Below are 57,671 nucleotides of genomic sequence, written 5' to 3' on the forward strand. Positions count from 1 at the left end.
AGGGTGTGGCCAAGGAGATAGAGATCGCCGATGGCGTCAAGGATCTTGTGTTTGACGAATTCATCCTCGTAGCGCAGACCCTCTTCGTTGAGGATACGGTATTCGTCCACCACCACGGCATTGTCCAGGCTGCCGCCCAGCGCCAGATTCTGCTGACGCAGGGCTTCGATCTCGCGCAGAAAACCGAAGGTGCGTGCGCGGCTCACTTCACGCACGAAGGACGAAGTGGAGAAATCCATGGTGGCGCGATTCGCCCGCTGATTGAAGGCGGGATGATCGAAGTCGATCGAAAACTCAACCTTGAATCCGTTGTAGGGCGTGAAACGGGCGAATTTATCCCCGTCGCGCACTTCAATGGGGCGCTTGATACGGATGAAACGCTTGGCCCGGTTCTGTTCCTCGACCCCCGCCGATTGCAGCAGAAAGACGAAGGGCGCGGCGCTGCCATCCATGATGGGCACCTCGGCGCCGCCGACATCCACGCAGGCATTGTCGATCCCCAGCCCGGCGAAGGCGGAGAGCAGATGTTCGACGGTCGAAAGACGCACATTGCCCTGCATCAGGGTCGTCGAAAGACGGGTGTCACCGACATTGAAGGGCGTGGCCTGGATCTCGACCGGCACGTCGAGATCCAGACGCCGAAACAGGATGCCGGTATCGGGCGCGGCAGGTCGCAGCGTCAGCTCGACCTTTTCGCCCGTATGCAGGCCCACACCGGTTGCCCGGATCACATTTTTCAAGGTTCGCTGCTTGAGCATCATTCGGGTTCTCCTCTCGTGGTTCACGGCGGCTGACGGCATCCACTGCCGGCTGATCGACTACCGCTCGTGATCCGGTCAATCCCTGCCGGAGCCACGGTCGTTGTCCTTTGGTCATCTCGCTACAGGCACCCTTGCAGGGTGCGCCTTGACGATAGCCTAGGGTTTTCCCGGACGTTTATCAAGCTGAACTTTGAATCGAACAAAATGTCTTTGTTTTTTAACGAATCTTTAATAGAGGGAAACCCCTGTTAATCCGCCTGCTTGCGCAGAAAAGCCGGGATGTCCAGATAGTCCAGACCGTTCTCGTCGGACGTTTCGTCTGCGGTCATGATGCCGCGCTTGCGATAGATTGCCGGGCGGCGCTCCAGCTCCTGATAGTCCGGCTGGCCGTCCGATCCACCGACAACCCGCAGACCGGATTCGATGCCCACGCGCTTGGTCGCGACGGTGCGACGCTCACCCAGTCCAGTGGCCACGACCGTGACGCGCAGCTCGTCTTCCAGTTCGGGATCGACGACGGTGCCCACGACGACCGTGGCCTCCTCGTCGGCGAATTCGCGCACCGTGTTGCCGACCTCATTGAACTCGCCGATGGTCAGGCTCATGCCGGCCGTGATGTTGACCAGGATGCCCTTGGCGCCGGCCAGATCAATGTCTTCCAGCAGCGGGCTCTTGATGGCGGCCTCGGCGGCCTCGCGGGCGCGATGCTCGCCCCGGGCGGAGCCCGTGCCCATCATGGCGACACCCATGTTCGACATGACGGTCTTGACATCCGCGAAGTCGACGTTGATGAGACCGCGGCGGGTGATGAGCTCGGCGATGCCCTGGGTCGCGTTGAGCAGGACGTCGTTGGCGGCCTTGAAGGCGTCGAGCAGACTGGTGTCCTTGCCGAGTACCGCCAGGAGTTTTTCATTGGGAATGGTGATCAGCGAATCGACCGATTGAGCGAGTTCGGCAATGCCCTCGTCGGCGATCCGCAGGCGCTTGGCGCCCTCGAATGAAAAGGGTTTGGTGACCACGGCCACGGTCAGAATGCCGAGTTCCTTCGCCACCTGAGCGACGACCGGCGCTGCGCCAGTGCCGGTGCCGCCGCCCATGCCGGCGGTGATGAACACCATGTCGGCGCCTTCCAGCGCCTCCTTGATGCGATCCCGATCCTCCATTGCCGAGTTCCGCCCCACGGCGGGGTCCGCGCCGGCGCCCAGGCCTTTGGTGACGCCTGCGCCGAGCTGAAGGATGGTTTTGACGTTGGCGTTCTTCAGCGCCTGTGCGTCCGTGTTGGCGCAGATGAAATCCACGCCCTCAATGGTCGAGGCCACCATGTGTGTGACCGCATTGCTGCCGCCGCCGCCAACGCCGATGACCTTGATAACGGCATTCTGATTATGAGTATCCACGAGTTCGAACATGGTCTGACTCCCCGTGCACGCTGTGCACCACCTGAAACCTCATTCAGCCGCGCACCGTGCGCGACCGCCCCCGACATGACCAGGACACGCAAGGCGCCTGGCCCGAGACCGCAGGCTGCGGTCCGTTAAAAATTACCCTGGAACCAGCCGCGCGCGCGCGCCCACAGCCCTTTCAACCCCAGATGCTCGGCCAGTTCCGGACCCCGTGAGACCCGATGCTGACGCGCGTACATCAGCAGGCCGACGCCGGTCGAATGGATGGGGTTGTTGACAACCTCCTCCATGCCAATCACATGCTGGGGACCGCCCAGACGCACCGGCATCTGGAAGACATCTTCAGCCAGCTCGATCAGGCCCTGCATCTGCGCGCTGCCGCCGGTCAGCACCACCCCGCCCGCGACCAGATCCTCAAAGCCGCTGCGGCGCAGTTCGTTGTGCAGCAGGGTCAGGAGTTCCTCGTAGCGCGGCTCGACCACTTCGGCCAGCGCCTGGCGCGACAGCCGGCGCGGCGAGCGGTCGCCGATGCTCGGCACCTCGATCATCTCGCCATTGGCGGTGAGCTGGGTCAGGGCGCAGGCATGCTGAATCTTGATCTGCTCGGCGTATTGGGTGGGCGTGCGCAGCGCCACGGCGATGTCGTTGGTGACCTGATCGCCAGCGATGGGAATGACGGCGGTGTGGCGAATGGCGCCATCGGTGAAGACCGCCAGATCCGTCGTCCCGCCGCCAATGTCGATCACGCAGACCCCGAGTTCCTTTTCGTCCTCGCCGAGCACGGCGTAACTCGAACTCAACTGGGCCAGCACCAGATCATCGACATCGAGCCCGCAGCGGCTGATGCACTTGATGACATTCTGCGCCGCGCTCAGGGCGCCGGTGACCATGTGCACCCGCGCCTCCAGCCGCACGCCGCACATGCCGATCGGCTCGCGGATGCCTTCCTGATCGTCGATGATGAATTCCTGCGGCAGGATATGCAGGATCTTCTGATCCGCCGGGATGGCGACCGCGCGCGCGGCGTCGATGACCCGATCCACATCGGCCTGCGAGACCTCGACCTCTTTGATCGCGGTGATGCCGTGCGAATTGAGACTGCGCACATGGCTGCCGGCGATGCCGGCATGGACCGAATGGATCTCACAGCCGGCCATCAGCTCGGCCTCTTCGACCGCGCGCTGGATCGACTGCACGGTGGACTCGATATCCACCACCACGCCTTTCTTCAGACCACGGGACGGATGGGTCCCGATGCCGATGATCTCGATCTGATCGTCATCCTTGAGTTCGCCCACCAGACAGGCGATCTTCGAGGTGCCGATATCCAGGCCGACCAACAGATTTTTGTCGTTACGTCGCGACATCCGATTTTATCCTCGATTGCCGGATCGCTTGGCGCGATCCGTCTGTGCGGGAACATTCGTGTCCCCGCTTGGTGCCCATTTCACGGCGAACCCGTTGCTGTAACGCAGGTCCACCACCAGTGGCTGACCGGCCGCCTCAAGCTGCTGCGCGCTGGCGATGAAGCGCGCCAGTCGTTCCTCGGCGGCGTCGGTGCCCAGCCGCAATTCGGTTCCCGTCACCAGCTCGATACGCCAGTCTCCGCGCGGATCGACCGAGAGGGTCTGAATCAGATGGCCGGCCAGCATCAGCTCGTCGCGCCATGAGAGATACTGTTTTGCCACGTCGGGCGCTCGTCTGTCGTCACCTTCGAGCAGTGGCAGCCCGGCCGGCATGGTCCCGGCCTGCGGACGGAAAATGACCCCTTCGGCAGTGATCAGTCCATCCGCATTCCAGCGGGCGATGGGACGATGTTCCTCGACCCGCACCTCCAGCCGATCCGGCCAGATCCGGCGCAGACTGGCGCGACCAACCCAGGGCAGATCCTCGGCGGCGGTCTTGAGGCCGACCAGATCAGCCGTCAGAATCCCGCCATGCAGACGCTCGCCGATGATTTGCTCCAGCAGCCGTGATGAGTGATGGTGGAGTTCGCCCTGCACCTCGATCACCCGGATCGGCAACAGACGCGGCTCCCAGTAGCTGAATTGCCAGACCGCTGCGAACATGGCCAGGATCAGCAGCAGACCGACCAGCGCGCGCAGACGCGCATTCAGCGACGACGCAGGCGCAGCGGCCTGCGGCGCGTCGGGCTTTGGCCGACTGCGGGCAGACGCGGGACGTGCGGTGGCGTCCGGCCTGTCCTGGGCAATGTCGCCAGACTCAGTCACGGTTACAGACTCGTCTCCAGAATCCGCCACACCAGGGCGTCGAAATCCATGCCCGCGACCCGTGCGGCCATGGGCACCAGACTGTGATCGGTCATGCCGGGGACGGTGTTGATCTCCAGCAGAAAGGGCCGGCCCACGTCATCCACCATCAGGTCGACCCGGCCCCAGCCGCTCGCGCCGGTCGCCTCGAAGGCGTCCAGGGCCAGGCGCTGGAGCTGCGACTCAGTTGCCGTATCAAGCCCGCAGGGGCAGTGATAACGTGTGCTGTCGGCCTGATACTTCGCCTCAAAGTCATAGAAGGCGTGCGGCGTTTCCAGCCGGATCAGGGGCAGCACCTCCTGTCCCAGAATGGCGCAGGTATACTCGGCGCCCTGGATCCAGCGCTCGGCGAGCACCAGGGCGTCGTACTCGGCCGCCGTGCGCCAGGCGCGCTCCAGTGCGTCGCGGCTATCGACCTTGGCCATGCCGATGCTCGATCCCTCGTGAACCGGCTTGATCATGAGCGGAAAGCCGAGCGCCGCTGCTGCCGGCAGATCGGACTCGGCGCGCAGCAGGACGGATTCGGCCGTCGGCAGTCCGCAACCCGTCCAGGCCAGCTTGCAGCGATATTTATCCATGCCGAGCGCCGAGCCGAGCACGCCGGAGCCGGTATAGGGCAGGCCGATGGTCTCCAGCGCGCCCTGGATCTGACCGTCTTCGCCGCCACGACCATGCAGAATAATGAAAGCGCGGTCATAGCCGCCGGCCCGCAGCTGCTCCAGAACACTTTCGTCCGGGTCAAGCGGATGGGCATCGACCCCCTGCCGCTGAAGCGCCGCAAGCACCGCGCCGCCGCTCTTGAGCGAGACCTCGCGTTCCGCCGCACGTCCGCCCAGGAGCACTGCGACCTTGCCGAATTGATCCGCAGCCTGCGCTGCTTCTGTCTTCATGAACCCTCTCCGGCGATGCGCCTGACCTCGGTTACCAGACGGATACCTGTGCGTTGTTCCACTGCGTCCTGCACATGATCGATCAGCCTGACGATGTCGGTGGCCGTCGCCTCGCCTGTATTGATGATGAAATTTGCGTGTTTCTCAGACACCTGCGCGCCGCCCAGACGATAGCCCTTGAGTCCCTGCGCCTCGATCAGACGCGCCGCATGATCGCCCGGCGGATTGCGGAACACCGAGCCGCAGCTCGGCAGACCGACGGGCTGCGTCGCGGCGCGCCGGTCCAGCAGCGCGCGGATCCGCGCCATGCCCGCCGCGCCGTCGCCGGGGGTCAGGGTCAGCTCGACATCCAGAAACCATTCGCCTGCCGGTCCCTTGACCTCGCGATAAGCGGGCGCGAAATCCCCGGCGTCACGTTCGCGGATGGTTCCGGCGCGGTCGATGGTGCGCACCCGTGTCACATGGGTCCAGGTCTCGCCGCCCCAGGCGCCGGCATTCATCGCCAGTGCGCCGCCCATGGTGCCGGGGATGCCGGCCAGGAACTCGACCCCGACCAGATCGTGCCGGGCCGCAAAGCGCGCCAGCTTGGCGCTGGACACCCCGGCCTCGGCACGGATCCCGGTCGCGCCGCAGCGCGTCAGCCCCGTCAGACAGCCCTGGGTCTGGATCACGGTTCCTGCAAACCCCCGGTCATCGATCAGGAGATTGCTGCCGAGTCCCAGCCACAGCAGCGGCTCGTCAGGCTCCAGGTGGCGCAGCAAGGCGACCAGATCGTTGGCATCAGCCGGACGATAGAACCGGCGCGCCGGCCCGCCGACCCGCCAGCTCGTATGTCGGGCAAGCGGCTCGTTGAACCGCCATTCGCCGCGCAGCCTGTCGATGGACATCGCGTCAATGCCCATCACGCCGTCTCCGCCAGGGCAGGGTCAGAGAACTGCGTCGGCGCGTGACCGCTGGCCGTCCGGTCTGATGCGACGTGCCGTCCGACTGCTCGGACAGCGGCTCGGAAGACGGAACGATCAGCGACCGCAGCGGCTCTCCGCAACCCATGAGCAACCGCTTCATTAAAGATCTTTCCGTCATGCACCAGCCCCCTAAGCTGAATAAAAAGTCGTTAGTGCCAACCGCCAACTCACAGCCCCTGTTCGATCAGCCCCGGCAGTCGCGCCGCCAGTCCGCCGATGTCGCCCGCACCCGAGACCAGCAGGATGTCGCCATCCGCGATCAGATTGGCTAACAGCCCCGGTACCTCGTCGATGCTTTGGGCAAAGACCGGATCCACTTCGCCACGGGTGCGGATCGCGCGGCTGAGTGCGCGTCCGTCGGCCCCGGCGATGGGCGTTTCGCCCGCCGGATAGACCTCGCACAGCACCAGCGCGTCCACGGTTGAGAGGACCGCAACGAAGTCCTCGAACTGTTCCTGGGTGCGACTGTAGCGATGTGGCTGGAAGACCAGCACCAGACGCCGACCCGGCCAGCCCTCGCGTGCGGCGGCGATGGTGGCGGCGAGTTCGCGCGGGTGATGGCCGTAATCATCGACCAGCAGCAGGCGGCGACCGGACGGATCAGTCACCTCGCTGGTCATGAAGCGCCGGCCCACGCCCTGGAAACCGGCGAGCGCCCGGCTAATGGCGTCTTCATCAACGCCCAGTTCCAGTGCCACGCAGATGGCGGCCAGCGCGTTCAGCACATTGTGCCGACCGGGGAGATTGAGCGTGACCGCCAGCGGGCGTTCGAGTTCCGCGCTCCGGACGGTGAAAGAGGTCCGCATGCCGGCCTGACGCACATCGGTGGCGCGCACGTCGGCCTCGAGTTGTGTGCCATAAGTCCGCACTGCGCGCGGGATCTGCGGCAGCAGCGCGCGGATCTCGTCGTCGTCGAGACAGAGCACCGCCAGTCCGTAGAAAGGCAGGTGATGCAGGAACTCCATGAAGGTGTTGCGCAGCCGGTTGAAGTCGTTGCCATAGGTGCGCATGTGATCGGCGTCGATATTGGTGACGACCGAGATCATGGGCTGGAGATAGAGGAAAGAGGCGTCGCTCTCGTCGGCCTCGGCGACCAGATATTTGCTGGTGCCCAGTCTGGCGTTGGCCCCGGCGCTGTTGAGCTGACCGCCGATGACGAAGGTGGGATCCAGTCCGCCTTCGGCCAGGATGCTGGCGACCAGACTGGTGGTCGTGGTCTTGCCGTGGGTGCCGGCGACCGCCACGCCATAATAGAAGCGCATGAGTTCGGCCAGCATCTCGGCGCGGCGCACGATGGGGATGCGCGCGCTGCGGGCCTGTTGGATCTCGGGATTGTCTTCGTCGATGGCGGTGGACACCACCACGGCATCGGCGTCGCTCACCTGTGCGGCGCGATGACCGATGAAGACCTCGATCCCGAGTCCGCGCAGTCGCTGCGTCACCCGGCTATCACGCAGATCCGACCCGGCGACCTCGTAGCCCAGATTGGACATGAGCTCGGCGATGCCGCTCATGCCGGCGCCGCCGATGCCGACGAAGTGCAGCCGGCGCACCCGGCCCATATTGGCCGCCGTATGTTGCAGATGGGCGTTCATTGGCGTGCGATCTCCAGACAGGCGGCGGCGATTCGCGCGCAGGCATCGGGTTGAGCGCGACCGCGTGCGGCTTCGGCCATCGCCAGGAGTCGCGCGCGGTCGCTCAGTAAGTCAGTCAGCAGGGCGGTCAGACCCGCCACGCTCAGGTCGCGCTGGATGACCAGACGCGCCGCACCGGCATCGGCCAGATAGCGGGCGTTGCCGACCTGATGATCATCGACGGCGAAAGGGTAGGGCACCAGCACCGAGGCGACGCCAGCGGCGGCCAGTTCGGACACCGTGAGTGCGCCCGAACGGCAGACGACCAGATCGGCCCAGGCATAGGCTTCGGCCATGTCGCCGATGAAGGGGGTCACCTCGGCGGCGACCCCGGCGGCGGCGTAGGCCGCCCGTGCGGTCTCCAGGGTCCGCTCGCCCGCCTGATGACGCACCTCGGGACGACTCTCGACCGGCAGGGCGGCGAGTGCGGATGGCAGCATCTCGTTCAGCGCCTGCGCGCCCAGCGAACCGCCCAGCACCAGCAGACGCGGCGCGCCGGTATGACCGGCGAAACGCTCGCCTGGCGCGGGCAGATCGACGATGGTCTGACGCACCGGATTGCCGGTGGCGACCGCACCGCGTGCGGCGGGAAAGCTGCCGGGGAAGGCCTCGAAGACCCGCGTGGCGATCCGCGCCAGCCATTGATTGGTCATGCCGGGGACGAAATTCTGTTCATGGACGATCAGCGGAATCCCCAGTGCGCGCGCCGCCAGTCCGCCGGGGCCGGAGGCGAATCCGCCCATGCCGAGCACCAGTGCGGGACGCCGACGGGCCAGGATGGCCCGCGCCTGCCAGAGTGCGCCGGCCAGCTTGAAGGGTGCCTTGAGCATCTGGCCCAGCCCTTTGCCGCGCAGCCCCTCAATGCGGATCCACTCCATCTCGAAGCCATGCTCCGGGACCAGTCGTGATTCCATCCCCTGACGGGTGCCGATCCAGAAGACCTGCACGCCCTGCGCGCGCAGGGTCTCGGCGACCGCGAGTGCCGGAAAGACATGACCGCCGGTGCCGCCGGCCATGACGCCTATGCACGCGCCCATCGCAACCCCCGTTTGGCCCCGGCCTCGATCTCCAGTTGACGCATGGTGAAATCGATCCGCATCAGGATGGCGACCGCCATGCAGCCCACAATCAGGCTGTTGCTGCCATAGCTCAGAAAGGGCAGGGTCAATCCCTTGGTCGGCAGGAGTCCCACGTTGACGCCGAGATTGACGAACGCCTGCAAGCCAAGCCACAGGGCAATGCCCTGGGCGACATAAGCGGCGAAGGGCTTCTTCAGCGCCTCCGCCCGCACGCCGATCTGGAAGGCGCGCCAGCAGAGAAAAACGAAGGCCGCGATCAGGGCCAGCACCCCGACCAGACCGAATTCCTCGCCGATCACCGAGGCCAGAAAATCGGTGTGGGCCTCCGGCAGAAAGAACTGTTTCTGGATCCCGTTGCCGAGTCCCACTCCCAGCCATTCGCCACGCCCGAAGGCGATGAGTGCCTGACTGAGCTGATAGCCCGAGCTGAACGGATCCTGCCAGGGGTCCAAAAAGGAGGTGACGCGCGCCCAGCGATACGGCGAGAAGATCACCAGCGCCACCAGCCCCATGCCCACCACGCCGAGCAAAAGGACAAAAGGCAGGACACTGACACCACCGAGAAAAAGCATTCCCATCACCGTGGCGAGCATGACCGAAGTGGTGCCGAAGTCCGGTTGCATGAGGATCAGGGCGGCGGCGATCCCGATCAGGATCATGGGCCGGATGAAGCCCGAGATGTGATTCGCGACCGAATCGGCATGTCGCACCAGATAACCGGCGACATAGACGATGGCAAAGAGCTTGATGAATTCGGAGGGCTGGATGTTCAGAGGACCCAGCGGAATCCAACGCGTTGCGCCATTGACTGTGCGCCCGATGCCGGGCACCAGCACCAGGACCAGCACCAAGACGAAGGCCAGAAAGATCCAGGTTCCCGAGCGCTCCCAGGTCTCCAGCGGCACGCTGTAAGTCAGCACGCCGGCCGTCAGCGCGAGCCCCAGGGCAAAGCCGTGGCGCAGGATGTAATAGAAAGGATCGTTACAGCATTTTTCGGCAATCGACATGGAGGCCGAGGAGACCATGACGAAGCCGAACGCCAACAGCCCGAGTGCGCAGATCAGCAGCGGGAAATCCATCGGCTGGATGCGGTCGCGCCGACGCAGGGCGCCACGGCTCGATCTGGCGGCGGCGGCTGTTGGTTTGGGTGCGACGCCGATCATGACGCCAGACTCCGCACGGCGGCGGCGAAGACCCGCCCGCGATGCTCGTAGCTGTCGAACATGTCGAAACTGGCACAGGCCGGAGACAGCAGCACCGCGTCGCCCGGTGCGGCGAGATCGGCGGCGCGGCGCACGGCCTCAGACATCCCGGCAGCATGGACGACAGGCACGACGCCCGCCAGCGCCGCTTCGATCAGCGGGGCGTCGCGACCGATCAGCACCACGGCGCGCGCGGCGCGGCGCACGGCGGGCAGCAGGGGCGAAAAATCGGCGCCCTTGCCTTCGCCGCCGGCAATGAGCACCGCACGTCCGGGCGCATCATCCGGTATCAGACCGTCCAGGGCCGCCACGGTGGCGCCGGGATTGGTGCCCTTGGAGTCGTCATACCAGCGCACGCCCTGGTGTTCGGCCACCAGCTCGCTGCGATGCGGCAGACCGGGGAAGGTGCGTAACGTCTCACAGGCGGACGCCAGGGGGATGTCGCAGGCCGTTGCCAGTGCCAAAGCGGCAAGGGCATTCGCCAGATTGTGACGCCCCGGAATCGCCACCTCCGCAGCCGGCATCAATCGCTCCTCGCCACGGCAGATCCAGACCGCACCCTCCAGCGCGCGCAGACCGAAATCGCCTTCGTCAGGCGCATCCAGTGTAAAGCCGATTTCGGTCTTCGCGACGCGGGGCATGGCGGTGACCATGGGATCGTCGCGATTGACCACGGCGACCCGTGCGTTCCGATAGATCCGCGCCTTGGTGGCGGCATAGGCATCGAGATCCGGATAGCGGTCCAGATGGTCGGCGGAGATGTTCAGCACCACGGCGGCATCGGCGCGCAGGCTGGGGATCGTTTCCAGTTGAAAGCTGGAGAGTTCCAGTACATAGAGATCGGCTGAGTCGTCGAGCAGATCAAGCGCCGGTTCGCCAAGATTGCCGCCGACTGCGACCCGCCGTCCCGCGAGTCGGGCCATGAGTCCCACCAGGGTCGTGACCGTGCTCTTGCCGTTTGAGCCGGTGATAGCGCAGATCGGCGCGCGCGCGGCGCGGACGAAGAGTTCCACATCGCCAATCACCGGCACGCCGCGCGCGATGGCGGCCTGGATCAGTGGTTCGGCGACGGGCACGCCCGGACTCACTACCAGTTGTGCCGCCGACGCGAAGACCTCAGGCGCGAAACCGCCGGTGAACACAGGGATTCCGGGTAGCGTCTCGCGCAGCGTATCCAGGCCGGGCGGATTGGCGCGCGAATCGGTGACGGCCACCGGCATGCCCTGCGCATGCAGATAACGCGCACAGGACAGCCCGGTCTTGCCGAGTCCGACGATCAGGGTCGGCCCCGTTAAATCGGGCGCGTCAGGCGTGGCGGGAGGCGGGAAAGGATGCATGCCGCTCACCGGATCTTGAGGCTCGCCAGCCCGATCAGGACCAGCACCACGGTGATGATCCAGAAGCGCACGATGACGCGCGGTTCGGGCCAGCCCTGGAGTTCGAAATGATGGTGCAGCGGCGCCATGCGGAAGATGCGCTTGCCGGTGAGCTTGAAGGACAGCACCTGAAGCATCACCGAGATGGTCTCCATGACGAAGACCCCGCCCATGATGAAAAGCACCAGCTCCTGACGCACGGCGACCGCCACCACACCCAGGGCCGCGCCCAGCGCCAGGGCGCCCACGTCGCCCATGAAGACCTGCGCCGGATAGGCGTTGAACCAGAGAAAGCCAAGCCCGGCGCCGACCAGCGCGCCGCAGAAGATCACCAGCTCGCCGACCTCGGGGATGTGCGGGATCAGCAGATAATTGGCGATCTGGATATGTCCCGATGCGTAGACAAAGATCGCCAGCGCACCGGCCACCAGCACGGTCGGCATGATCGCCAGCCCGTCGAGCCCGTCGGTCAGATTCACCGCGTTGCTGGCGCCGACGATGACGAAGTAGGTCAGCAGGATGAACCAGGGACCGAGCTGGATCGAGACGTTCTTCAAATAAGGAATGAGCAGCGCCGTCTCAGCCGGCGAGGCGGCGGTGGCATAGAGGGCCACGGCGGCGGCGAAACCGGCGAGGGTCTGCCAGAAATATTTCCAGCGCGCGATGAGTCCGCGCGGATCGCGTTTCACCAGCTTTTTGTAATCGTCCACCAGCCCGATGAGCCCGAAGGCCAGGGTCGTCAGCAGCACGATCCAGACATAATGATTGTCCAGATCCGCCCACAGCAGGGTCGAGATGCCGACCGCGACCAGAATGAGCGCGCCGCCCATGGTGGGCGTGCCGGACTTGGACAGATGGCTCTGCGGGCCGTCGTCGCGGACGGTCTGTCCGATCTTGTAGGCCCGCAGACGGCGGATCATGGGGCGACCGACCAGCAGGGCAATCGCCAGTGCGGTCAGAACGCCCAGGATGGCGCGCAGGGTCAGATAGCGGAAAACATTGAAGCCGCTATTGAACTCGGCAAGCCATTCAGTGAGATACAGCAACATCTTAAGATTTGACCTCGGCGCAGAGCGCCTCAACGATTCGTTCCATCCGCGCCAGGCGCGAACCCTTCACCAACACCGAATCCTCCGCGCGCAGCTCGGGGCTCAGGGCGGCAATCAAGGCCGCCTGATCCGCGAAATGCCGCGCACCTTCGCCAAAGGCGCGGCTGGCCCCGACACTCAAGCCCCCGACCGTGACCAGCCGCTCAATCCCGGCGGCGCGCGCCAGCACGCCGATTTCCTCATGCAATCGGGCCGCATCCGGCCCCAGTTCGCCCAGATCGCCAAGCACCAGCCAGCGTCGCCCGGCCAGCCCGGCCAGTACCTCAATGGCGGCGGCGATGGAGTCCGGGTTGGCGTTATAGGTGTCGTCGATGACGCCGAGCCCCTGACAGCGGCGCGGATACAGCCGTCCCTTCACCGGTTGCAGACTGGCAAGCCCGGCGCGAATGGCGTCGGCATCGATGCCGAGCGCCAGGGCCACAGCGGTTGCCGCCAGCGCATTGCGGACATTGTGGCGACCGGCCAGACGCAGGGTCAGGGGCAGATCGCCATCGGCATGGATCGCCGTGAAGACGGTGCGGAAACCGTCGGCGTCCCAGGCGACCTGCGTATCCGCCGAGACGGCCTGCACGTCAGCCGCGCCATCCAGGGCGAAGGTCAGCATCCGTCGTTCGCCAGCCAGTTCACGCCATAGCGGTGTGTAAGGTGAATCGCCGCCGACCACGAAGACGCCCCCGGCGGGCAGCCCGCGCGCGATCTCGCCCTTGGCCCGCGCCACGCCCTCGACCGTGCCGAAACCCTCCAGATGGGCGCGTCCGGCATTGGTGATGAGCGCCACGTCGGGACGGGCGATGTCGGTCATGTAGCCGATCTCGCCGTGATGATTGGCGCCCATTTCGAGCACCAGGAAATCCTCGTCACGGGCGCGCAGCAGGGTCAGCGGCATGCCGATGTCATTGTTCAGATTGCCGACGGTGGCACGCACCTGACCGGCCTGCGCCAGGATGGCCGCAATCATCTCCTTGACCGTGGTCTTGCCGTTGCTGCCGGTGATGGCGACGACCCGACCGGGGAAACGGTCACGCCAGACCGCCGCCAGACGCCCGAGACCGAGCCGGGTGTCAGCGACGACCCATTGCGGCAGATCCAGCGGCAGCGGATGGTCAACCATCGCGGCCACCGCGCCAGCCGCCTGGGCGGCGGCGACGTATTCATGCCCATCGAACCGCTCGCCGCGCAGGGCGATGAAGAGTTGTCCGGCGCAGTCGGCGCGCGAATCGGTGCCGACGGCAGCGAAACGCACGTCCTCAGCATGCAGCGATCCGCCGGCCTGGGCGATGGCTTGAGACAGCATCATCATGGCGCCGGCTCCCGGCCCGCGACGGCGAGCAGCATTGAGGGCTCCAGGTCATCCGGCGGAATATTGAGGAGCCGCATTGCGCCCTCCATCACCCGCTGGAAGACGGGTGCGGCCACCACGCCGCCGTAATAGGCGCCGCCGCGCGGCTCATCGACCATGACCACCATGACCAGACGCGGCTGACCGGCGGGGATGAAGCCGGCGAAGACCGATTGATAGCGACCGGCGCCATAACCGCCGGGTCCGGCCTTTTTGGCGGTGCCGGTCTTGCCGCCGACCCGGTAGCCGGGAATCTGGGCCTGCTTGGCTGTGCCCTTGTCGGAGACCACGGTTTCCATCATGGCGCGCACCTTGCGGGCGGTATCGGCGCTCAGGACACGCACCGCGCTGGGCGCGGCATGTTCGTCCGGGTGCCCGTCTGTCGCCGGGATTCGTTTCAGCAGGGTCACGGGGCGCTTGACGCCATCTGCCGCCAGAACGCCATAAGACTGTGCAAGCTGGAGTGCGGTGACGGAGAAGCTGTAGCCGAAGGCCATGGTGGCATGGTCGAATGGCCGCCATTTGGTGTAATGACGCAAACGACCGACGGTCTCGCCGGGGAAGCCGACGCCGGTTGCATGACCGAATCCAAGCTGGTCATAGAGATTCCAGAGGGTGGCGTAATCCATCATCTGGGCGATCTTCACCGAGCCCACATTACTGGACTTGGTGATGACGCCGGTGACATCGAGATTGCCGTAATTATGGACATCGCGGACGGTGTTCTTGCCCACCATCATCATGCCGGAGCCGGTGGCGATCCGGGTGCCGGGCGAGATGAGTTTTTTCTCCAGCGCCGCCGCCACCACGAACGGCTTGGCCGTTGAACCGGGCTCCATGACATCGGTCAGCGCCCGATTGCGGCGATGGTCAGCATCGGTCTCGCGGTCGGCATTGGGGTTGTAGCCCGGCTGGTTGACCATCGCCAGCACCTCGCCGCTGGCCACGTCCAGCACCACGACCGTGCCGCCCCTGGCCTTGTGCTCCTTGACCGCCTTCATGAGTTCGCGATAGGCGAGGAATTGCAGCCGCCGGTCCAGGCTCAGGGTGAGATCCTTGCCCGGATGTGGCGGACGGATCTGCTCCACTTCCTGCACGATGCGATGACGTCCGTCGCGAATGATGCGGCGCAGACCGGGCTCGGCCTTCAGCAGATCGTCATAGGCGAGTTCCATGCCTTCCTGACCGCGGTCTTCGATGTTGGTGAAGCCGATCACATGGCCGAAGACCTCCGCGCCCGGATAGAAGCGCCGGTATTCGGTCTCGAAATCGATGCCACTGATCTGATGTCTGGCGATGACCTCTCTGACCTGCCGCGCCTCATCGAAGCTGACCCGGCGCTTGAGATAGATAAACCCGCGTTCGCGGTTGGCGGCGACCTTCTCGCGCAGGGCGCCGGCGTCGAGTCCGAGCACGGACGCCAGCGGCGCCAGCGCATCCAGATGCTCGGCCAGTCGGCGTGGATCCGCCCAGACGGTCTCCACCGGCGTGCTCACGGCCAGCGGCTCACCATTGCGGTCCATGATCATGCCGCGTCGGGCCGCGATCTCGGCATCGCGCAGATAACGCCGTTCGCCCTCGGTGCGCAGGAAATCGGTTTCGATGACCTGACGGTAAAAGACGGCGGCAGAGAGCGTCACGAAGGCCGCCGAGAGCACCCCCACCAGCAGGCGACGACGCCACACCAGATTTGGTTTGGCGCGGGGAGGCAGGAGCCGTCGCGGGCGACGGCTAGGGCTTTTTGCCATGACCACCTTCCTCAATCAGGAGCACATCGCCCAGACGCGGGGCGAACATGCCGAGTTCGTGACGCGCCTTGCGTTCAACCCGCGCATGAGTGGAGAGCGCCGCTTCTTCGAGCCGCAGACGGTTCCATTCGACATCGATGGCGTCGCGCTGCGCACGCAGCTCCTGCAACTGGCCGAAGTGGCTGCGGGTCAGATATTTGGCATAGACCACGGCGACCGCCGACAGCATGACGGCCAGCGAGAGGACGGCGAGGATCAGGGCGTCGGTGCGCGTCATGACAGCCGCTCGGCAACCCGCATGATGGCGCTGCGCGCGCGCGGGTTCGCCGCCACTTCAGACGGGGTCGGGCGCACCGGTTTGCCGAGTGCGCGCAGACGGCCCTGAACCGCCGTCGCTCGAACCGGAAGCCCCTTGGGCAGGACCGGTCCCTGCGCTTCATCACGGATGAAACGCTTGACGATGCGGTCCTCCAGCGAATGAAAGCTGATGACGACCAGGCGTCCAGCCACTGTCAGCAGATCGCAGACCTGATCGAGACAGCTGCGGATGTCAGCCAGCTCGTCATTCAGATGGATGCGCAGTGCCTGAAAGGTGCGGGTCGCCGGGTGTTTGCCCGGTTCGCGGGTCGGCACCGCACGCGCCACAATCTCGGCAAGCTGGGTGGTGGAAGTGATTGGTTCGGCGGTGCGGGCGGCGACGATGGCGCGGGCGATGCGTTTACCGAAACGCTCCTCGCCAAGCTCGTAGAGGATCGCTGCAATGTCCGCCTCATCCGCACGGGCGAGCCACTGCGCCGCTGACTCGCCCGAGTGCGGATCCATGCGCATGTCGAGCGGCCCCTCGGCGCCAAAACTGAAACCGCGTTGCGCCGCATCCAGTTGCGGCGAGGAGACACCGAGATCCAGCAGGATTCCGCTCAACGGACGACCGTCAAGACCGGCTGCCGCGACGATCTCGCCGATGGTGCCAAAACGTCCGGGGTGAATGGAAAAGCGTGGATCCTCTGCGGCCAGTGCACGGGCGGCGGCGACGGCATCGGGATCGCGGTCAACCGCGAGCAGCCGACCGGCGGCGCCCAGACGGGACAGAATGGCGCGACTATGCCCGCCACGGCCAAAGGTGCCGTCGAGATAGATGCCATTCGAGTCCATGACCAGGGCCGCCACACTCTCCTCCAATAGAACAGGTTGATGCAGTAAACAGTTGTTTTGCAAGGCTTTGCATTGCGCGTCAATCATGAGAGAAGGGCTTTTCAAAGTGTCAGGGAGCCGAGCCCCGCAACCAGTGCCAGCTCGCCGATTGCTGCATCGCTCAAGGCCGCCTCGTTGCGTGCCTGCCAGGCCGCTTCATCCCACAACTCAAATTTGATGCCCTGGCCGACGAAGGCGACCCGCTTGTCAAGTGAGGCGAAATCACGCAGATGCTGCGGCAGCAGGATTCGGCCCTGGGTGTCGATATCCACTTCCTGTGCATTGCCGACATAGAGACGCTGAAGCGCGCGGGCCGTGGGGTCGAGCGCGGGAAGTGCGGCGAACTTGCGCTCGATGATCTCCCATTCGGGTTCCGGGTAGAGCAGCAGACAGCGATCCCGATCAACCGTGACCACCAGACGCGCGTCACAGATCGACTGCAATCGCTCGCGCTGTCGCGACGGAATCGCGAGTCGCCCCTTGGTGTCCAGATTGACGATGGAAACCCCACGGAACACCCGCGCACCCCTTGGTTATTCGTCGCCGACGCTTTGCCCCATCATTCCCCACGGCTCCCCACTCGGGCGCCATGTTAGAGACGGCAGGGGACATCGTCAAGAAATCGCTTGTCTTTATTCTTGACAGTCAGCCACTTACACGCCTTATCTCGGCGCGAAGATAAACTTGGATAAAGCGCTTTTATTTCAATCGAATGCAAATTAAAACTCGCAATGAGCTTTAAGCATTAGAGGGAAATCCCCATGCGTTGCCAGTGAGGGTGTCCGTGATCATTTGACTGGCGCCGGAATCCATCGATCAGGCGGCTGGGCGTGCACAGTCAAGCACACGTTGAGTTAAACTGATGGCGGTGATTTCGCATCGTCAATGGCATTGATGCGGATGAACGGAAGAGGGTCGGTTTGTGTTGGCGCATCTTTGTTAATTCGGTTAAACCGTGCCCGGTGCGGTATGTGATGTTTGGGGATTGGGTTGGCCTTGGCAGAATCGACGACTGTTGGCGCTGGCGCGGTTTAAGATATTCAATAATATGAAATTTTAAACCGCGTCTCCACTGATGTCGTTGACTTCCCCAGAGCTAAACACAAATTGAAAATTACGCATATCGCACTGGACGCGGTTTAGCTCAATTGTTCGCATAACCTGGAGAAATAATCGCGATGTCTCTCATCAAACGCTCACTTGCCGAGTTGATCGGCACCTTCTGGCTGGTGCTTGGCGGTTGCGGTAGCGCCGTGCTGGCGGCGGTCTTCATGGCCGGAACCAACGATATTGGCATCGGACTGCTCGGTGTCTCGCTCGCCTTCGGTCTCACGGTGCTGACCATGGCCTATGCCATCGGCCATCTTTCCGGCTGTCATCTCAATCCGGCGGTAACGGTGGGTTTGGCGGTCGGTGGGCGTTTCGGCTACGCCGAGGTGCCGGCTTACATCGTCGCCCAGACGGTCGGGGCCATTCTGGCTGCCGCTCTGCTGCTGCTGATCGCAAGCGGGACCGAGGGTTTTACCCTGACCTCGACCAGCCTGGCGGTGAACGGTTATGGCGAGCAGTCTCCTGGCGGATACAGCCTGCTATCGGGTCTCGTCACTGAAATCGTCATGACCTGCTTTTTCCTCTTCATCATTCTGGGTGTCACCGACAAGCGCGGCACGGCGGTGGCTGGCGGTCTGGCCATTGGTCTGGCCCTGACTCTCATCCATCTGATCTCCATTCCGGTCACCAACACCTCCGTGAATCCCGCCCGCAGCACCGGGCCGGCGCTGGTGCTCTTTCTGTCTGGAGAAGGGAAGGCATTGGCCCAGCTCTGGCTGTTCTGGGTGGCGCCCATCGTCGGCGCGGCGCTGGCGGGTCTGATCTACCGTTTCTTTGAAGAGCCGACAGCGTCCGCCTAGTCGCATTCTGTCAAGGCCGTCTGTCGGCCCTATTCGGTTCACAGGCGGTCTTGAATCACATCAACGCCACACGAGGACCAGATCATGACCCCCATCATCAACCGCTCGACCGCGCTCCTGCTGGCCGGTCTGGCGTTTTCCGGGCACCTGCTCGCCGAGGAAACGGGAGCGCCTGTGGCCGAGCCGGCCCCGGCATCAATGATCGATCCCGCCGCCATCCAGTCGCTGGAACGGATGGGCGAGTATCTGCGTGGTCTCACCGCCTTCAGTCTGCGTGCGGACGATACGGTGGACGAGGTGCTGGATTCCGGGCAGAAGATCCAACTGACCAAAACGGTCGAGATCCAGGCGCGCAAGCCCGACCGTCTGCGGGCCAGTGTGGAGACGGATCGCAAGGCGCGCGAGTTCTTCTACGACGGCAAACACTTCACCCTGCTCACCCCCGAGACCGGGTATTACGCGACGGTTCCGGCACCGTCCAGCATCCGCGAGCTGGTGGACGAGATCGAGGTCAAATACGACATCGAATTCCCGCTGGTCGATCTCTTCCGCTGGGGCGAGAACCCTGAAGCGACAGCGGAGATTCAGGAGGCCATGCGCGTTGGTACGAGCAGAATCGGCGGACAACTGGCGGATCATTACGCCTTCCGTCAGGACGGGATCGACTGGCAGATCTGGATCGCTCAGGGTCCGGTGCCCCTGCCGCTGCGCTATGTCATCGTCACCACAGACGAACCGGGCGAGCCCCAGTACATGGCGAACCTGACCTGGGACACCCAGGCCAGACCCGATGATGCGATCTTTGTTTTCACTCCCGGCAAGGATGATCGCCCCATCGACATCGTCCAGAACAGCGCACCCGCCACACCCGAGGAGTCGCCGAAATGAAACGTCTCTCGCAGCAAGCATTCACGCTGGCCGTCATGGCCGTCTTTTCCTGCGGTCTGGTTCTGATGTCGTTCGATGCCACGGCGCGGGGCGGCGGCGGTCATGCCAGAACCTCGGTCAATCGGGGGGCGCATGCCAATGTCAACCGTGGCGCGAATGTCAATCGCAATGCCAATATCAATCGCGGTGCGAATATCAACCACAATGCCAACATCAACCGCAATACCAATATCAACCGCAGCGCCAACGTCAATGTGAATCGCAACGTCGATATCGACGTTGACCGCCGCTGGAATCACCCGGTTGGAACGGCGGTGGCGATCGGTGCGACGGCGGCCGTGATCGGCTCCATCGTCTATTCGCTGCCGCCCTCGTGCTCGACGATCTATGTCGATGGCGTGACCTATCAGCAGTGCGGTTCGAGCTGGTATCAACCGCGCTATGTCGGGACCAGCGTCCAGTATGTCGTGGTCAATTCACCCTACTGACGGGCGCATCATCCGGTCGCAGGGGATGGTGCAACGCCATTTCCACCGATGACCTCGCGATAAAAACGGGCGCTCGTCTTGAGCGTCCGTTTCTGGCTCAGTGGATCGACCTGGACCAGACCGAAACGCTTGGCATAGCCCTGCGCCCACTCAAAATTATCCAGCAGCGACCAGGCAAAATAGCCCCGTAGATCGATACCCTGCGTGATGGCGGCATGAGCGGCGCAGAGGTGTGTGCGCAGATAATCCACCCGCTCGGGGTCCGATACCTCACCATTGCACGGCGACGGGTCATCGAAGGCCGCACCGTTTTCGGTGATATAGAGCGGCGGATTGCCGTAACGGTCTTTGAGCCAGAGCAGGGTGTCAGTGAGTCCCTGCGGATAGATCTCCCAATCCATGCTCGTGCGCGGCGCGTATGTCGGGCTGATCCGCACCGCGTTCAGCGGTGGATGGTTGGGCGCAGCGCGCACCAGACCACGCGAGTAGTAATTCACGCCGATGAAATCAGTCGCGCACTGGATGCGCTTCAGATCGGCATCCGCAAAGCCGGGCCAGGCGGGGCCGAACAGGGATTCAAGCTCAGACGGATAGACGCCGAGCAGGAGCGGATCCAGGAACCAGCGGTTGATGAAGGCGTCGCGTCGCGCGGCGGCGGCCTGATCGTCAGGCGAGGATGACGCAGGATGCTGCGGCTCCAGATTGACCGCCAGCCCGATCCGGTGACGCCCGCTGGCGCGATAGGCGGCGACCGCTTCGGCATGGGCCAGCAGCAGATGATGGGCGACCCGTGGCGTCTCGAACCAGTCCTGATGACCCGGCGCCAGTTCGCCCTCCAGATAGCCCAGAACCGACACCACCCAGGGCTCGTTGAGCGTGACCCAGAGCGGTACGCGGTCGTCCAGTGCATCGAACAGCAGTCGCGCATAGTCGGCGAACCAGCGCGGGCTGTCGGGATTGAGCCAGCCGCCGCGATCATGCAGCGCGGCGGGCAGATCCCAGTGATAGAGCGTGATCATGGGCTGGATGCCGCGTTCCAGCAGGGCATCGGTCAGGCGTCGATAGAAATCGAGCCCCTTGATGTTGACCGCCCCGCGTCCCTCCGGCAGTACCCGGCCCCAGGCGATGCTGAAGCGATAGGCGCCCAGACCCAGATCGGCCATCAGCGCCACGTCTTCGGCGAAGCGATGATAATGGTCGCAGGCCAGATCGCCGGTGTCGTCGTGGGCGATCCGTCCCGGCTGGTGGACAAAGCGGTGCCAGATGCTGGGGCCGGCGCCATCGGCGAGCGGATGACCTTCGATCTGATAGGCGGAGGTTGCCGCGCCCCAGAGAAAGTCGTTGGGAAAGGGGAGAGTGGTCATACCGGCTGAGCGTCCTCTGACGCGGGCGGAGTGCCCGGCTGGGCGAGGCTGCGGATGGCGGCGGTGGGATCGGCGTGCTCGCGACGGTCGCCGGGTGGACGGATCTGCCAGTTGCCGTCGTCATCGATTTCCAGCAGACGATCATAGAAGCGCGGATCATCCGCCACGTCACCCAGGGTCAGGTAAGTGATGTCGCGATGGCGCAGCAGATTGAGCAGCTCGCCGATGGGGCATTCGCTCAAGCCCCGGCTGGGGTGATCCAGAAAGACGAAGCGCGGCGCGGCCAGGAGCATGCGCGCGAAGGCGAGTCGCTGCTGTTCGCCCAGCGACAGCAGATCGCCCCAGTTCTGGTGCTCGACATCCAGCCCGCCGGCCTTGATCAGCGCCTCCTCCAGATTCAGGCTGTTGAGGCTGTTCCGGAGCTGCCAGTCCGGGATGCCTTTCTCCTGTCCGGTGCGCAGCAGCACCTCGCGCAGGGTTCCCGGCGGGACATAGGGCCGTTCCGGCAGAAAGAAGATCTGCTCATGTCCGGGATGCAGAATGCGTCCCTCGCCGTGATCCCAGAGGTCAGCGGTGGCGCGGAAGAGCGCCTTCTTCGTCGCCTCGCTGGTCGAGCGGACCAGCAGACAGACCCCGGCTGGAACCGACAGACTCAGATCCTTGAGGAGGATTCGCCCGTCGCGGGGGGCGTACAGCGTGAGCCGCTCGAAGGCCACGCTGCCACAGTCCTCGCTGAATTCGACGCTCGGCGCGTGATGGGGGCGTTCCTGGGTCATGGCGTCACGCAGTGCATTGAGTCGCGCGACCACCGCCGCATAGGCCGAGATGGATTGAAACTGGGTGATGATCAGCGAAAAGGCGCCGAGCAGATGACCGAAGGCGACCGCCGACTGGGTGATGACACCGAAATCGGCCTCGCCCTGGATGAAGAGCGGGGCGACGATCAGGGCCGGGATGATCTGGATCAGATAGTTGTAGCCCGTGACGAAAAAACCCAGGTTGCGGTTGACCTCGATGATGCGCTGGAAATTCGCGGTCAGTTGCTCCAGTCCTTCGCGCAGACGCATCTTGAGCCGTCCCTCGCGGCGCAGGAGCGCAACGGACTCGGCGTTTTCGCGCACCCGCAGCAGGCTGGAGCGGAAATTGGCCTCGCGGTCGAGCTGGTCGTAATTGAGCTTGACCAGCGGTTTGCCCAGGTAGATGGCGAGCAGCGAGCCAAGGATCGAATAGGCGACGGCGACCAGAAACAGGAGCGGACTGATGGTCCACAGCACCCCGGAAAAGGCGATCACCGTAAAGCTGGCGTTCAGAAACATCAGGGTGAAAGACAGCGTGGTTCCGGTCATGGCGCGGATGTCTTCCGAGATCCGCTGATCCGGATTCGACAGCTCGCCGCTGGCATAGAGCCGAAAATAGGTGCGGTCTTCCAGATAGCGATCAACGACCTCCCCGGTGAGCCATTTGCGCCACACCAGCCCCAGGCGTTCCTCCGCATAGCGATAGAGCACGGCCACGATGGTCGTGATGGCGAAGACTGCCAGATAGATGAGCGCATACCGCACGAAGCCATCCATCGAACGATTTTCAATGGCGGTCATGAAGTGTCGATTGACGAAGCTGTTGACGACGTTCAGCCCGTTGATGGCGAACATGAAGAGGATCAGCAGCGCGAACAGCGCTGTCGCCTTGCCGCCGATCTCTGAGCGCCTGAGATCCCGCATCATCTGGATGAAGCGGCGCCAGATGGCGCGGGTGATGGGCACCCCGAGTCGATGCAGAAGGGACCAGACGCTATGCATGGGCAGAAATCGCGGGGGTGAGTGGAGGATGAGTCGTCGATTGATCCCGACCGCAGTGTTTTCAGGTGATTTTGCGGCGGGCGCAGTATAGCTTAGACGCCGCTCATAAAAATCTACTCAAACTTGCACAAAGCTGAATCGATCTATTCACGCCGTCAACGCCCACGCACCCGGCAAGCCGGGCGTCTGACAGGGCTCCTGCGTGCGTTTAAGGTCCGGCTTGAGCGCGTCCAGACCATACCGATCAAGGTTTTTGGCGGCATTAAGGTCACGATCCATGATGTGTCCGCAGTCACAGACCAGCGTGCGCTGTGACAGCGGCATCTCATGGAGCTGACCACAGGCGTGGCAGGTCTTGGAGGATGGAAACCATCGATCCGCGATCACGACCGTCACGCCGCGCCATTTGGCCTTGTATTCGATCTGCCGCCGCAGCTCGCCCAAGCCGGCATCCGACGCGGCGCGAGCGAGACGGCGGTTTTTCGTCATGCCTTGAACATTCAGGTCTTCGAGCGTGATGACCTGATAGGTGCGGGTCAGCTTGTCGGACAGTTCATGGAGCACCGCCTGACGCTGGTTGCGGATCCGCTGATGCAGCCGGGCCACGCGGAGCTTGGCTTTCGCTCGGCGTCGGCTGCCTTTCAGTTTGCGCGACAGGTTCCGTTGCCGACGCTTCAACTGCTTGAGGTTTTTCTTGACTGTCTGGTTGGCGGGGATCACCTCGCCGGTACTGAGTACGGCCAGCTCCTTGATCCCGAAGTCTACGCCGACGGACGCTTGATCCGGCGCATGGGGGTTGTAATCCTGTGTGTCGGCCAGGATCGAGACGAAGAATCGACCGGCCTGTTTGCTGATCGTGGCTTGCTTGGTCGCCCCGGTGAAGCGCAACGGCTGACGCATCGCGATCCGGGTCTTGAGCCGCTCAATGCGCAGGGTTCGCCCGTCTACGTCGAATTTGGCGGGTTCGCGCAGGGCGAAGGAATCGTTCACGTCCTTTTTTTTGAAGCGGGGATAGCCGGGCTTCTTGGAGCCGTTCTTGACGCGCCGGAAGAAGCCGTTGAAGGCGGCATCCAGATCGTCGATGGCATTGCGCGTCACCCGGCTGGAGACCTCGCTGTACCAAGGGAACGCGACCCGCAGCACGGTCATGTAGTGCTGATACGCCGCCGCCTTCGACCAGGTCACGCCGGGCTGATTGAAATGGTCCAGCAACTGGTTGTAGCAATGCCGCCGTGCGCCGCACGCCTGATTGAGATAGCGGGCCTGCTCGGGAGTCGGGCGCAGTTCGATCCGGTGGGCGATCAGCATGCGGCTTCCACCGCTTTTTTCAGGTCATCCAACAGTTTCTGGTTCTTGCGCGAGCGGCTGCCGTACAGTCTGGCCGAGAAGACGGTGATGATCTCCAGCACATCGCTCGCCAGGTCTTCCTCGAAGGTCGTGTCCTCGCCCTGGTTGAGAATGACGACTTCGACCTGTTTGGCCTCGCAGATCGCAAACACCAGTTCCGCGCCGAAGCGCAGCAGGCGGTCTTTGTGGGTGATGACCAGCCGCCCGATGCGCCCTTCCACGATCTCATCCAGCAGGCGTTTGAGTCCCTTTTTGTGGTCGTTCATACCCGACCCCAGGTCGGCGATGATCTCGAAGGTCCAGCCCTGACGAGCGCAATACAGTTCGAGCACCTGCTTCTGGCGTTCCAGGTCGGCTTTCTGGTCGTGGCTGGAGACGCGCGCATAGGCGATGGTGCGTCGGGCGGTCTCTGGGGTGTGAAAGTGCTCGGGGCGCAAACGCGCCAGGTCATAACGCCGCCTTCCGCCAGCGGTGCGCTCATCAGGGATGAGCTTGCCTTCGCGCTCCCAGCGCCGCAGCGTTTGCGCCGCGACGCCGAGGAAATCGGCGGCTTCCTGGATGCTGACCAGTTTGCGTGACATGGTCAAAATATAAATAATTGCGCAATAACGCGCAACTTATATTGAAGCTGTCCCAGCCCGAGCTGTCGCGCGGCTTCGGGCCTGGTCGTCTCCCGCGCCCATGTCGAGTCTGGTGCGCCAGTGCAGCAGTGCAGACCTTCCGAGACCGTCTCCGATCATTTTCGTTGTCGTTGTCGTTGTCGTTGTCGTTGTCGTTGTCGTCTTCGGCTTGTGAATCTTCGATTACGACAACGACAACGACAACGACAACGAACGGCCTCGGGATTTCCAAGATGCTGTGCCAGTCTGTGGCGGTGCGCCCCATCCCGCTTACAATGGGGGTCTTCGCTGGCCTGCACAGGATTTTCGATGAGCGAAATCGTTTTGATCAATGTCACCGGCGAGGACCGTCCGGGGATCACGGCTGCCCTGACCCAGATCCTCGCCCGCTACCATGTGCCCATTCTGGACATCGGTCAGTCAACCATCCATAACGCCCTGGCGCTGGGTCTGCTGGTCGAGCTGCCGCGTGATGGCGGCGCGGCGCCGGTGTTCCGGGAGCTGTTGTTCAGCGCCCACGGCATGGGGCTGGATATCCGTTTCACGCCCATTGACGACGACGCTTACGAAGCCTGGGTGCATGATCAGGGCCAGCCGCGCCATGTCCTGACCCTGCTGGGGCGCGAGATCGAGGCCGAGCACATCGCACGGGTCGCCGCCGTGGTCGCCGAGCGCGGGCTGAATGTGGACCGCATCGCGCGTCTGACCGGGCGTCTGTCGCGCCGCGACCGGCGTCAGCCGCATGCACTGGCCTCGGTCGAACTCTCGGTGCGTGGCGCGGTCCCGGATCTCTCCGAGCTGCACGGCGCGCTGCTGGCGCTGGGGCAGGTGATGGAGGTCGATGTCGCGGTTCAGGAGGACGACATCTTCCGGCGCAACCGGCGTCTGGTCTGTTTCGACATGGATTCGACCCTGATCCAGACCGAGGTGATCGACGAACTGGCGGCGGTAGCCGGGGTCGGCGCGGAAGTGGCGGCCATCACCGAGTCGGCGATGCGCGGCGAACTGGATTTTCAGGCGAGCTTCCGTCGGCGCATGGCGCTACTCAAGGGGCTTGATGAATCGGTGCTGGCCGGCATCGCCGAGCGTCTGCCCATTACCGAGGGCGCGGATCGTCTGATCGCCACGCTCAAGCGGCTCGGCTACAAGGTTGCCATCCTCTCCGGCGGCTTCACCTATTTTGCCGAGCATCTGCAACGGCGTTTTGGCATCGACTATGTTTATGCCAACCGGCTGGAATTCCACGACGGCAAATTGACCGGCGAGGTGACGGGCGAGATCGTCGATGGCGCGCGCAAGGCGACCCTGCTGCGCGAGATCGCCACGCGCGAGGGCATTCGTCTGGAGCAGGTGATCGCGGTTGGCGATGGCGCCAACGATCTGCCGATGCTCTCCATCGCCGGGCTGGGAATCGCCTTTCATGCCAAACCCATTGTGACCCGTCAGGCGCGCCATGCCATCGCCACCGTCGGGCTCGACGGTATCCTCTATCTGCTGGGCATGCGTGATCGGGATGTCGCTGGTTTGGTTTAGGCGATGCCCATTGCGTTAATTCAGACAGGATTGACAGGATTTTTAAAACATTGTTTTAAAAATTTTTAATCCTGAATCATCCTGTTAATCCTGTCTTCATTCACCATCGCCGCTCGCCATCTCTTACGCCGCCATTTCAGGAGTTCCCGCATGCCCCCGGTCATCGATCTGACGCTCGCCGACATCATGAGTCGGGTGGTGCGATCCGTGTCGCCGGACTGCGCCCTGTCGGAGGCGGCGCGGCTGATGGCTGAGGCGCGCATCTCCTCGCTGCTGGTGATGGACGGCACCACCCCGGTCGGCATCCTCACCGAGCGCGATCTGCTGCGTCTGCTGCATGACCGGGCGGATCCGGAGACCGCCATCGCCGAGGCGATGAGCACGCCGGTTATCACCGCGTCGGCGATGCTCGATTTTGCGACCGCCTACCGTCTGTCGCTCAATCAGCAGGTGCGTCATCTGGTGGCGGTGGATGGCGCGGGTCTGGTCGTGGGGATCGTCAGCGAAACCGATTTTCGCCGGCATCTGGGCGCGCGCTTCCTGGAGCAGATCGACGATCTCAAATCGGTGATGGAACGCGAGCGACCCTTCCTGGCCCCGGATACGCCACTCGCCGACGCCCTGGGTCTGATGCTGCGTCAGCGGGCGTCCTATGCGCTGGTCGTGGAAGATCAGCGACCACTCGGCATTCTCACCGAGCGCGATCTTCCGCGTCTGCTGGTTGATGGGTTCGGCAGTCGGACTGACCGCACCCGGCTGCGCGAGGTCATGCATGCGCCAGTGCGAACGGTGAGTCAGCATCTTCCGGTGCCGGAGGCGGCGCACCTGATGCAGGAGCAGCGGCTGCGTCATCTGGCGGTGGTGGACGATGCGGGACGGGTGCTGGGTGTGGTGACCCGCCACAATCTGATGGAGCGGATCAGCGCCAATCTGACCAGAGAAGAGATCTGGTGCCAGACCGAGGCGCTGGCCGCCGAGAAAGACCAGGCCGAGCGCCAGCTCCGGCAGGCCGAGGCGCGGATCGAGCGACTGACGCAGCTCTATGCCTCGCTGAGTCAGTGCAATCAGGCGATTGTGCGCGCAACCGGCGAGGACGAACTGCTCCAGCAGATCTGCCGCAATGCCGTGACCTTCGGCGGCATGGTCCTGGCCTGGGTCGGTTATATCGATCCGGCGACCGGCCAGATCCGCCCACGGGTCTGTTTCGGCAGCGGCAGCGACAGTTTGGCGGATCTGGAAATCTCGCTTAACGAAGAGGGTTCATACGCCCAGGATCCCATCGGCGTCGCCATCCGCACCGGCCAGCCCGACTGGTGTCAGGATATCCTCCAGGATCCGGTCATGGCGTTCTGGCATGCCAGTGCGGCGCGTTATGGCTGGGGCGCCAAGGCCGTTTTCCCGCTGTTTCGACGCAGTCAGGTGATCGGCGTCTTCTGTCTCTACGCCGCTGCGCCCGGATCCTTCGACGCCGATGCGCGCTGGCTGCTGCAAACCATGGCGACCGATCTGTCCTATGCGCTCGATCATTATGTTCTGGTTGCCGAGCACCGGCACCAGGAGGATGAGATCCGGGCGACCAAGGATCGTCTCCAGGCCGTCATGGATGCGGTCCCTGACCTGATCTGGGTGAAGGATCTCCAGGGCGTCTATCTCGCCTGCAACCGGATGTTCGAGCGTTTGTACGGTGCGCCGGAGGCGGCGATCCTGGGCAGGACCGATTACGACTTCGTGGACCGGGAGCTTGCCGACTTTTTCCGCACCCATGATCGCAAGGCGCTGGATCAGGGGGGGGTGAGCGTCAACGAGGAGTGGCTGACCTTTGCTGAGAACGGGTATCACGGACTCTTTGAAACCATCAAGACCCCGGTGCGCGACGCCACGGGTGAGCCGATCGGGGTGCTCGGAATCGCCCGCGATATCACCGAAACCAAATCGGCCATGATCGAGCTTGATCAGCATCGCCATCATCTGGAAGATCTGGTGTCCTCGCGCACCATCGAACTGGAGGTGGCCAACCGTCTGCTGCACCGGAGCGATCTGCGTCTCAAAAAGCTGTTTGAGTTGAGCCAGTTGGCGCCCGATCTGGATGAGCGCGAGCTGTTGCAGCAGGGGATCGACATGGCGGTGGCGCTGACCGGGAGCGCCGTCGGCTATCTGCATTTTCTTGACGAGAACCAGGAAACCATCCAGCTCTGCGCCTGGTCGCGCAGCACCCTGGAAGTCTGTGCCGCGCAGACCGATTCACGCCATTATCCGGTCTCTGAGGCGGGCGTCTGGGCAGAAATGGCACGCACCGGTCAGCCGGCGATTCACAACGATTATGCCAGGGTGGGAGGGCGTCGCGGCCTGCCCGACGGCCATACCCCCATCGTGCGTCATCTGGGTGTCCCGCTCAGCGATGGCGGCAGGATCCGCATGCTCATGGGCGTGGGCAACAAGACCAGCGATTACGACGAATCCGATGTGCAGCAGATGCAGCTCATCGCCGATGGGCTGTGGCGCATTCTGATGCGTCGCCGCGCCGAGCTGGCGCTGGCCGAGGCGCGGGATGCCGCTGAGGTGGCGAGTCGCGCCAAGAGCGCCTTCCTGGCCAACATGAGCCATGAGATCCGCACCCCGATGAACGCCATCATCGGTCTTTCCCATCTGCTGGAGCGCGAGATCACCGCCCCCAAACCGCGCGAGCAGATCGCCCGGATCGGCGAGGCGGCGCAGCATCTGTTGAGCATCATCAACGACATTCTCGACCTGTCCAAGATCGAGGCTGGACAGTTGAGCCTGGATGAAACCGAATTTTCACCGCGCCAGCTCATTGACCACACACTCAGTCTTCTGGGTGAACGGGCCGCCGCCAAAGGGCTCATCCTGACCGGCGTCATGGATCCCGAGGTGCCGCCGCGTCTGCGCGGCGACTCGCTGCGTCTGGGGCAGATTCTGTTGAACTTCGTCGGCAACGCCATCAAGTTTTCAGCCGCTGGCGAGATCCGCATCCGCGCCGGCCTGAGCGGGAAGGACGGTCAGCGGGTGAGGCTGCGGCTGGAGGTGCGCGATCAGGGGATCGGTCTCACCCCGGAGCAGCGGGCACGTCTGTTTCAGCCCTTTGTCCAGGCCGACAGCTCGACCACCCGCCGCTATGGCGGCACCGGTCTGGGACTGGTGATCTGCAAGCGTTTGGTCAGTCTGATGGCAGGAGAGGTCGGGGTGGAGAGTACATTCGGCGAAGGCAGCACCTTCTGGGTCAGCGTGCCGCTGGCGCCGGTCACGTCCGGGTCATCCGCCACGGCGTCCGGCGCACGGCCCGGCGCGGCCAGTCCAGGGCGGTTCCTCGCACACCATTATACCGGCACGCAGCTGCTGCTGGTCGAAGACGATCCCATCAACCAGGAGGTGGCGCTCGAACTGCTCAGCGCTGTCGGTCTGCTGGTGGATGTGGCGGATGACGGCCAGCAGGCGGTGGCGCGGGTGCGCGATGGCGATCACGCCCTGGTGCTCATGGATATCCAGATGCCGGTCATGGATGGACTGACCGCCACCCGCGCCATTCGCCAACTGCCCGGCAGGGCGGATCTCCCGATTCTGGCCATGACCGCCAACGCCTTCGATGAAGACCGCCTGCGCTGTCTGGAGGCCGGCATGAACGATCATATCGGCAAGCCGGTGCAGCCCGATCTGCTCTATGCCGCCCTCCTGCGCTGGCTGCCGCCGATCTCCGGCCCGCTGCCCGTCGCCGGGCCGGAGTCGTCGCCAGATCATCCCGATGCACTGCTGACCGCCGCGCTCGCGACCATGCAGGGTGTCGATGTGGCGCGCGGTCTACAGGCCGTGGGCGATAATCCGGCCAGCTATGTGCGTCTGCTCAGGCTCTTCATCGAGGGTCATGGCGATGATGCGGCCACCCTGCGCCAGCATCTCGCATCCGGCGCCTTTGATGACCTGCGACGACTCGCCCATACGCTCAAGGGCATCGCCGCGACGCTCGGTGCCGACAGTCTGCGTCAGTCCGCCCTGAATCTGGAACAGAGCCTGAGCGAGCCGCTTTCGACACCCGAGCTTGAGACGTGCATCAGCGAGATGGCAGCACAACTGGATCAGTTTCTGACGCAGATTCAGTCCATCCCCGCCATCCAGTCCAGTTTCGCGCCAGCCTCAGCGCCGCCGGTCTCGCCAGAAGACTGGACCAGGGCGCGGCCCGTGCTTGCTGAACTCGAGTCGCTGCTGGCGGCTGACGATACCCGCGCGCTGGATTTCTGGATGAATGCGGGCGAACGCATCCAGATGGTGCTGGGCGCTCAGGCCGCCCGGCTGGAAGCGGAGATCAGGCGTTTCGATTACGATGAAGCCCTGCAGACGCTGCGGATGGCGTTCAAGACGCTCAACCCTTAAGAGACGTATCCCTTAAGAGAGTCATCAACTGCCAAGCCGCCTGTGCGGCGGCATCTTCCCGATAGAACAGGCGTGCAACGAGGCATCCAAGTGGTGATGACACGGCATCCCGCCTTTCTCATGCAACCGCACCCGGCCCGTGCGTCCTCCCTCCATCAAGGCGACCATGAAAATTCCCAAACGTCTCGAACCCCTGGTCCATGAAGGACTGATCGATGAAGTCCTCGGCTCGCTCAAAAGCGGCAAAGAGGCAGCGGTCTATGTGGTGCGCGCTGAAGGCGCCATTCGCTGCGCCAAGGTCTACAAAGCCGTCAATCAACGCGGTTTTCACAAGCAGGCGCTCTATCGCGAAGGGCGTCAGGTGCGCGGCAGCCGTCAGGCGCGGGCGATGGCGAAGGGTTCCCGCTATGGTCGCCAGGAACAGGAAGACGTGTGGCAGAACACCGAAGTCGATGCGCTCTATCGTCTGGCAGCGGCCGGGGTGCGGGTGCCCCAGCCGTATCAGTTCATCGATGGTGTCCTGCTGATGGAGCTGATCACCGACGCCGACGGCGAGGCGGCGCCCCGGCTGAACGATCTGGATCTGACGCCGGCGCAGGCGCTGGCCTATCACGGCTCACTGATCGCCGACGTGGTGAAGATGCTCTGCATCGGACTGGTCCATGGCGATCTCTCCGAATTCAATGTGCTGGTCGATGCCCAGGGGCCGGTGATCATCGATCTCCCCCAGGCCGTCGATGCCGCCGCCAACAACCATGCGCCCTGGATGCTCAAGCGGGATGTCGGCAATCTGGCGGCGTATTTTGGTCAGTTTGCGCCGGAACTCCTGACCACCAGCTATGGCGAGGAAATCTGGCATCTGTACGAACACGGCCATCTGACGCCGGAGGTCGCCCTCACCGGCCATTTCAAAGGCCAGCATCAGCGGGTTGATCTCGACAGCATCCTGAGCGAAATCCACGACGCTGAAGAGGAGGCGCGACGGCGTCGGGAGATGCGCGAAAACGCCTGATGGCGAATGCGGCGCTCTATCCCGACCCTGAGCGGAGCGGTTTCTCGCAACCCATTCGGCCAACGGTTATCTCAGCCTGGAAATCAATCCGACAGTTGCGGCATGAGCCGATGGCCGGTAGTGTGAGGCGCTTTTCGCGATGAGGACATCCGCGTGCAACACCTGCCCACCCTGACACTCAACGACCAGCATGACCAGCCGCAGACCATCGAAGGCGGCACCCGTTATCTGATTTTTGCCGCCGAAAAAGCCGCCGCCTCAGTGGTGGACGCCGTCCTTGAAGATCAGACCGGAGACGGTCTGGCCGCCGCCGGGATTCGCCTCGTCGCCGACATCAGTGCGATGCCGCAGATGGTGATCACGATGTTCGCCTTGCCCAAGCTGCGCAAGCGTCCCTATCCGATCCTCCTCGGACGCACAGCGGACGACACGCGCGTGTTGCCGCGCGAGCCGGGGAAGGTGACGGTCATGGCGGCGGACACCGGCCAGGTTCATTTCATTGACGATGTGGACGTTTTGCGGGCGACCCTGGGTCTCACCGGATAGTGAACGCACCTCAGGAACTGGGGTAAACTCAAAGCGACCCGGCAGATGGCCGGCAGGCGCGCCATCTGAACAGAATTAACTCGTGTAAATCGCATAGCGAGCGAGGGTGAGTGGATGGAAGACTCTCACGGCAGTCGGCGCGTCTGGCGGGCCTGGGTCGTGCTGGCGATGGGGCTGACCCTGACCACGCTCGCCACCCTGTATACCGAGCGGGATGTGGAGTCCCTGCATCGCCGCGAGCTGGTGCTGATTGGCGAGGAGATCGCGGCCCGGATCGACGCCCGGCTCCATGCCCATGCCCAGGTGCTGCGGAGCGGGGCGGCCTTCTTCGCCGGTTCTGAGGATGTCACGCGGAACGAATGGCGCGAATTCATCGTGCGCAGCAGGATCGATCTGAATCTCCCCGGCATTCAGGGCATTGGTTTTTCGCTGCTGATTCCGGCCAGCGAACTGGCGGCGCATCTCGACAGGATCCGCGCCCAGGGCTTTCCGGATTATCGGATTCGACCCGAAGGCGAACGTGATCCCTATACCGCGATCATCTATCTGGAGCCTTTCTCCGGGCGCAATCTGCGCGCCTTTGGCTATGACATGTTCTCCGAGCCGGTGCGGCGGGCGGCCATGGAGCATGCGCGGGACAAGGATCTGGCGGCGCTCTCCGGCAAGGTGCAGTTGGTGCAGGAGACGGAGCAGGACGTTCAGGCCGGGACGCTCATGTATGTGCCGGTCTATCGCACCGACCTGCCGACCGACACCATTGAGCAGCGCCGCGCCGCGCTGCTCGGCTGGGTCTACAGCCCTTACCGGATGAACGATCTCATGGCCGGTATCGTGGGCGACTGGGAGCGTAATGGTGGCCGGGAGATTCATCTCCTGATCCATGACGGCGATCGGATCGCGCCCGAGACCCTGCTTTACGACAATCCCGCCGATTTCCAGCCTCCGTCCAACGGGTTCAGACCAGCGACCCGAATCGATGATCATCCTTCCGGCGCCTCGCGCCTTGAGGCATCGGACGCCGTGCATCGGGTCATCGATTTCAATGGGAATCGCTGGACCCTGAGTCTGGCGCGACCTGGTCTCCAGACCGGCTTTTTTCATGACTACCGGATCTGGTCGGTGGCGCTCATCGGCAGCGTCATCAGCCTTCTGCTCACCGCGCTCGTCCTGGCGCTCATCGAGGTCCGCGCCCGTGCGCGGGAACTGCTCATGGAACTGGCGGCGCGCAAACGGGCCGAGAGCGAGCTGCTGGCGCGCGAATCGCTCCTGCGCGCGACCGTGGACAACGTGCCCTTCGAGTTCTGGGCGCGCGACTGCGAGGGACGCTGTTTCATGGAGAACGCGCCCCTGGTGGCGCATTGGGGCAGCATTCTCGGACTGCGCCCGGAAGAGACCAGAACGACCCCGGAGGAACTGGCGATCTGGCAGTCCAACAACCGTCGCGCCCTGGCGGGGGAGATCGTGGACGAGGAAGTGGTGTATGTCGTCAACGATGAACTGCGCGTCTTTCAGAACATCATCGTCCCGATCCGCGTCGGTGACGGGATCCAGGGCATTCTGGGCCTGAACATCGACATCAGCGAGCGCAGGCGGGCAGAGGACGATCTGGAGGAATATCGCGTCCATCTTGAATCGCTGGTCGAGTCGCGGACGCGGGAGCTGATCGAGGCGCGCGACGCCGCCGAGTCAGCCAGCCGGGCCAAGGGCAATTTCCTGGCGAACATGAGCCACGAGATCCGCACTCCGATGAACGCCATCCTCGGCCTGAATCATCTGCTGCTGAAAGAGGTCAGCGCATCCACCGCGCCCAGGATGCATGACTGGCTGCTCAAGGTCGGTGAGGCCGCCGCGCATCTGTTGCAGATCATCGACGATATCCTCGATCTGTCCAAGATTGAATCCGATCATCTCACGCTGGACATGCGCGAATTTTCGCTTGTCCGAGTGATTGAGAATGTGTTCAGCCTGCTGGGTGAGCGCGCACGCGGCAAGGGGCTGACCCTGGCTCGTGAGATTGCCCCCGAGATTCCGGCGCAACTGGTCGGGGATGCGCTGCGTCTGCGACAGGTGCTGCTCAATTTCGTCAGCAATGCCATCAAATTCTCCGAGCAGGGTCGGATCGTCGTGCGCGCCCGGCTCATTCAGGATGACGGCGAGGAGGTTCTGGTGCGTCTGGAGGTCGAAGACCAGGGTATCGGCATGACGCCGGAGCAGCAGTCGCGTCTGTTCGAGCCATTCGTTCAGGCCGACGACTCGACCACCCGTCGCTTCGGCGGTACGGGTCTGGGGCTGGTGATCGCCAAGCGTCTGGCGCATCTGATGGGTGGGCAGGTCGGTGTCATCAGTGCAATGGGGAGAGGGAGCGCCTTCTGGATGACCGCGTGGCTGCGTCGGGTCGAACCGGTTGTGTCCGTCTCCACGTCAGCCCCTGCGCTGATCGAGCCGTCGTCATCTCTGGCGGAGCAGCTCATCGCCCGGCGTCATGCCGGTTTGCGTGTGCTGCTGGTCGAAGACGACCCGGTCAATCAGGAGGTCGCCCTGGTGCTGCTTGAGAGTACCGGACTGATGGTGGATGTCGTCGATAACGGACAGCAGGCGGTGGAACGGGTGCGCGAACAGGATTACGCGCTGGTGCTCATGGATGTGCAGATGCCCGTCCTCAATGGTCTGGACGCCACCCGCGCCATTCGCAGGCTGCCAGGATGCGAACATCTGCCGATCATCGCCTTGACCGCCAACGCCTTCCTTGAGGATCGGGGGCAATGTCTGGCGGCGGGCATGAATGACCACATCAGCAAGCCGGTGGAGCCGGAGCAGCTCTATCGCGCGCTCCTCAAATGGCTGCCGGGCGCACCTGACAGCCACTGAGAAACAACCGTTGTCGTTGTCGTTGTCGTCTTCGGCTTGCGAGTCTTCGATTACGACAACGAAAAACAACGAACGATCTCGGGATTTCCAGGGTTCTGCGCTAAACCGCGTCCAGTGCGATATGCGTAATTTTCAATTTGTGTTTAGCTCTGGGGAAGTCAACGACATCAGTGGGGCGCGGTTTAAAATTTTATATTTTTTAATATCTTAAACCGCGCCAGATCCGATAATCCTTGAGTCTGCCAGGGTCGATCTGATCCACAAAGATCGCATGCCGTGCTGGGCGCGGTTTAGGGATAATCCTGACGGGTGGGACGCACGATGAGATCGCTGATATGCACATGCGGCGGCTGTGCGACGATGAAGTGAATGGCGTTCGCCACGTCTTCCCCAACCAGCAGTGGACCAAAGCGATCCTCAAAGCCCTGCACCATCTCATCCTGGTAGCCGGCCACCGCCTGAAATCCGCTCACCACGATGCCGGGTTCCACCAGCGAGACCCGAATCCCCAGCGGTCCCACTTCGCGCCGCAGCCCTTCGGCCAGCGCATGCACGGCAAACTTGGTAGAACCGTAGACGGCGCTGAAGGGCGAGATATGCCGCCCAACCACTGAGCCGACGATGACGATATCCGCTGCCGTTCCTGTCTCGTGCGCGGCCAGCAGGCGCTGTGCAGCCTGTTGCAGCAGTGCCAGGGTGCCGGTCAGATTGATTCTGACCACCGCCTCGAATTGGGACAGATCGGCGTCCTTGACCGACCCGCCCAGGCCGCGTCCGGCATTGGCGACGACGATGTCGGCCGATCGTCCGAATCGCTCAAGGGCGGTGTCGAACAGCCGTTCCACGACGGCTTGATCCGAGGCATCCCCTGCGACCCCGCAGAATGCGGGGCCGATGCTTTCTTCGAGTGCTGCCAGTTTGGCCGCATTGCGCCCATTGCCAATGACCGCAAAGCCGGCGGCGGCGAAGCGTTTGGCCGTTGCCTCGCCAATCCCGGAGGTCGCTCCGGTGACAATCGCGATGCGTGAAAATGATTCAGACATGTTTTCTGCTCCCAATTTAAACCGCGTCCAGCGCGATATGCGTCATTTTCAGTTTGTGTTTAGCTTTGGAGATGTCATCGACCTCAGTGGAGACGCGGTTTAAAATTTTATATTTTTTAATATCTTAAACCGCGCCAGATCTAACGGTCGTCGATGCTGCCAAGGCCGCCCCAATCCCCAAACATCACATACCGCACCGGGCGCGGTTTAATCCTGTCCATTGACGGCGTTTCGGGCGGGTACGAACGAACTTTCCCGGAATTTAATCGCCAGCCTGCCGCCAGCGCGCGATCGAGACGGTGACGTTTTTGCCGTCTGTCCCGCGATACCTGTATTTTTCGACCAGCAGATCGTTCATTTCAACCCCGGCGGCCAGCAGTGCGGCGGCCTCGGCGACGGCGGGCGTGCCCATGACGCGCATCACGGTTGCCGAAGGATGAGGCACCGCGACCTGCGCCAGCGCCTCGGCTGAATAGAGGCGCAGTGGCCAGCCGCGTCTGGCGCACAGTTCCAGGATCGCCAGTTCGTCGCCCTTGCGGTCGATGGTTGCGATGGCGCGCACCGCGATCTCGCCCAGCCCGCGCGTGGCCTCGGTCAGCGCCGCTTCGAAGGTCGCGAGCGCGGCGCCACGGTCGCATCCGAGTCCGATGGTCACAGGTGTCATGGTGTCGTTTCCGGTGGACGATAGAGGACGAGTGGGACGCCCAGGCGTTCCATCGAAACGGGATCGATGGCGCGGCGCGTCACCCACAGATAGGCAGCGGCCTCGCCGGCCTGTTCCAGCGCGGGTACGCAGCGCAGATTGGCCGGCAGGGGTCGCGTATCCGGCCACCACTCGCGCCCGCAGTCTTCTTCGATGACGACCACCGGCTCGCCGTTGACGACTGCCGCCGCCGCGCGCAGCAGGGTCTCGGGGCTGGCCTCGATCCGCCAGCCCAGCTCGCGCCCGAGCAGATCGACCGCAATGGTGCCCTGGGTGTCGGATGCCGTGGTGATGACCGGCACGGCACCGATGAGCGCGCCGACCCGTTCGGCCAGCGCGTTGGCCCCGCCCAGATGTCCCGCACAGATCGGGATCGCGAAGCGCCCCGCCTCGTCGATGACGACGACGGCGGGATCGGTCAGTTTGCTGCGCAGATGCGGCGCGATCAGACGCACCGCCATGCCGACCGCGCCGATGATGATGAGCGCGCGATGGGTCTGGAACAGCTCGCCCATCCGCGCCGAGAGCGGCGGGGCGTAGGTGTCGATCCGCGCGGAGTCGATGCCCGACAGCCGGTCACGAAACCGCTCTGGAACCAGGAGGCGGGGCGGATCGTCCAGGCGTGACGCCAGCGTGCCGGCCAGCTCGACGCCGGTCCTGGTGATGGCGAGAATCAGGGTGTGCATGGCGCACCTGGCGGCGTCTGACCCAGACCGCGCGCGCGATCCTGCCGGATCAGCACCAGCGAGAGATACTGCACCCGCGTGCCGCGCAGCGTGGACAGGTCGCGGACGATGCGCTCCTCCGGCGTGCCCACGCACTCGATGAAGACCGCGCAGTCGAGCAGACCACGTGCATCGAGTGCCGCAATCAGCGCGTCCAGCACCGGACGTACCTTCAGCAGCACCAGCGCATCGAAGGTCGTCAGCAGGGCGTCCAGATCACGCATCGCCTCCGGGGCCGCATAGATCGCCAGCGGCTCCTCGCCATCCGCCAGCGGCTGACCGATGGCCGCCGCCGCTGCGTTGAATGAGGAGACGCCGGGGATGATCCGCACCTCCAGGCCCGGATCCAGGGCGCGCACGGCGCGGGCCAGGTGGCCGAAGGTCGAATAGGTCGAGGCGTCGCCCTCAACCAGAAAGACCACATCCTCGCCCGCGTGCAGCCGTTCGACGACCTGCATCGCCGCCTCGGTCCAGGCGCGGGCCAGGGTCTCGGGGTCGCGGGTCATGGGAAAATGGAGCGCCAGCCCTTCGGCGGGCGCGCTCAGTCCGGCGCGTTCGACGATGGCGAGCGCATAGCTCGCACCCTCCTGATTGACCGGCCAGGCCCAGCAGGGGGCGGAGACCAGCGCCGACCAGGCGGCACGGGTGATGAGTTCGGGATCGCCCGGTCCAAGGGAGGCGGCGGTGAGACAGCCGGTCATGCAGCGGGCTCCGGGGAGAAATGGACAGGATTCACAGGATTTTTCAGGATTAAACCGCGCTTTCTTTCGCTTAAACCGCGTCCAGCGCGATATGCGTAGTTTTCAGTTTGTGTTTGACTTTGGAGATGTCATCTCCATCAGTGGAGACGCGGTTTAAAACTTTATATTTTTTAATATTTTAAACCGCGCCAGCGCCGATAATCCTTGAGTCTGCCAGGGTCGATCCGATCCACAAAGATCGCATACCGTGCTGGGCGCGGTTTAAAATCAGTCGGTCAATCGATTGCAATGAGGATCTGTCATGTCGGTGTTGACCAAGCGATTTCCATCCGCCGTTCGCTACGAACAGGATTACGCCGCCTGGGCAGTCCAGACCGCATCCGCGATCCGCGCCGGTCGTATGAGCGATCTCGACTGGTCGGCTATTGCCGAGGAACTGGATGATATGGGCAAGCGCGAGCGACGGGCACTGAGCAGTTATCTGCGGAATCTGTTGATGCATCTCTTGAAGTGGGAATATCAGCCGGAGCGCCGTTCGACCAGTTGGGAACTCACCATTGATCAGGCGCGGCGCGAGATCGAGGACATCCTGACCGACAGCCCCAGCCTGCGTGTGGAGCTGGATGCGGTGGTGGCTAAAGAATATCCCCGCGCGCGTCGGGATGCCGCCAAGGAAACCGGACAACCGCTCGCGCGTTTGCCGGAAGTCTGCCCTTATCCGGTCGAGCGCATTCTGGAAGACGGCCATTACCCTGAAAGAGATGGTCGAGAAAGATGATCTCATCGTCAGAATGGCTTGAAAATCCGGTCCATTCAACTTTACTCGCCTGCCAGCACCATCAGCGCATTGATTGCCGCAACCACCAGCGTTGACCCGCCCTTGCGGCCTTCGATAGCGATCCAGGGGACCGTCCCGATGCTCATCAGCGCGGCTTTCGAGTCAGCCGCAGAGACGAAACCGACCGGCATGCCGACGATCAGCGCCGGGCGTGCGCCGTTTTCATCAATCAGCCGGATAACCTCCAGCAGCGCGGTCGGGGCGTTGCCGATACCGACCAGCGCGCCATCGAGCAGCCCTTCGCGCGCGGCCTGACGCATCGCCTGCACCGCGCGGGTGGTGCCTTCGGCGCGGGCGCGTTCGATCAGCTCGGGACGGTCGATGAGCTGATGGGCCTGACAGCCGAATCCAGCCATGCGGACCTTGGACAGCCCGGCGCGGATCATCTCCACATCGCAGAGGATCGGCGATCCCGCGCGCAGCGCCGCCAGTCCGGCGCTGATCGCCTGCGGATGGAAGCGGGTGAGTCCGTTGAAGTCGAAATCCGCGCTGGCGTGGATCATGCGTCGCACCACGGACCATTGCGCCGGGTCGTAGTCGTGCGGCGCGGCCTCGGCGTCGATGGTGGCGAAGGATTCGCGTTCGATGGCAGCGCCAGCGGCGGTCAGCAGGGCGCCGCCCTGTGCGTCGCTAAGGGTGATCATGTTCTGCCGCCAGGGCCAGTGAGCAGCCGTCGCAGGGCAGGAGTGCGCTGCCGTCACGGCATTGGGTCAGACGCAGATCCAGCAGATCAAGCAGTTGCTCATGCGCGCCGATGTAACCGGCCTGGACGATGCTGCGGGTCGGATACTGGAGACGCAGACGCTCGACCTGCTGGGCGATGCGTTTGATGAGCCGTCCGGTAAAGAGATAGTCGGGCAGGACGATGATCTGGCTCATGCCGAGCCGGTCGAGTCGCTGCACCACCTGCTCCAGACGCGGAAAACAGATGCCGGTGAAGGCCGGCAGCACCAGTTCGTGATCGGTGGTCTCGTAGATCCAGTGCGCCATCTTGGCGACCTCGCCGGTCGCTTCCATGTCCGAGGCGCCGCGCGCCAGCAGCACCACGCCGGTAGTGCGCGGGTCGGGCATGTGCAAACTCACCATCGCCTGATGCAGACGGTAACGCAGCGCCTTCAGCAGTTGCTGAGTGGTTCCCAGGTGTGGGGCATAGCGGAACTCGACCGTCGGATGAGCAAGCCGCGCGGCGTCGAGCGCCTGCGGGATGTCGCCCCGGATATGACCCGCCGGGTTGAGGATCAGCGGCAGCACCAGGACCCGTCCGCCGCTTCCGGCGGTTGTGGCCGCCTTTTCCAGACCTGCTTCGAGCAGGATGTCGGCGTATTCGATCCAGCAGACCTGGATGTTGGCGTCCGGGTGCCGGGCGCGCCACAGCTCGGCGAATGCCTCGACCTCGCGATTGCCCTCGTTGCCGGGATCGCGGGCGCCGTGGGCAACCAGCAGGATCACTTCGTTCGTCATTCAGTCAGGCTCCGTCAAGATTAAATTTGAACCGCCAAGGCGCAAAGGATTTGAATTTAGACAGGATTTACAGGATTTAAAAGATTTAAAACAATGCTTTAAAAAATCCTGTTAATCCTGTCAAAAACATATTCGGAGGCGCGCCTGATGCATGGATTCAGTCTGTCGAACCCCTGAAGCCATGCGCGAAACCGGCGTCATAGAGCCGCGAAACGGCGGTCGTGTCCCGTTCACGCGCGCCGAGTGCCGGGCTGGCGAGGATCATGGCCTGACGGTCGATGCCGGCCTCACGGCATTGTGCCGCGATGTCGGTCAGGGTGCCGCGCAGGATGCGTTCCTCGCCCGGCCAGCTCGCCTTTTCGACCACCACGATGGGGGCCGAATCGGACCAGCCGGCGGATCGCAACTCGGCGACGACGGATGCGATGCGATCGATCGAGAGATAGATGCAGAGACTGCAACCGTGCGCCGCCAGCGCCGCCAGGGATTCGCCTTCAGGCATCGGCGTGCGTCCGGCGATACGGGTGAAGATGAGGGTCTGGGTGACTTCGGGCAGGGTGAGCGTCTCGCCCGCCGCTGCCGCCGAGGCCATCGCGGAGGACACGCCCGGCACGATTCCAACCCTGATCCCGGCGGCGTCCAATGGCCGCGCCATTTCAGCGAGTGCACCGTACAGGCTCGGGTCACCGGTTTGCAAGCGCACCACGGTGGCGTGTCGTGCCGCCCGCTCGATGAGCCAGTAGGCAATCTCATCGAGCGTCATCCCGGCTGAATTGGCGATCTCGCAATCCGCCCGGGTCCATTCCAGCGCCGCTTTCGACACCAGCGACCCGGCATAGAGCACCGCCCCGGCCTCGGCCAGCAGCCGGGTGCCGCGCACCGTGATGAGATCCGCTGCGCCCGGACCGGCGCCGACGAACCAGACTTGACCGCTCACAGGTTCACTCTCTGCGCTGAATGCGCCGGGATCGAGGTGCAGAGCGTCCACTCATTGATCGGTCTGGGTTTGCCGAACAGATAGCCCTGAAACAGATGACAGCCGTTGGCGTGCAGAAAGGCGCGCTGCTCTTCGGTCTCCACTCCCTCGGCGATGACGTCGATGCCCAGCGACTGACTCATCGCCAGGATGGCGCGGACGATGGCGGCGTCATTGGGGTCGGTGGCGATATCGCGCACGAATGACTGGTCGATTTTCAGTTGATCGAGCGGCAGCCGTTTGAGATAGGACAGTGAGGAATAGCCGGTGCCGAAATCGTCCATCGAAAAGCCGACGCCGAGCGCCTTGATCTGCTGCATGCGGCTGGCGACCTCGGCGGCGTTTTCGAGCACCACGCTCTCGGTCAGCTCCAGCTTGAGTCGTTGCGGATTGGCCCCGGAGCGATCCAGACTGGACCGGACCTGGGTGACGAAATCGGGCTGGTGAAACTGCCGCGCGCTGATATTGACCGCCAACTGCCAGGAACGGCAGTGCGCCTGGGTCTCCCAGATCTTGAGCTGGGCGCAGGCGGTGTCCATCACCCATTGACCGATGGGGAGGATCAGCCCGGTCTCCTCGGCCAGCGGGATGAACTCGGCGGGAGAAATCAGTCCATCCCTGGCGTGCCGCCAGCGCAGCAGCGCCTCGGCGCCGATACAGCATCCATCCTGATCGACCTGCGGCTGGTAGAAGAGCTGTAATTCATCCCCGACCAGCGCCTGACGCAGCGCGGTCTCCAGCGCCATCCGCGACTCGATGGCCGCCTGCATCGCCGGATTGAAGAAGCGTGTCGTGTTGCGCCCGGCGTCCTTGGCCTGATAAAGCGCCACGTCCGCCTGCTTGAGCAGGACGTCAATCGGCGCGTCATGGCCGCAGAAGAGGGTCAGACCCAGGCTGGGCGTGCTGTAATGGGTCTTGCCGTCACCGGTCAGGGTGTAAGGTGTGTTGAGCGCGGCCCGGATCTTCTCGGCGATCATCTCGGTCGCACTGGCGGCTGCCTGCTCATCCGTGCCCAGGTCTTCGAGTATCGCCACATATTCGTCGCCGCCCAGACGGCAGACGGTGTCACCCTCGCGGAGACTGGTGGTGATGCGCTGTGCGACCTCAATCAGCAGCCGGTCGCCGACATCGTGGCCCTGCGTGTCGTTGAGCACCTTGAACCGATCCAGGTCGAGCATCATCAGCGCGCCGTACTGCCGGCTGCGCTGGCTGCTGATCAGTGCGTGACCCAGTCGGTCGAGCAGCAGACGGCGGTTGGGCAGTCCGGTGAGCGAATCGAAATAGGCGAGCTGACGGATCTGCTCTTCGGTCTCCTTGCGCGCGGTGATGTCCAGCGCACTGAAGGTGACGCCCTGATCGAGATCATCCGGGTTGATCAGCGAGGTGGACAGGATCACATCGATCAGCGTGCCATCCCTGCGTTGCCAGCGGGTCTCCAGCGTGCCGACGTCCTGCTCCAGAGCCTGCGTGTAAATATCGTGTCCGACCTGCTCGAACTCGGCATCGGATGAATAGAGCAGGCGCGAAGATTGACCGATCAACTCCTCGCGGCTGTAACCCACCATGCGCAGAAGGGTGTCATTGGCCTCTCTGAATACACGCTTGACCAGTACTCCGATGCCTACTGGTGCGGCGCGCAGGATGCTGTTCGCGCGGGCCTCGCTCTCGCGCAGGGCGGCCTCCGCCCGCCGCATGTCGGTGATGTCGCGCGTGATCGAGAGGATGCATGACTCACCGCCAAGGGTGATGATATGGGCCGACATGAGTCCGGTGATCACCCGTCCGTCTTTCATGGCGAAGCGGGCTTCCAGATTTTCGCAGTAGCCGGCGTGCAGGAGCGCGTCAACAAGCTGCTGCCGGTCGGCCAGATCGTGCCAGATTTTGAGTTCGCGAGAGGTTTTGCCGATGACTTCGTCGCGCGTCCAGCCGGTCAATCGCTCGAAACCCTCATTGATATCCAGATACAGTCCGTCGGCGAGCCGGTTGATATTGATCGAATCGGGACTGGTCTGGAAGGCCAGGCGATAGCGCGACTCGCTGTCGATCAGTTTGTCCAGTGTCGCGCGCTGCTCGAATTCGGCGCCAGCCCGCATGGCGAGGATGCGCAGCGTCGCCTGAACCAGTTCGGCATGGGCGAGCGGCGAACGACCGATGCCGACGATGAGACCGATGACGTCGCCCGACGAGTTGCGGATGGGTTCGCCGACATAGCTTTCGGCGCAGAGCCGTTGCAAATCCTCGTCCTGGGGATACATGGCCTGCACCCCGGATGCGATGCAGCGTCGCGCGCCGCTCAAGACCTCCTGACAGGGAGTGCCGGAAATGTCGTAGGACCAGTTTGCAAAAAGTCGTCCATCCAGCCAGGCGGACTGGGTGGCGACGCGCCGCTCCCCCGGCACCAGACAGGCAATGTGTACATAGTCGAGCGCCAGCGTTTCCGCGGCATGGCGGACGATTTCCGCGCAGAAGCCCTGACGGCTCGGCGCGGAGACGAACTCAGCCGTCGCTGCCAGGGTCGCTTCAAATGCATGACGCTGAATCATTTCCATGAGTCGTTTTCGACTTCAGCCGTGTCATCAGGATGGCAATGACGAGTATCTCTGTCAGTGGGGCGGAAAGTCCAGCGTCCGGGACAGTCTGGACACTAAACCGCGTCCAGAGCGATAGGCGTCCCAGCCAGAGCGACTCGCCGGGGCCAACTGCACCGATGCTGATCGTTGTCGTTGTCGTTGTCGTAATCGTCGTCGGCTTGCGAATCTTCGACAACGACAACGATCAGAGACGGTCTCGGGACTTCTGCACGGCGGTGCAAGACAGCCACTCGCGGCAGCCCATGACCCCAAAGCCACCCGCTTTGCGGGTGGATTTTTACAATTTCATGTTATTGAATATCTTAAACCGCGCCAGCGCCAACCGCCGTCGATTCTGCAAAGGCCGACCCAATCCCTAAACATCGCCTGCCGCACCGGGCGCGGTTTAACTGAAATCAGGAAATCCTTCACATCATGACATTCGGCAAGATCTATCTGGTCGGCATCGGCCCCGGCGATGCGGCGCACATGACGGCGCGGGCGCGCGAGGCGATCACGCAAGCCGATGTCGTCATCGGCTATCGCACCTATACCCGCCTGATCGAAGACCTGCTGGCGGGCAAAGAGGTCATCGAGAAAGGCATGGCCGAGGAGCTCGACCGCTGTACCGAGGCGCTCGATCTGGCGCGACAGGGACACCGGGTCGCGCTGGTGTCGTCCGGCGATGTCGGTGTCTTCGGCATGGCCGGACCACTGTACGAGGTGCTGTTCGAGCAGGGCTGGACGCCGGGGGAGGGGATTGCGGTCGAGGTGGTGCCGGGGGTGACGGCGGCATCCTCCTGCGCCTCGCTGGTCGGCGCGCCGCTGACGCACGATTTCTGCGCCATCTCGCTGTCGGATCTGCTCACCCCCTGGCCGGTGATCGCGCGCCGCCTGGAGGCCGCTGCGCGCGCCGATTTCGTGACCGTGCTCTATAACCCCAGGAGCAGTCGCCGTCCGCGTCAGATTCTGGAGGCCCGCGACCGCTTTCTGCGTCATCGCGATCCGGCGACCCCGGTTGCCGTGGTGCAGGCGGCCTATCGTCCGCGTGAAGCGGTCGTCCTGACCACCCTCGCCGACATGGCCGATGGCGATGTCACCATGCTGACCAGCCTCATCATTGGCAATTCCAGCAGCTTCGCGCGCGAGGGTCTGATGGTCACGCCGCGCGGCTATGCCGCGAAATACGATCTGGCCGATGGCGCCACGCGACCGGGCGAGGCGCCGCGTGTCTCGCTCTCCAGCGGTCTCGATGGCTGGCGGCGACAGTTGCGGGAGCAGGCTGCCAGAGAGGGAATCGACGCGGCGGCGCTGGCGCTCTCGGCCAGCCATTCGCAGGTGCTCGATGCGCTGGCCGAGACCGGGGCGGACGATTTGAACGTGACACTGGCGCCGGATTCGCGCGAACTCCTTGAACGGGCCCTGACCTGGGAGGACGCCAGGCTGCGATTGTCGGCGACAGGGCAGGGCGGCGTGACCATCGATCTGGCCGGCCAGCGGGCGCGCGAGGATGGCGACAGGCTGATCATCGACGGGGCCGGCTGGCGGGTCGAACTGCCCTGGCCGTCGGTTCGGCACGCCTATCTGGTCCGGTCAGCCGCCGGGGATTCCGTCTGGTTCCAGGATGTCGATGGGGCGAACCTGTTACGGATCGAGTGCCGCCGTTCACTGCAAAAGCCCTGGATCTGATCGGCGCCGTCCAGCCACGAGATTGCGCGCGATCGCCATGCCGGACCGGGCCATGGCTGTGGATGTGTGCCGTGGTATCTTTCGATTCACCAGGATTCCTGCCGGATACATTGCCGTCATGACGAGAGGTCACTTATCCCCGGAAGCGTCCGTCACCCTTGCCGATCGGCTCCAGGGTTTTTTCGGAGAACATCGAGCCGACCTGGTCCGCTTCGCGACGCTTCAACTGCGCGATCCCGCCATGGCGGAGGATGCGGTGCAGGAGACGCTGATCGCCGTCCTGCAGGGTCACGCGGAGTTCGCCAATCGGTCCACGGTCAAGACCTGGGTCTTTTCCATTCTCAAGCGCAAGATCATCGATGCCCTGCGCGTGCGGCAGCGTGAGGTGCCGATCTCCCAACTGGGAGGCAGTGATGAGGAACGCGAGGGTTTCGACACCCTGTTCGATCAGCGCGGTCACTGGGCGACCGAGCACCGGCCGCATCGTTGGGCGGATCCGGACGATTCGCTGGAGCAGCAGCAGTTCTGGCGCGTCTTCGAGCTTTGTCTCGACCACCTGCCCGAGCGCACCTCCCGAGTGTTCATGATGCGTGAGTTCCTGGAGCTGGACACCGATGAGATCTGTCAGGAACTGGCCATCACGACGTCCAATTGTTGGGTGATCCTGCACCGCGCGCGGATGAGCCTGCGCCTGTGTCTTGAGGAAACCTGGTTTACCCACTGAGGATTGTCGGAGTGCTGTCTGGATGATGAACTGCAAGCAAGCCACCCACCTGATGTCGGAAGATCTGGACCGTCCACTGCGCTGGCGCGAACGGATGGCGCTGCGATTCCACCTGATGATGTGCGGCGGCTGCCGCAATTTCAGGCAACAGATCGCCTTCCTGCGCGCTGCAATGCGGATGCGGTCGGGCGGGAATTGAGGCGAGCGCCTCATGCCATATCGGCCTGGTCAATATTTTTCGAGGCTCCACGCGATTCGGCTGTAAGGATCCGCTTCCCCCGCCGACTATTCCCCGAGACCGCAAACGGAGCGATTCAGGCTCTGGGTTTCGACATCGCATTGATCGACCGTTTTCATTCACTGAATCACATTATTGGAGCCGATCCATGACCACGACCGCCAACCAGACCGTGACCGCCGCCGCCCTCGCCCTGGCCCTTGGTACCGCCCTGACCATCGCCGCCGTGCCAGCGGGTGCGGCCGAGAACGGCGCCAAGGAAAAGTGCTACGGCGTCGCCCTCAAGGGCAAGAACGACTGCGCCGCCGGGCCGGGCACCTCCTGCGCCGGAACCTCCACCAAGGATTATCAGGGCAGTGCCTGGAAGCTGGTGCCCAAGGACAGTTGCGTGACCACCGCCTCACCGACCTCCCCAACCGGCCACGGTCAGCTCGCCGCTTTCAAGGACAAGTCCTGAGAACCAGCGGGGAGCGTCAGCCATGATCTCAGTGCCGAGTTTCATTTCAAGCCCGGCGGATGCTCCCCGGTCAGGGCGCCACGCCGGCCTGCCCCCCCGGGCCGGCGTGGGCCTCAAGCCGCAACATATTCCCGACATCCTGGACGAACGGCCAGACCTCGGGTTTTTCGAGGTCCATGCCGAGAATTATCTGGTCGCTGGCGGCCCGCTGCATGCCGACCTGACCTGCATCGCCGAGCGTTATCCACTCTCGATCCATGGCGTGGGGCTCTCGATCGGCGGGGAAGACCCGCTTGACCGCGACCATCTGCACGCCCTGCGCGACCTGCTCGACCGTTATCGGCCAGCGATGTTCTCGGAGCATCTCGCCTGGTCCAGCCACGGCGGCGTCTTCTGGAACGATCTGCTGCCGGTCCCCTACGATCTTTGCACCCTCAACCGGGTCTGCGCCCACATCGACCAGGCCCAGGAAGCGCTCGGGCGGCGCATCCTGCTGGAGAACCCGGCGACCTATATCGAATTCGCCGGCTCCACCCTGAGCGAGACCGATTTCATCGGCGAGCTGGTGGCGCGCACCGGCTGCGGTCTGCTGCTCGATGTCAACAATGCCTATGTCTCCTGCACCAACCACGGGCGAGACGTGCATGCCTATCTGGCGGCGCTGCCGCTCGGGCAGGTCGGGGAGATTCATCTGGCCGGGTTCCATCGCGAGACCGACAGCGTCGGCGATCCGCTGCTGATCGATGACCACGGCAGCGCCGTGGACGCGGCGGTCTGGTCGCTCTATGCCTGGACGCTGGAGCGCATCGGCCCCCAGCCCACGCTGATCGAATGGGACAACGCGGTCCCCGATTTCGCGCGGCTGTTCGCGGAGGCCGCTCGCGCCCAGACCTGTCTGACCCGCGCAGATGCCGGGCGTGAGGTGGCCGCATGAGTGGTCAAACAGACTGGTGCGCGGCCCTGCTCGACCCGGCGCGGACGGTCCCCGCCGGTCTCGTCACCTGGAACGGGTCCGACCCCGTGCAGCGGTTCGCGGTCTATCGCAACAACGTCACGGTGTCGCTGATGGGGGCCATCGCCGATACCTTCCCGGTCTGTCAGGCGCTGCTCGGCGCGGCGCGTTTCCGCGCTCTGGCGCGCGCCTTCGTGCGCGACCAGCCACCGCGTTCACCGGTCCTGGCGCGCTACGGCGCGGGTTTCGCAGACTTCGTTGCCGCCAGCCATCTGGCCGATGACTGGCCCTGCCTGCCCGACCTGGCGCGGCTGGAGCTGGCCTGCCTGGACGCACTCCACGCGGGCGACGCCGAGCCCATGGATCCAGCCACTCTGGCCGCCGTCATGGCCGGGCCGGAGCGACTGCCCGCGCTGCGCCTGAGGCTGCATCCCAGCCTCGCCGCCCTGGATTCGCGTTACGCGGTGGTCTCGATCTGGGCGGCGCATCAAGGCGACGAGACGCCAGCGAACATCGATCCTGACGTGCCCGAAAGCGCCTGGGTGCTGCGCCATGATCGCTCGGTGCGGGTGCTGCCGATGGCGGTCGGTGATGTCCGTTTCATCGCCGCGCTGCGCCATGGTCTCACCCTGGGCGAGGCGGCAGCGCTGGCCGCCGACGGGGCGGATTTCGATCTCACCCGCTGTCTGACGGTCCTGCTGCGCGAGCAGGTGCTGACCGGTATCCACGACCCCGACCTGAGGATCCACCCATGAAGGCTGATGCTCCATCCCTGCCGAGTCGTCTGGCTGCCGCCGTTGCCGCCCCCGTCCCGTGGCTGGAGCGCATCCCGCACAGCCTGATCGCCCTGCTCGGGCGTTTCTCCATCGCCGCCGTGTTCTGGAGGTCCGGCCAGACCAAGGTCGAGGGATTCTCCATCGACCTCGTGAATGGCACCTTCGAGCCGGGCTGGCCGCGGCTGTCGGACTCGGCGGTGTTTCTGTTCCGGGAGGAATACCGGTTTCCGCTGGTCTCGCCCGAACTGGCGGCCTATGCCGCCGCGACTGCCGAGCATCTGTTCCCGGTTCTGCTGCTCATGGGTCTGGCGACCCGCTTCTCGGCGCTGGCCCTGCTGGGCATGACCGCCGTCATCCAGTTCCTGGTCTATCCGGACGCCTGGGCCGTCCACGGTACCTGGGCGACCATTCTGCTCTATCTGGCCGCCACCGGGCCGGGACGCCTGTCGGTGGACTGCTGGCTCTGGGATGGTCGGCGCGGCGATGGATGACGATCTCTCAGCCGTCGTGACACCGGCTTGTTGGTCCGCGACAGCGGCCTTATAGTCTTGGCATGAAACGCGCGCGACACCCGATCTCAATCCTGTTCATGCTCTGCTGGCTGATCATGCAGACGCAGGTTCTGGCGTCCGCGCTGCTTGGTTGCGCACATCAGGATGCCGGTTTTTCCGCCGACACCGCTGCGGCCTGTCCGCTTCATGCGCAAGGCGCCAGCCCGGATCTCGAACCGCCGGACCACGGCGAGCGGCTGCTCGACTGTCAGGCCTGCGCCCTGCACTGCACCATCGGGACGCCCGCCCTCGCGGCGGCGGCGCTGATTTTACCTGACCTGGGCGGTTGCGCGACGCATGGCGCCGCACTGATCCGGCACCTCGACGGCCGTGTGCCCGATTCGCTTTATCGCCCCCCGATTGCCTGATCTCACCTGAACGAAATCCGGAAGGCCTGGCCGGAGATGGCGCGATGCCATCGCCGGTCGGCTTGCAGGTTTTGATCGCGCGGCCCCGCCGCGCGCGCTCAGCAGGAGATCCAGACCATGACCTTTTCCTCTCTGACCCGCCTGAGTGCGGGCCTTGTCGTCGTGCTGACGATGACCCTTCCGTCCCTGGCCGGCGGTACCGATCCAATGCCCGCGCCCGGCGCGTCGTCGGGGCACACCCATCAGCACGAGGCCGCACCCGTTTATGTCTGCCCGATGCATCCGCAGATCCAGAGCGACCAGCCCGGTTCCTGCCCTATCTGTGGCATGAGTCTGGTGCCCCGGCAGACGGACGAACACGGCGGCGCCGCATCATCGCAGACGGAAGCGAAGACCGACGCCCATCCGCCCGTCACCCTGAGCGGAACCGTCATCCAGAACCTGGGTGTGCGCACTGCTCACGTCGAGCGTGGAGCACTGAGTCAGTCGATCCGCACCCTCGGGCGCGTTACCTACGACGAGACCCGTCTCGCCCATGTGCATCCGCGCGCGGCGGGCTGGATCGAGGCTCTGAGCCTGCGCGCCGAGGGCGAGCCGGTCAGGAAGGGACAGGAACTGGCGGCGTTCTATGCCCCCGACATCCTCTCCGCTCAGGTGGATTTTCTGATCGCCACCGATCCCCAGACATCCGGAGAGCGCCGGATCAAGGCCGACAAGGCGCGCAATCTGCTGCGTCTGCTCGATGTGCCCGAGGCGGTCATCCGCGACATCGAGCGCACCCGCGCGACCCGCAACACGGTGCCGGTTCTGGCCCCGTTGGACGGCATCGTCACCCGCCTGATGGCCCGTGAGGGCATGTATGTGACCCCCGACAGCGAGATGTTCGCCATCGCCGATCTGAGCGCGGTGTGGGTGCTGGCGGATGTGTTCGAGCACCAACTGGCCTGGATCACTCACGGCCTGAAGGCGGAGATGAGCGTGCCCGCCTGGCCGGGCCGGACCTGGGAAGGCCGGGTGGATTATCTCTACCCGGAACTGGATCCCAGGACGCGCACCCTGCGCGTCCGGCTGGTCTTCCCCAATCCGGGACTGGATCTCAAGCCGAATCTCTTTGCCAAGGTGATCATCTTCGGCGACCCCGGAACGGCGCGGCTGACGATCCCGCGCGAGGCGCTGATCCAGACCGGGCAGCGCGCGAGCGTGATCAGGGCGCTGGGCGGCGGACGTTTCCAGCCGGTTGACGTGACGGTCGGCATGGCGGTGGATGAGCGGGTGGAGATCCTCGCCGGACTCGACGAAGGCGACGAGATCGTCGTCTCAGGTCAGTTCCTGATCGACTCCGAGTCCAGTCTCCAGGCGAGCTTCCAGCGGCTGTCCGACCCGGCAGCCGTCACCGGCCACCGGCACTGAGGGGACATCATGGAACACCTCATCAAGTGGTCGATCCACAACCGTTTCCTGGTCCTGATCGCGACCCTGCTGCTGACTGGCTGGGGCATCATTTCCATCCAACAGACGCCGCTGGACGCCATTCCGGATCTCTCCGACGTGCAGGTCATCGTCCGCACCGACTTCCCCGGACAGTCGCCGCAGGTGGTGGAGGATCAGGTGACCTATCCACTCGCCACCATCATGCTCTCGGTTCCGGGTGCGCAGACGGTGCGGGGTTTCTCGATGGTCGGGGACTCCTATGTCTATGTCATCTTCGAGGACGGCACCGATCTCTACTGGGCGCGCTCGCGGGTGTTGGAATATCTCAATCAGGCCGTCTCGCGTCTGCCAGCGGGGGTCACGCCGCGACTGGGGCCGGACGCCACCGGGGTTGGCTGGGTCTTCAGCTATGCCCTGATCGATCGCAGCGGGCGGCACGATCTGGCACAGCTTCGCAGTCTTCAGGACTGGTTCCTCAAGTTCGAGCTGCAAAGCGTGCCCGGCGTGGCGGAGGTCGCGACCGTGGGCGGCATGGTGCGTCAGTATCAGATCGTCGCCGATCCCGCAAAGCTGCGCGCCTATGGCATCCCGCTGGCCCGTCTGTCGGAGGCCATCCGCAACGCCAATCAGGAGGTCGGCGGCTCGGTCATCGAGCTGGCCGAGGCGGAATACATGATCCGCAGTCGCGGTTATCTCGCCTCCCTGGCGGACATCGAGACCATCCCGGTGGACGTGACCCCGGAAGGCACGCCGGTTCTGCTGCGCGATCTCGCCTCGGTGCAGATCGGCCCGGAGATGCGCCGGGTGGTCACGGATCTGGATGGTGAAGGCGAGGTCACGGGCGGCATCGTCGTGATGCGCGACGGCGAGAATGCACTGACCACCATCGCCGCGGTGAAACAGAAACTCGACCAGCTCCGACCCGGTCTGCCCGATGGCGTGGAGATCGTCCCGACCTACGACCGCTCGGGGCTCATCCAGCGGGCGGTGGACAATCTCCAGGGCAAGCTGGTGGAGGAATTCATCGTCGTGGCCCTGGTGTGCCTGATCTTCCTCTTCCATCTGCGCTCGGCCTTTGTCGCCATCGTCAGTCTCCCGCTCGGGATCCTGGCGGCCTTCATCGTCATGCACCATCAGGGCATCAACGCCAACATCATGTCGCTGGGCGGGATCGCCATCGCCATCGGGGCCATGGTGGACGCGGCCATCGTCATGGTCGAGAACGCCCACAGGCATCTGGAGCGTTATCACCAGGCGCACGGTCAGCCACCGACCGGCGAGGCACACTGGCGTACCATCACCGAAGCGGCCAGCGAGGTTGGCCCGGCGCTTTTTTTCTCGCTGCTGATCGTGACCCTGAGCTTCGTACCGGTGTTCACCCTGGAGGCGCAGGAGGGACGGCTGTTCGCCCCGCTCGCCTTCACCAAGACCTATGCCATGGCCGCCGCTGCCGGACTGTCGGTCACCCTGGTGCCGGTGCTCATGGGCTATTTCATTCGCGGTCGCATCCCGCGTGAGGAGGCCAATCCGCTGAACCGCTGGCTCATCGCGCTCTATCGACCCTTGCTGCGCGGGGTGCTGAATGCGCCGCGCGTGACCATCATCGCCGCGCTGCTGATCGTGTTCAGTGTGCTGATTCCCTTCCAGACGGGATCCGGTCCGGGCTCGGAGTTCATGCCCGAACTCGATGAGGGCGATCTGCTGTATATGCCGACCACCCTGCCGGGGATCGCTATCGGCAAGGTCCAGCAGTTGCTCCAGCAGACCGACCGTCTGATCGCGACCGTCCCCGAGGTGGAGCGGGTGTTCGGCAAGGCCGGTCGCGCCGATACCGCGACCGATCCGGCGCCCCTGACCATGATCGAGACGACCATCCTGCTCAAGCCGAAGGATCAGTGGCGTCCGGGCCTGACGCTGGCGGGTCTGATCGAGGAACTGGATGCACGGGTGCAGGTGCCCGGCGTCACCAATGCCTGGGTCATGCCGATCAAGACGCGCATCGACATGCTCGCCACCGGCATCAAGACCCCGGTCGGGATCAAGGTCGCGGGGCCGGATCTGGCCGTGATCGAGACGATCAGTCAGGACATCGAGCGCGTGCTGCGCCAGCTTCCGGGCACGGCCTCCGCCATCTCGGAGCGGGTCACCGGTGGACGCTATATCGAGATCCGACCCGACCGCATGGCGGCGGCGCGGCTCGGGCTCAACATCAGCGACATCAATGAATTGGTCGCTGCGGCGGTGGGCGGGGTCAAGGTCACCGAGACCGTCGAGGGGCGGGAACGCTACCCGGTCAATCTGCGTTTCCCGCGCGAACAGCGCGACGATCTGCACAGGCTCCGCGACCTGCCGCTCGTGACCCCGACCGGTGCCCAGATCCCGCTGGGACAGATCGCCACCGTGGAGATCGTCGATGGCCCGCCCATGCTCAGAAGCGAGAACGCCCGGCTCAACGGCTGGGTCTATGTGGATATCCGTGACGTGGATGTCGGGCGCTATGTGGCGGCGGCCCAGGCGAAGGTCCGCGACGCGGTCAGGCTTCCGCCGGGTTACTCCATCACCTGGTCCGGCCAGTATGAATACATGCTGCGCGCCAAGGAGAAGCTGACCCGGGTGGTGCCCTTCACCCTGGTCATCATCTTCGTCCTGCTCTATCTCATTTTCCGCCGTGCCGCCGAGGCCTGGCTGGTGATGCTGTCGCTGCCCTTCGCCCTGGTCGGCGGCTTCTGGTTCGTGTTGCTGCTGGGCTACAATCTGTCGGTCGCCGTGGCCGTCGGATTCATCGCGCTGGCCGGTGTGGCTGCCGAGTTCGGGGTGGTGATGCTGGTCTATCTGGACCACGCACTCAGGGATGCACGGGCCGCGAACCGGCTCAACAGCGTGGCCGATCTCAGGACCGCCATCATGGAGGGCGCGGTGATGCGGGTGCGGCCCAAGGCCATGACGGTCGCCACCATCTTCGCCGGACTGCTGCCGATCATGCTCGGCGACGGCGCGGGGTCGGAGGTCATGCGCCGCATCGCCGCGCCCATGGTCGGCGGCATGATCACCGCGCCGCTGCTGAGTCTCTTCGTGATTCCGGCGATCTATCTGGTGTGGCGACGGCGGGAACTGATCTAAAAGGATTAAACCGCGTCCAGCGCGAGAGGCTGAGTTTCGAGTGAGTTCGATGCTGTTCGTTGTCGTTGTCGTTGTCGTTGTCGTTGTCGAAGATTCGCAAGCCGACGACGATTACGACGACGACAACGACAACGACAACGACAACGATCAGAGAACGATCAGAGACGGTTGCTCAGGGTTGGTCGAAAAAGAACCGCTCTTCGTTTTGCGCCGGCTGGAGATCGTCGAGCCAGAGCGCCGTCGGGTCATAGCGGGCAAAGAAGGGTCGCAACACCCAGTCTGGATTGCGGGCCTGCAGGAACTGAAGCGTGAAGACAGGTTCTCCATCGATCTCGTTCACGCCCATCACCTGCACCTTGCCCGGTGTCGTGGACATGCTCGGGCCGCGTACCGTGCGCGCCAGACCGCTGACCTGCTGATAGGCGGCCTGGAAGATCTCCCAGGCCCGGGCCAGCGGCACCCCGAAATAGTGCTGGGCGCCGGTATCCCGGGCCAGAAACATGTAGTAGGGGATACAGCCGGCCTTGACCTGTTCCCGCCACATCTCGGCCCAGATCTCGGGCGAGTCGTTGATGTGGGCGAGCAGGGGCGACTGGGTGCGGATTTCCGCACCGGTATTGCGGATGCGGCTGATCGCCTCCTGGATCTGGGGATGAGCAAGCGCCCGGTAGTGGTTGAAATGGGCCATGATCGCCAGATGCTTGCCGGCCTGATTGACGCGCTCGAACAGTCGCAGCAGGTCGTCGGCATCGGGGTCGGTCAGAAAACGATGGGGCCAGAACGTGAGTGCCTTGGTGCCGATGCGGATACTGGTCAGATGCGGCAGGTCGGCCTGGAGTACCGCGTCGATATAACTGGCCAGGGTCCGGGTCTTCATCACCAGCGGATCGCCGCCGGTGATGAGCAGATCGGTCACTTCGGGATGGGTTTGCAGATACTCGACCAGGAGCGTCGTCTCACGACCGGCAAACCGCAGATCGGTGTTGCCGACAAACTGCGCCCAGCGGAAGCAAAACGAACAGTAGGCGTGACAGGTCTGGCCCTGGGTTGGGAAGAACAGCACCGTTTCCGGATATTTATGCTGCATTCCAGAGAGCGACTGACCGTCCAGAACCGGAACATTCCGGTCCATCTGCCCGGCGGGGTGTGGGTTCAGTTCGGCCCGAATGGCCTGTGCAACGGCGGTGATGTCCTCCTTCTGGCCGCGCTCCATGACCCCGGCCATGCGCGCGAAATGTTCGGGACGCAGCATCTCCCGTACCGGAAAGACCAGACGGAAATAGGGATCATCCGGCGCATGACGCCAGTCGATCAGTTCCTCCACGACGAAGTTGTTGGCGCGAAATGGCAGCACCTGCGCCACGATCTCGATCTCACGGCGCACATGGCGTGGCAAGCGGGCAAGTTGTGGAATGCGTCCCAGGTCGCGCAGGGTGTAAGGTTGATAGGTTGGTGACGATGACGCAGCGAAGGCCGGTGTGGAGACAGTTGCGCGAAGATTGCGCATGGCAGCCCCTCCTGTTCTTGGCGATGGCGACCGGCAACCGTCATCCGACGGGGCGGAAGCACCATGTTTTTTCGGGATGCAGCGGCACAAACCATCCATGACCGCTACGCGAGGAGGCTGGGCGTTGAGCCAGCCAGAGACACCCGGAGCGGGTGCACGGAAAGTCAGGACGGATGCGGATTGAGTGGGTTAAGGTACCGCAGGGGTGCGGTGTGCGCCCGGAGCCTGACTTGTCGATCCGCGCCGGATCCTAGTGGATCGAATCCGGGATTGCAATCATTCGCCTCGCGACCAGTCCCGGCTCGCGAGGTGCGGATGAATCAGGCTGTGTGCTGACGCTTGCGTCGCTGTGTCTGAATCCTGTCCGCCAGCAGCCCGATCAGGATCCCGCCAGCGCCGATCAGCAGCCATAGCGGGAGTCCGATTCCGCCGCCCAGGGCCACGATACTGGCGGCCGCATTGCCGAGCAGCATGAAGGTGGCGACGAGTGAACCCAGCCCCAGGCGAAAGGTCCAGGAGCGCGCGTCCCAGATGATCACCTTCAGGGTCAGAGACATGACCTTCACCAGCGGCCAGGCCGCTCTGTGTTCGCGGGTCAATGCCAGCATGGCGGCGATCTTTCTGCCGCCGCGCAGTTCGCCATAACGAATCGTTCCCCATCCGCGGGACCACTCCAGCAGACGATGCTGTTCGGCGGGCGGAAGGCGCCGCAGGGATCTAACGATGGCAGGTTCAGTTTCGGTTTCCGGCATGTCGGGCATGGGTGTCTTCTCCATTAAACCGCGCTCAGCGCGGTATGTGATGTTTGTGGATTGGGTCGTTGCCTGAATCAGGGTTTTGATTTAGACAGGATTAACAAAATTAACAGGATTGAAAACAGCGACTTAAAAACGCTGTCAATCCTGTTAATCCTGTCTAAAGGATTTGGTGACGGGTAAGGGCTTTGCTGGAAATGGCTGCCTGGATCAGGGTGCCAGGCGCTCGATGCGCCAGTCGCCTCGGTCGTCACGGGTATAGCTGAAGCGGTCATGCAGCCGGCTCTCGCGTCCCTGCCAGAACTCGATCATCTCGGGCACGACCCGATAGCCGCCCCAGAAATCCGGCAGCGGCACCTCG

Annotated in this window: 51 protein-coding genes (2 of these 51 running past the window's edge); 19 read left to right on the top strand and 32 right to left on the bottom strand. The window is 63.9% G+C overall.

Annotated features, from left to right (window positions below):
* The 17 genes from lpxC to mraZ all read right to left on the bottom strand — a co-directional run.
* Positions 1-758 carry the 5' portion of a UDP-3-O-acyl-N-acetylglucosamine deacetylase gene (gene lpxC / locus EDC35_RS05200; protein WP_132976315.1) on the bottom strand. It extends 154 nt beyond the left edge of the window, so 758 of the gene's 912 nt are visible here — the first part of the coding sequence; its start codon is at positions 756-758; its stop codon lies off the left edge, out of view.
* A 251-nt stretch (positions 759-1,009) separates the two neighbouring features.
* Entirely contained in the window at positions 1,010-2,170 is a 1,161-nt protein-coding gene (gene ftsZ, locus EDC35_RS05205) for a cell division protein FtsZ (protein ID WP_132976158.1), read from the bottom strand.
* A gap of 125 nt (positions 2,171-2,295) precedes the next feature.
* Positions 2,296-3,531, bottom strand: coding sequence for a cell division protein FtsA (gene ftsA, locus EDC35_RS05210; RefSeq protein WP_132976159.1), 1,236 nt, complete (start codon positions 3,529-3,531; stop codon positions 2,296-2,298).
* 6 nt (positions 3,532-3,537) lie between these two features.
* Positions 3,538-4,395 carry a cell division protein FtsQ/DivIB gene (locus EDC35_RS05215; RefSeq protein WP_243651446.1) on the bottom strand — a complete coding sequence of 286 codons (858 nt, stop codon included), beginning with the start codon at positions 4,393-4,395 and terminating at the stop codon, positions 3,538-3,540.
* A 2-nt stretch (positions 4,396-4,397) separates the two neighbouring features.
* A complete protein-coding gene (locus EDC35_RS05220) occupies positions 4,398-5,324 on the bottom strand; it encodes a D-alanine--D-alanine ligase (RefSeq protein ID WP_132976160.1) in 927 nt (308 codons plus the stop codon).
* Positions 5,321-6,226, bottom strand: coding sequence for a UDP-N-acetylmuramate dehydrogenase (murB, locus tag EDC35_RS05225; RefSeq protein ID WP_243651447.1), 906 nt, complete (start codon positions 6,224-6,226; stop codon positions 5,321-5,323). Before murB ends, EDC35_RS05220 begins: the two co-directional genes overlap by 4 nt.
* Complete coding sequence (locus EDC35_RS18475; protein ID WP_165903355.1) at positions 6,216-6,389, bottom strand: hypothetical protein; 174 nt, start codon at positions 6,387-6,389, stop codon at positions 6,216-6,218. The genes murB and EDC35_RS18475 overlap by 11 nt, the downstream gene beginning before the upstream one ends.
* A gap of 67 nt (positions 6,390-6,456) precedes the next feature.
* Positions 6,457-7,884: a UDP-N-acetylmuramate--L-alanine ligase gene (gene murC, locus EDC35_RS05230; RefSeq protein WP_132976161.1), complete on the bottom strand. Its 1,428-nt coding sequence runs from the start codon at positions 7,882-7,884 to the stop codon at positions 6,457-6,459.
* Positions 7,881-8,960, bottom strand: coding sequence for an undecaprenyldiphospho-muramoylpentapeptide beta-N-acetylglucosaminyltransferase (gene murG / locus EDC35_RS05235; protein ID WP_132976162.1), 1,080 nt, complete (start codon positions 8,958-8,960; stop codon positions 7,881-7,883). The genes murC and murG overlap by 4 nt, the downstream gene beginning before the upstream one ends.
* A complete protein-coding gene (ftsW, locus tag EDC35_RS05240) occupies positions 8,945-10,165 on the bottom strand; it encodes a putative lipid II flippase FtsW (RefSeq protein WP_132976163.1) in 1,221 nt (406 codons plus the stop codon). The genes murG and ftsW overlap by 16 nt, the downstream gene beginning before the upstream one ends.
* Complete coding sequence (murD, locus tag EDC35_RS05245) at positions 10,162-11,541, bottom strand: UDP-N-acetylmuramoyl-L-alanine--D-glutamate ligase (RefSeq protein ID WP_132976164.1); 1,380 nt, start codon at positions 11,539-11,541, stop codon at positions 10,162-10,164. The genes ftsW and murD overlap by 4 nt, the downstream gene beginning before the upstream one ends.
* 5 nt (positions 11,542-11,546) lie before the next feature.
* Positions 11,547-12,629: a phospho-N-acetylmuramoyl-pentapeptide-transferase gene (gene mraY, locus EDC35_RS05250; RefSeq protein WP_132976165.1), complete on the bottom strand. Its 1,083-nt coding sequence runs from the start codon at positions 12,627-12,629 to the stop codon at positions 11,547-11,549.
* 1 nt (position 12,630) lies between these two features.
* Entirely contained in the window at positions 12,631-13,989 is a 1,359-nt protein-coding gene (locus EDC35_RS05255; protein ID WP_132976166.1) for a UDP-N-acetylmuramoyl-tripeptide--D-alanyl-D-alanine ligase, read from the bottom strand.
* A complete protein-coding gene (locus EDC35_RS05260; protein ID WP_132976167.1) occupies positions 13,986-15,776 on the bottom strand; it encodes a peptidoglycan D,D-transpeptidase FtsI family protein in 1,791 nt (596 codons plus the stop codon). The genes EDC35_RS05255 and EDC35_RS05260 overlap by 4 nt, the downstream gene beginning before the upstream one ends.
* Positions 15,760-16,053: a cell division protein FtsL gene (gene ftsL / locus EDC35_RS05265; RefSeq protein WP_132976168.1), complete on the bottom strand. Its 294-nt coding sequence runs from the start codon at positions 16,051-16,053 to the stop codon at positions 15,760-15,762. The genes EDC35_RS05260 and ftsL overlap by 17 nt, the downstream gene beginning before the upstream one ends.
* Positions 16,050-17,015, bottom strand: a complete 966-nt coding sequence (rsmH, locus tag EDC35_RS05270; RefSeq protein ID WP_132976169.1) for a 16S rRNA (cytosine(1402)-N(4))-methyltransferase RsmH — start codon at positions 17,013-17,015, stop codon at positions 16,050-16,052. Before rsmH ends, ftsL begins: the two co-directional genes overlap by 4 nt.
* 14 nt (positions 17,016-17,029) lie before the next feature.
* A complete protein-coding gene (mraZ, locus tag EDC35_RS05275) occupies positions 17,030-17,485 on the bottom strand; it encodes a division/cell wall cluster transcriptional repressor MraZ (RefSeq protein WP_132976170.1) in 456 nt (151 codons plus the stop codon).
* 660 nt (positions 17,486-18,145) lie between these two features.
* On the opposite strand from mraZ, the gene aqpZ reads away from it, so the two are divergent.
* From aqpZ to EDC35_RS05290, 3 genes are all read left to right on the top strand, one after another.
* On the top strand, positions 18,146-18,877 hold the full coding sequence (aqpZ, locus tag EDC35_RS05280) for an aquaporin Z (RefSeq protein WP_132976171.1): 732 nt from the start codon (positions 18,146-18,148) through the stop codon (positions 18,875-18,877).
* 84 nt (positions 18,878-18,961) lie between these two features.
* Positions 18,962-19,765, top strand: coding sequence for a DUF2092 domain-containing protein (locus tag EDC35_RS05285; protein WP_132976172.1), 804 nt, complete (start codon positions 18,962-18,964; stop codon positions 19,763-19,765).
* Positions 19,762-20,253 carry a hypothetical protein gene (locus EDC35_RS05290; protein ID WP_132976173.1) on the top strand — a complete coding sequence of 164 codons (492 nt, stop codon included), beginning with the start codon at positions 19,762-19,764 and terminating at the stop codon, positions 20,251-20,253. Before EDC35_RS05285 ends, EDC35_RS05290 begins: the two co-directional genes overlap by 4 nt.
* An 8-nt stretch (positions 20,254-20,261) precedes the next feature.
* On the opposite strand, the gene EDC35_RS05295 is transcribed toward EDC35_RS05290, so the two are convergent.
* The 4 genes from EDC35_RS05295 to EDC35_RS05310 form a co-directional block, all read right to left on the bottom strand.
* The gene (locus EDC35_RS05295) at positions 20,262-21,617 is read right to left on the bottom strand and encodes a GH1 family beta-glucosidase (protein WP_132976174.1); all 1,356 of its coding nucleotides are present in this window, start codon (positions 21,615-21,617) and stop codon (positions 20,262-20,264) included.
* On the bottom strand, positions 21,614-23,416 hold the full coding sequence (locus EDC35_RS05300) for an ABC transporter ATP-binding protein/permease (protein ID WP_132976175.1): 1,803 nt from the start codon (positions 23,414-23,416) through the stop codon (positions 21,614-21,616). Before EDC35_RS05300 ends, EDC35_RS05295 begins: the two co-directional genes overlap by 4 nt.
* A gap of 147 nt (positions 23,417-23,563) precedes the next feature.
* Positions 23,564-24,724, bottom strand: coding sequence for an RNA-guided endonuclease InsQ/TnpB family protein (locus tag EDC35_RS05305; protein ID WP_132976176.1), 1,161 nt, complete (start codon positions 24,722-24,724; stop codon positions 23,564-23,566).
* A complete protein-coding gene (locus tag EDC35_RS05310) occupies positions 24,718-25,344 on the bottom strand; it encodes an IS607 family transposase (RefSeq protein ID WP_132976177.1) in 627 nt (208 codons plus the stop codon). The genes EDC35_RS05305 and EDC35_RS05310 overlap by 7 nt, the downstream gene beginning before the upstream one ends.
* 348 nt (positions 25,345-25,692) lie before the next feature.
* Here EDC35_RS05310 and serB point away from each other — a divergent pair, with 348 nt between their 5' ends.
* From serB to EDC35_RS05335, 5 genes are all read left to right on the top strand, one after another.
* Positions 25,693-26,916 (top strand): phosphoserine phosphatase SerB, encoded by a 1,224-nt coding sequence (gene serB, locus EDC35_RS05315; protein ID WP_132976178.1) that lies wholly within the window; start codon positions 25,693-25,695, stop codon positions 26,914-26,916.
* A 150-nt stretch (positions 26,917-27,066) separates the two neighbouring features.
* Positions 27,067-31,299: a GAF domain-containing protein gene (locus EDC35_RS05320; protein ID WP_132976179.1), complete on the top strand. Its 4,233-nt coding sequence runs from the start codon at positions 27,067-27,069 to the stop codon at positions 31,297-31,299.
* A gap of 166 nt (positions 31,300-31,465) precedes the next feature.
* Positions 31,466-32,311 (top strand): PA4780 family RIO1-like protein kinase, encoded by an 846-nt coding sequence (locus tag EDC35_RS05325; protein ID WP_132976180.1) that lies wholly within the window; start codon positions 31,466-31,468, stop codon positions 32,309-32,311.
* Positions 32,312-32,464: 153 nt separating this feature from the next.
* Positions 32,465-32,857 (top strand): hypothetical protein, encoded by a 393-nt coding sequence (locus tag EDC35_RS05330; RefSeq protein ID WP_243651450.1) that lies wholly within the window; start codon positions 32,465-32,467, stop codon positions 32,855-32,857.
* A gap of 114 nt (positions 32,858-32,971) precedes the next feature.
* Complete coding sequence (locus tag EDC35_RS05335) at positions 32,972-35,725, top strand: CHASE domain-containing protein (protein WP_243651452.1); 2,754 nt, start codon at positions 32,972-32,974, stop codon at positions 35,723-35,725.
* Between the two features lie 290 nt (positions 35,726-36,015).
* Here EDC35_RS05335 and EDC35_RS05340 read toward each other — a convergent pair whose 3' ends face one another.
* The 4 genes from EDC35_RS05340 to cobI all read right to left on the bottom strand — a co-directional run bounded on the left by EDC35_RS05340 (position 36,016) and on the right by cobI (position 38,897).
* On the bottom strand, positions 36,016-36,768 hold the full coding sequence (locus tag EDC35_RS05340) for an SDR family oxidoreductase (protein WP_132976182.1): 753 nt from the start codon (positions 36,766-36,768) through the stop codon (positions 36,016-36,018).
* Between the two features lie 262 nt (positions 36,769-37,030).
* Positions 37,031-37,432 carry a cobalamin biosynthesis protein gene (locus tag EDC35_RS05345; protein ID WP_132976183.1) on the bottom strand — a complete coding sequence of 134 codons (402 nt, stop codon included), beginning with the start codon at positions 37,430-37,432 and terminating at the stop codon, positions 37,031-37,033.
* A complete protein-coding gene (locus EDC35_RS05350; protein ID WP_132976184.1) occupies positions 37,429-38,157 on the bottom strand; it encodes a cobalamin biosynthesis central domain-containing protein in 729 nt (242 codons plus the stop codon). The genes EDC35_RS05345 and EDC35_RS05350 overlap by 4 nt, the downstream gene beginning before the upstream one ends.
* Complete coding sequence (cobI, locus tag EDC35_RS05355) at positions 38,145-38,897, bottom strand: precorrin-2 C(20)-methyltransferase (protein ID WP_132976185.1); 753 nt, start codon at positions 38,895-38,897, stop codon at positions 38,145-38,147. Before cobI ends, EDC35_RS05350 begins: the two co-directional genes overlap by 13 nt.
* Positions 38,898-39,198: 301 nt before the next feature.
* Here cobI and EDC35_RS05360 point away from each other — a divergent pair, with 301 nt between their 5' ends.
* Complete coding sequence (locus tag EDC35_RS05360; protein ID WP_132976186.1) at positions 39,199-39,675, top strand: DUF29 domain-containing protein; 477 nt, start codon at positions 39,199-39,201, stop codon at positions 39,673-39,675.
* Positions 39,676-39,716: 41 nt separating this feature from the next.
* Here the strand turns inward: EDC35_RS05360 and EDC35_RS05365 are convergent, their stop codons facing one another.
* The 4 genes from EDC35_RS05365 to EDC35_RS05380 all read right to left on the bottom strand — a co-directional run bounded on the left by EDC35_RS05365 (position 39,717) and on the right by EDC35_RS05380 (position 44,721).
* Complete coding sequence (locus EDC35_RS05365) at positions 39,717-40,379, bottom strand: precorrin-8X methylmutase (protein ID WP_132976187.1); 663 nt, start codon at positions 40,377-40,379, stop codon at positions 39,717-39,719.
* Positions 40,366-41,196 (bottom strand): sirohydrochlorin chelatase, encoded by an 831-nt coding sequence (locus tag EDC35_RS05370; RefSeq protein WP_132976188.1) that lies wholly within the window; start codon positions 41,194-41,196, stop codon positions 40,366-40,368. The genes EDC35_RS05365 and EDC35_RS05370 overlap by 14 nt, the downstream gene beginning before the upstream one ends.
* A gap of 157 nt (positions 41,197-41,353) precedes the next feature.
* Positions 41,354-42,133 (bottom strand): precorrin-4 C(11)-methyltransferase, encoded by a 780-nt coding sequence (gene cobM / locus EDC35_RS05375; RefSeq protein ID WP_132976189.1) that lies wholly within the window; start codon positions 42,131-42,133, stop codon positions 41,354-41,356.
* The gene (locus tag EDC35_RS05380; protein ID WP_243651454.1) at positions 42,130-44,721 is read right to left on the bottom strand and encodes a putative bifunctional diguanylate cyclase/phosphodiesterase; all 2,592 of its coding nucleotides are present in this window, start codon (positions 44,719-44,721) and stop codon (positions 42,130-42,132) included. The genes cobM and EDC35_RS05380 overlap by 4 nt, the downstream gene beginning before the upstream one ends.
* Positions 44,722-45,177: 456 nt before the next feature.
* Between EDC35_RS05380 and cobJ the strand changes: the two genes are divergently transcribed.
* The 10 genes from cobJ to EDC35_RS05430 all read left to right on the top strand — a co-directional run bounded on the left by cobJ (position 45,178) and on the right by EDC35_RS05430 (position 55,048).
* Entirely contained in the window at positions 45,178-46,431 is a 1,254-nt protein-coding gene (gene cobJ / locus EDC35_RS05385; RefSeq protein ID WP_132976190.1) for a precorrin-3B C(17)-methyltransferase, read from the top strand.
* A gap of 22 nt (positions 46,432-46,453) precedes the next feature.
* Positions 46,454-47,155 carry a sigma-70 family RNA polymerase sigma factor gene (locus EDC35_RS05390; RefSeq protein WP_207896118.1) on the top strand — a complete coding sequence of 234 codons (702 nt, stop codon included), beginning with the start codon at positions 46,454-46,456 and terminating at the stop codon, positions 47,153-47,155.
* A gap of 22 nt (positions 47,156-47,177) precedes the next feature.
* Positions 47,178-47,354, top strand: a complete 177-nt coding sequence (locus EDC35_RS05395; RefSeq protein ID WP_132976191.1) for a zf-HC2 domain-containing protein — start codon at positions 47,178-47,180, stop codon at positions 47,352-47,354.
* Positions 47,355-47,541: 187 nt separating this feature from the next.
* Complete coding sequence (locus tag EDC35_RS05400) at positions 47,542-47,850, top strand: BufA1 family periplasmic bufferin-type metallophore (RefSeq protein WP_132976192.1); 309 nt, start codon at positions 47,542-47,544, stop codon at positions 47,848-47,850.
* 22 nt (positions 47,851-47,872) lie between these two features.
* Positions 47,873-48,784 (top strand): MNIO family bufferin maturase, encoded by a 912-nt coding sequence (bufB, locus tag EDC35_RS05405; RefSeq protein WP_132976193.1) that lies wholly within the window; start codon positions 47,873-47,875, stop codon positions 48,782-48,784.
* Positions 48,781-49,557 carry an HvfC/BufC N-terminal domain-containing protein gene (locus EDC35_RS05410; RefSeq protein ID WP_132976194.1) on the top strand — a complete coding sequence of 259 codons (777 nt, stop codon included), beginning with the start codon at positions 48,781-48,783 and terminating at the stop codon, positions 49,555-49,557. The genes bufB and EDC35_RS05410 overlap by 4 nt, the downstream gene beginning before the upstream one ends.
* Entirely contained in the window at positions 49,554-50,069 is a 516-nt protein-coding gene (locus tag EDC35_RS05415) for a DoxX family protein (RefSeq protein WP_132976195.1), read from the top strand. The genes EDC35_RS05410 and EDC35_RS05415 overlap by 4 nt, the downstream gene beginning before the upstream one ends.
* Positions 50,070-50,167: 98 nt before the next feature.
* Entirely contained in the window at positions 50,168-50,497 is a 330-nt protein-coding gene (locus tag EDC35_RS05420) for a hypothetical protein (protein ID WP_132976196.1), read from the top strand.
* A 117-nt stretch (positions 50,498-50,614) separates the two neighbouring features.
* A complete protein-coding gene (locus tag EDC35_RS05425) occupies positions 50,615-51,907 on the top strand; it encodes an efflux RND transporter periplasmic adaptor subunit (RefSeq protein WP_132976197.1) in 1,293 nt (430 codons plus the stop codon).
* Between the two features lie 9 nt (positions 51,908-51,916).
* Positions 51,917-55,048 (top strand): efflux RND transporter permease subunit, encoded by a 3,132-nt coding sequence (locus EDC35_RS05430; protein ID WP_341539423.1) that lies wholly within the window; start codon positions 51,917-51,919, stop codon positions 55,046-55,048.
* A gap of 172 nt (positions 55,049-55,220) precedes the next feature.
* Here EDC35_RS05430 and EDC35_RS05435 read toward each other — a convergent pair whose 3' ends face one another.
* From EDC35_RS05435 to pdxH, 3 genes are all read right to left on the bottom strand, one after another.
* The gene (locus EDC35_RS05435) at positions 55,221-56,555 is read right to left on the bottom strand and encodes a KamA family radical SAM protein (RefSeq protein ID WP_132976199.1); all 1,335 of its coding nucleotides are present in this window, start codon (positions 56,553-56,555) and stop codon (positions 55,221-55,223) included.
* A gap of 320 nt (positions 56,556-56,875) precedes the next feature.
* A complete protein-coding gene (locus EDC35_RS05440; RefSeq protein ID WP_132976200.1) occupies positions 56,876-57,316 on the bottom strand; it encodes a hypothetical protein in 441 nt (146 codons plus the stop codon).
* Positions 57,317-57,520: 204 nt separating this feature from the next.
* On the bottom strand, positions 57,521-57,671 hold the 3' end of the coding sequence (pdxH, locus tag EDC35_RS05445) for a pyridoxamine 5'-phosphate oxidase (RefSeq protein WP_132976201.1). 494 nt of this gene lie beyond the right edge of the window; 151 of the gene's 645 nt are visible here — the last part of the coding sequence; its start codon lies beyond the right edge, outside the window; it ends in the stop codon at positions 57,521-57,523.

The organism is Thiobaca trueperi (genome assembly GCF_004342175.1).
GTDB lineage: Bacteria > Pseudomonadota > Gammaproteobacteria > Chromatiales > Chromatiaceae > Thiobaca > Thiobaca trueperi.

Bases quoted from the DNA above. Each gene is read 5' to 3' on its own strand.
- EDC35_RS05370 (WP_132976188.1), bottom strand. From the start codon at position 41,196: ATGACGAACGAAGTGATCCTGCTGGTTGCCCACGGCGCCCGCGATCCC.
- EDC35_RS05425 (WP_132976197.1), top strand. From the start codon at position 50,615: ATGACCTTTTCCTCTCTGACCCGCCTGAGTGCGGGCCTTGTCGTCGTG.
- murG (WP_132976162.1), bottom strand. From the start codon at position 8,960: ATGGGCGCGTGCATAGGCGTCATGGCCGGCGGCACCGGCGGTCATGTC.
- EDC35_RS05295 (WP_132976174.1), bottom strand. From the start codon at position 21,617: ATGACCACTCTCCCCTTTCCCAACGACTTTCTCTGGGGCGCGGCAACC.
- rsmH (WP_132976169.1), bottom strand. From the start codon at position 17,015: ATGATTGACGCGCAATGCAAAGCCTTGCAAAACAACTGTTTACTGCAT.
- mraY (WP_132976165.1), bottom strand. From the start codon at position 12,629: ATGTTGCTGTATCTCACTGAATGGCTTGCCGAGTTCAATAGCGGCTTC.
- murD (WP_132976164.1), bottom strand. From the start codon at position 11,541: ATGCATCCTTTCCCGCCTCCCGCCACGCCTGACGCGCCCGATTTAACG.
- EDC35_RS05300 (WP_132976175.1), bottom strand. From the start codon at position 23,416: ATGCATAGCGTCTGGTCCCTTCTGCATCGACTCGGGGTGCCCATCACC.
- EDC35_RS05345 (WP_132976183.1), bottom strand. From the start codon at position 37,432: ATGACACCTGTGACCATCGGACTCGGATGCGACCGTGGCGCCGCGCTC.
- EDC35_RS05365 (WP_132976187.1), bottom strand. From the start codon at position 40,379: ATGATCACCCTTAGCGACGCACAGGGCGGCGCCCTGCTGACCGCCGCT.
- serB (WP_132976178.1), top strand. From the start codon at position 25,693: ATGAGCGAAATCGTTTTGATCAATGTCACCGGCGAGGACCGTCCGGGG.
- EDC35_RS05310 (WP_132976177.1), bottom strand. From the start codon at position 25,344: ATGTCACGCAAACTGGTCAGCATCCAGGAAGCCGCCGATTTCCTCGGC.
- EDC35_RS05290 (WP_132976173.1), top strand. From the start codon at position 19,762: ATGAAACGTCTCTCGCAGCAAGCATTCACGCTGGCCGTCATGGCCGTC.
- EDC35_RS05420 (WP_132976196.1), top strand. From the start codon at position 50,168: ATGCTCTGCTGGCTGATCATGCAGACGCAGGTTCTGGCGTCCGCGCTG.
- EDC35_RS05360 (WP_132976186.1), top strand. From the start codon at position 39,199: ATGTCGGTGTTGACCAAGCGATTTCCATCCGCCGTTCGCTACGAACAG.
- EDC35_RS05380 (WP_243651454.1), bottom strand. From the start codon at position 44,721: ATGGAAATGATTCAGCGTCATGCATTTGAAGCGACCCTGGCAGCGACG.
- EDC35_RS05305 (WP_132976176.1), bottom strand. From the start codon at position 24,724: ATGCTGATCGCCCACCGGATCGAACTGCGCCCGACTCCCGAGCAGGCC.
- aqpZ (WP_132976171.1), top strand. From the start codon at position 18,146: ATGTCTCTCATCAAACGCTCACTTGCCGAGTTGATCGGCACCTTCTGG.
- ftsW (WP_132976163.1), bottom strand. From the start codon at position 10,165: ATGATCGGCGTCGCACCCAAACCAACAGCCGCCGCCGCCAGATCGAGC.
- murB (WP_243651447.1), bottom strand. From the start codon at position 6,226: ATGGGCATTGACGCGATGTCCATCGACAGGCTGCGCGGCGAATGGCGG.
- murC (WP_132976161.1), bottom strand. From the start codon at position 7,884: ATGAACGCCCATCTGCAACATACGGCGGCCAATATGGGCCGGGTGCGC.
- EDC35_RS05340 (WP_132976182.1), bottom strand. From the start codon at position 36,768: ATGTCTGAATCATTTTCACGCATCGCGATTGTCACCGGAGCGACCTCC.
- EDC35_RS05320 (WP_132976179.1), top strand. From the start codon at position 27,067: ATGCCCCCGGTCATCGATCTGACGCTCGCCGACATCATGAGTCGGGTG.
- bufB (WP_132976193.1), top strand. From the start codon at position 47,873: ATGATCTCAGTGCCGAGTTTCATTTCAAGCCCGGCGGATGCTCCCCGG.
- EDC35_RS05395 (WP_132976191.1), top strand. From the start codon at position 47,178: ATGATGAACTGCAAGCAAGCCACCCACCTGATGTCGGAAGATCTGGAC.
- EDC35_RS05335 (WP_243651452.1), top strand. From the start codon at position 32,972: ATGGAAGACTCTCACGGCAGTCGGCGCGTCTGGCGGGCCTGGGTCGTG.
- EDC35_RS05350 (WP_132976184.1), bottom strand. From the start codon at position 38,157: ATGCACACCCTGATTCTCGCCATCACCAGGACCGGCGTCGAGCTGGCC.
- EDC35_RS05430 (WP_341539423.1), top strand. From the start codon at position 51,917: ATGGAACACCTCATCAAGTGGTCGATCCACAACCGTTTCCTGGTCCTG.
- EDC35_RS05325 (WP_132976180.1), top strand. From the start codon at position 31,466: ATGAAAATTCCCAAACGTCTCGAACCCCTGGTCCATGAAGGACTGATC.
- cobJ (WP_132976190.1), top strand. From the start codon at position 45,178: ATGACATTCGGCAAGATCTATCTGGTCGGCATCGGCCCCGGCGATGCG.
- ftsL (WP_132976168.1), bottom strand. From the start codon at position 16,053: ATGACGCGCACCGACGCCCTGATCCTCGCCGTCCTCTCGCTGGCCGTC.
- EDC35_RS05435 (WP_132976199.1), bottom strand. From the start codon at position 56,555: ATGCGCAATCTTCGCGCAACTGTCTCCACACCGGCCTTCGCTGCGTCA.
- EDC35_RS18475 (WP_165903355.1), bottom strand. From the start codon at position 6,389: ATGAAGCGGTTGCTCATGGGTTGCGGAGAGCCGCTGCGGTCGCTGATC.
- EDC35_RS05260 (WP_132976167.1), bottom strand. From the start codon at position 15,776: ATGGCAAAAAGCCCTAGCCGTCGCCCGCGACGGCTCCTGCCTCCCCGC.
- EDC35_RS05400 (WP_132976192.1), top strand. From the start codon at position 47,542: ATGACCACGACCGCCAACCAGACCGTGACCGCCGCCGCCCTCGCCCTG.
- EDC35_RS05415 (WP_132976195.1), top strand. From the start codon at position 49,554: ATGAAGGCTGATGCTCCATCCCTGCCGAGTCGTCTGGCTGCCGCCGTT.
- ftsA (WP_132976159.1), bottom strand. From the start codon at position 3,531: ATGTCGCGACGTAACGACAAAAATCTGTTGGTCGGCCTGGATATCGGC.
- cobI (WP_132976185.1), bottom strand. From the start codon at position 38,897: ATGACCGGCTGTCTCACCGCCGCCTCCCTTGGACCGGGCGATCCCGAA.
- EDC35_RS05255 (WP_132976166.1), bottom strand. From the start codon at position 13,989: ATGATGATGCTGTCTCAAGCCATCGCCCAGGCCGGCGGATCGCTGCAT.
- EDC35_RS05410 (WP_132976194.1), top strand. From the start codon at position 48,781: ATGAGTGGTCAAACAGACTGGTGCGCGGCCCTGCTCGACCCGGCGCGG.
- EDC35_RS05440 (WP_132976200.1), bottom strand. From the start codon at position 57,316: ATGCCCGACATGCCGGAAACCGAAACTGAACCTGCCATCGTTAGATCC.
- EDC35_RS05285 (WP_132976172.1), top strand. From the start codon at position 18,962: ATGACCCCCATCATCAACCGCTCGACCGCGCTCCTGCTGGCCGGTCTG.
- ftsZ (WP_132976158.1), bottom strand. From the start codon at position 2,170: ATGTTCGAACTCGTGGATACTCATAATCAGAATGCCGTTATCAAGGTC.
- EDC35_RS05220 (WP_132976160.1), bottom strand. From the start codon at position 5,324: ATGAAGACAGAAGCAGCGCAGGCTGCGGATCAATTCGGCAAGGTCGCA.